The organism is Syntrophomonas sp. UBA5494 (assembly GCF_002426325.1).
On the sequence record NZ_DIPG01000111.1, the window covers coordinates 1 to 53,854 of the forward strand.

Annotated in this window: 52 protein-coding genes, 3 riboswitches and 1 other annotated feature; of the genes, 22 read left to right on the forward strand and 30 right to left on the reverse strand. The window is 49.2% G+C overall.

Annotated features, from left to right (window positions below):
• From B3W37_RS12260 to B3W37_RS12270, 3 genes are all read left to right on the forward strand, one after another.
• Window positions 1-608: GerAB/ArcD/ProY family transporter (locus tag B3W37_RS12260; RefSeq protein ID WP_483175990.1), on the forward strand; the 608-nt coding region annotated here is incomplete at its 5' end.
• 37 nt (window positions 609-645) lie between these two features.
• On the forward strand, window positions 646-810 hold the full coding sequence (locus tag B3W37_RS12265) for a hypothetical protein (protein WP_483168585.1): 165 nt from the start codon (window positions 646-648) through the stop codon (window positions 808-810).
• Between the two features lie 392 nt (window positions 811-1,202).
• The gene (locus B3W37_RS12270; protein WP_483175991.1) at window positions 1,203-2,126 is read left to right on the forward strand and encodes a glucosamine inositolphosphorylceramide transferase family protein; all 924 of its coding nucleotides are present in this window, start codon (window positions 1,203-1,205) and stop codon (window positions 2,124-2,126) included.
• A gap of 13 nt (window positions 2,127-2,139) precedes the next feature.
• On the opposite strand, the gene B3W37_RS12275 is transcribed toward B3W37_RS12270, so the two are convergent.
• On the reverse strand, window positions 2,140-3,132 hold the full coding sequence (locus tag B3W37_RS12275; RefSeq protein WP_483168587.1) for a Stealth CR1 domain-containing protein: 993 nt from the start codon (window positions 3,130-3,132) through the stop codon (window positions 2,140-2,142).
• A gap of 277 nt (window positions 3,133-3,409) precedes the next feature.
• Here B3W37_RS12275 and B3W37_RS12280 point away from each other — a divergent pair, with 277 nt between their 5' ends.
• A complete protein-coding gene (locus B3W37_RS12280; protein ID WP_483175993.1) occupies window positions 3,410-4,090 on the forward strand; it encodes a GNAT family N-acetyltransferase in 681 nt (226 codons plus the stop codon).
• 45 nt (window positions 4,091-4,135) lie between these two features.
• Here the strand turns inward: B3W37_RS12280 and B3W37_RS12285 are convergent, their stop codons facing one another.
• A complete protein-coding gene (locus tag B3W37_RS12285; RefSeq protein ID WP_483168589.1) occupies window positions 4,136-6,682 on the reverse strand; it encodes a PocR ligand-binding domain-containing protein in 2,547 nt (848 codons plus the stop codon).
• A gap of 120 nt (window positions 6,683-6,802) precedes the next feature.
• Between B3W37_RS12285 and B3W37_RS12290 the strand changes: the two genes are divergently transcribed.
• Together B3W37_RS12290 and B3W37_RS12295 are read left to right on the forward strand one after the other, a co-directional pair.
• A complete protein-coding gene (locus tag B3W37_RS12290) occupies window positions 6,803-6,931 on the forward strand; it encodes a hypothetical protein (RefSeq protein WP_483175994.1) in 129 nt (42 codons plus the stop codon).
• A 116-nt stretch (window positions 6,932-7,047) separates the two neighbouring features.
• Window positions 7,048-7,288 (forward strand) — a binding site (T-box leader).
• A 93-nt stretch (window positions 7,289-7,381) separates the two neighbouring features.
• The gene (locus B3W37_RS12295) at window positions 7,382-8,749 is read left to right on the forward strand and encodes a TrpB-like pyridoxal phosphate-dependent enzyme (RefSeq protein ID WP_483168590.1); all 1,368 of its coding nucleotides are present in this window, start codon (window positions 7,382-7,384) and stop codon (window positions 8,747-8,749) included.
• Between the two features lie 309 nt (window positions 8,750-9,058).
• On the opposite strand, the gene B3W37_RS12300 is transcribed toward B3W37_RS12295, so the two are convergent.
• The 4 genes from B3W37_RS12300 to B3W37_RS12315 all read right to left on the reverse strand — a co-directional run bounded on the left by B3W37_RS12300 (window position 9,059) and on the right by B3W37_RS12315 (window position 12,480).
• Window positions 9,059-9,388, reverse strand: a complete 330-nt coding sequence (locus B3W37_RS12300; RefSeq protein WP_481038389.1) for a rubredoxin-like domain-containing protein — start codon at window positions 9,386-9,388, stop codon at window positions 9,059-9,061.
• Between the two features lie 186 nt (window positions 9,389-9,574).
• Window positions 9,575-11,212 carry an FAD-dependent oxidoreductase gene (locus B3W37_RS12305; protein WP_483168591.1) on the reverse strand — a complete coding sequence of 546 codons (1,638 nt, stop codon included), beginning with the start codon at window positions 11,210-11,212 and terminating at the stop codon, window positions 9,575-9,577.
• Window positions 11,213-11,225: 13 nt separating this feature from the next.
• Window positions 11,226-11,441, reverse strand: a complete 216-nt coding sequence (locus tag B3W37_RS12310) for a DUF2769 domain-containing protein (RefSeq protein WP_483168592.1) — start codon at window positions 11,439-11,441, stop codon at window positions 11,226-11,228.
• Between the two features lie 154 nt (window positions 11,442-11,595).
• Window positions 11,596-12,480: a fumarylacetoacetate hydrolase family protein gene (locus B3W37_RS12315; protein ID WP_483168593.1), complete on the reverse strand. Its 885-nt coding sequence runs from the start codon at window positions 12,478-12,480 to the stop codon at window positions 11,596-11,598.
• A 336-nt stretch (window positions 12,481-12,816) separates the two neighbouring features.
• Between B3W37_RS12315 and B3W37_RS12320 the strand changes: the two genes are divergently transcribed.
• The 5 genes from B3W37_RS12320 (at window position 12,817) to B3W37_RS12340 (ending at window position 17,191) form a co-directional block, all read left to right on the forward strand.
• Window positions 12,817-13,584, forward strand: coding sequence for an ABC transporter ATP-binding protein (locus B3W37_RS12320; RefSeq protein ID WP_483168594.1), 768 nt, complete (start codon window positions 12,817-12,819; stop codon window positions 13,582-13,584).
• Window positions 13,577-14,446, forward strand: a complete 870-nt coding sequence (locus tag B3W37_RS12325; RefSeq protein ID WP_483175996.1) for an ABC transporter permease — start codon at window positions 13,577-13,579, stop codon at window positions 14,444-14,446. The genes B3W37_RS12320 and B3W37_RS12325 overlap by 8 nt, the downstream gene beginning before the upstream one ends.
• A complete protein-coding gene (locus B3W37_RS12330) occupies window positions 14,446-15,432 on the forward strand; it encodes an ABC transporter substrate-binding protein (protein ID WP_483168596.1) in 987 nt (328 codons plus the stop codon). The genes B3W37_RS12325 and B3W37_RS12330 overlap by 1 nt, the downstream gene beginning before the upstream one ends.
• A 321-nt stretch (window positions 15,433-15,753) precedes the next feature.
• Window positions 15,754-16,263 carry a lecithin retinol acyltransferase family protein gene (locus B3W37_RS12335; RefSeq protein WP_483175997.1) on the forward strand — a complete coding sequence of 170 codons (510 nt, stop codon included), beginning with the start codon at window positions 15,754-15,756 and terminating at the stop codon, window positions 16,261-16,263.
• A gap of 232 nt (window positions 16,264-16,495) precedes the next feature.
• The gene (locus B3W37_RS12340) at window positions 16,496-17,191 is read left to right on the forward strand and encodes a DUF4489 domain-containing protein (protein WP_483168598.1); all 696 of its coding nucleotides are present in this window, start codon (window positions 16,496-16,498) and stop codon (window positions 17,189-17,191) included.
• 236 nt (window positions 17,192-17,427) lie between these two features.
• On the opposite strand, the gene B3W37_RS12345 is transcribed toward B3W37_RS12340, so the two are convergent.
• The 8 genes from B3W37_RS12345 to B3W37_RS12380 form a co-directional block, all read right to left on the reverse strand.
• Window positions 17,428-17,991: a methyltransferase family protein gene (locus B3W37_RS12345; RefSeq protein ID WP_483168599.1), complete on the reverse strand. Its 564-nt coding sequence runs from the start codon at window positions 17,989-17,991 to the stop codon at window positions 17,428-17,430.
• Window positions 17,992-18,098: 107 nt separating this feature from the next.
• Complete coding sequence (locus B3W37_RS12350) at window positions 18,099-18,707, reverse strand: 50S ribosomal protein L25 (RefSeq protein WP_483175999.1); 609 nt, start codon at window positions 18,705-18,707, stop codon at window positions 18,099-18,101.
• Between the two features lie 200 nt (window positions 18,708-18,907).
• Window positions 18,908-20,059 carry a DEAD/DEAH box helicase gene (locus tag B3W37_RS12355; RefSeq protein ID WP_483168602.1) on the reverse strand — a complete coding sequence of 384 codons (1,152 nt, stop codon included), beginning with the start codon at window positions 20,057-20,059 and terminating at the stop codon, window positions 18,908-18,910.
• A gap of 395 nt (window positions 20,060-20,454) precedes the next feature.
• A complete protein-coding gene (locus B3W37_RS12360; protein ID WP_483176001.1) occupies window positions 20,455-20,688 on the reverse strand; it encodes a hypothetical protein in 234 nt (77 codons plus the stop codon).
• Window positions 20,689-20,728: 40 nt separating this feature from the next.
• Window positions 20,729-21,832 (reverse strand): anthranilate phosphoribosyltransferase, encoded by a 1,104-nt coding sequence (trpD, locus tag B3W37_RS12365; RefSeq protein WP_483168604.1) that lies wholly within the window; start codon window positions 21,830-21,832, stop codon window positions 20,729-20,731.
• Between the two features lie 6 nt (window positions 21,833-21,838).
• A complete protein-coding gene (locus B3W37_RS12370; RefSeq protein ID WP_483176003.1) occupies window positions 21,839-22,894 on the reverse strand; it encodes an alcohol dehydrogenase catalytic domain-containing protein in 1,056 nt (351 codons plus the stop codon).
• Between the two features lie 77 nt (window positions 22,895-22,971).
• Window positions 22,972-23,143: riboswitch (cobalamin riboswitch) on the reverse strand.
• Between the two features lie 14 nt (window positions 23,144-23,157).
• Window positions 23,158-23,904, reverse strand: a complete 747-nt coding sequence (locus tag B3W37_RS12375; RefSeq protein WP_483168606.1) for a formate dehydrogenase subunit gamma — start codon at window positions 23,902-23,904, stop codon at window positions 23,158-23,160.
• Entirely contained in the window at window positions 23,894-24,892 is a 999-nt protein-coding gene (locus tag B3W37_RS12380; protein ID WP_483176005.1) for a 4Fe-4S dicluster domain-containing protein, read from the reverse strand. Before B3W37_RS12380 ends, B3W37_RS12375 begins: the two co-directional genes overlap by 11 nt.
• Window positions 24,893-25,439: 547 nt before the next feature.
• Between B3W37_RS12380 and nhaA the strand changes: the two genes are divergently transcribed.
• Window positions 25,440-26,732, forward strand: a complete 1,293-nt coding sequence (gene nhaA / locus B3W37_RS12385; protein ID WP_483168700.1) for a Na+/H+ antiporter NhaA — start codon at window positions 25,440-25,442, stop codon at window positions 26,730-26,732.
• Window positions 26,733-26,745: 13 nt separating this feature from the next.
• On the opposite strand, the gene B3W37_RS12390 is transcribed toward nhaA, so the two are convergent.
• The 3 genes from B3W37_RS12390 to thiM are packed head-to-tail and all read right to left on the reverse strand — an operon-like array spanning window position 26,746 to window position 28,842.
• Window positions 26,746-27,393 (reverse strand): HAD family hydrolase, encoded by a 648-nt coding sequence (locus tag B3W37_RS12390; RefSeq protein WP_483168609.1) that lies wholly within the window; start codon window positions 27,391-27,393, stop codon window positions 26,746-26,748.
• Entirely contained in the window at window positions 27,393-28,034 is a 642-nt protein-coding gene (gene thiE, locus B3W37_RS12395) for a thiamine phosphate synthase (protein WP_483176006.1), read from the reverse strand. Before thiE ends, B3W37_RS12390 begins: the two co-directional genes overlap by 1 nt.
• Window positions 28,021-28,842 carry a hydroxyethylthiazole kinase gene (gene thiM, locus B3W37_RS12400; RefSeq protein WP_483168701.1) on the reverse strand — a complete coding sequence of 274 codons (822 nt, stop codon included), beginning with the start codon at window positions 28,840-28,842 and terminating at the stop codon, window positions 28,021-28,023. The genes thiE and thiM overlap by 14 nt, the downstream gene beginning before the upstream one ends.
• 146 nt (window positions 28,843-28,988) lie before the next feature.
• A riboswitch (TPP riboswitch) is annotated at window positions 28,989-29,090 on the reverse strand.
• A 294-nt stretch (window positions 29,091-29,384) separates the two neighbouring features.
• On the opposite strand from thiM, the gene B3W37_RS12405 reads away from it, so the two are divergent.
• Together B3W37_RS12405 and B3W37_RS12410 are read left to right on the forward strand one after the other, a co-directional pair.
• Window positions 29,385-29,843, forward strand: coding sequence for a hypothetical protein (locus tag B3W37_RS12405; RefSeq protein WP_483168612.1), 459 nt, complete (start codon window positions 29,385-29,387; stop codon window positions 29,841-29,843).
• Window positions 29,844-30,404: 561 nt separating this feature from the next.
• Window positions 30,405-31,070: an NAD(P)/FAD-dependent oxidoreductase gene (locus B3W37_RS12410; RefSeq protein ID WP_483176008.1), complete on the forward strand. Its 666-nt coding sequence runs from the start codon at window positions 30,405-30,407 to the stop codon at window positions 31,068-31,070.
• A gap of 145 nt (window positions 31,071-31,215) precedes the next feature.
• Here the strand turns inward: B3W37_RS12410 and B3W37_RS12415 are convergent, their stop codons facing one another.
• Complete coding sequence (locus B3W37_RS12415) at window positions 31,216-32,325, reverse strand: 4Fe-4S dicluster domain-containing protein (protein WP_483176009.1); 1,110 nt, start codon at window positions 32,323-32,325, stop codon at window positions 31,216-31,218.
• 269 nt (window positions 32,326-32,594) lie between these two features.
• Complete coding sequence (locus B3W37_RS12420) at window positions 32,595-32,966, reverse strand: YmaF family protein (protein WP_483168702.1); 372 nt, start codon at window positions 32,964-32,966, stop codon at window positions 32,595-32,597.
• Between the two features lie 264 nt (window positions 32,967-33,230).
• On the opposite strand from B3W37_RS12420, the gene B3W37_RS12425 reads away from it, so the two are divergent.
• Window positions 33,231-33,383, forward strand: coding sequence for a Spo0E family sporulation regulatory protein-aspartic acid phosphatase (locus tag B3W37_RS12425; protein ID WP_481038366.1), 153 nt, complete (start codon window positions 33,231-33,233; stop codon window positions 33,381-33,383).
• Between the two features lie 693 nt (window positions 33,384-34,076).
• A complete protein-coding gene (locus B3W37_RS12430) occupies window positions 34,077-34,235 on the forward strand; it encodes a Spo0E family sporulation regulatory protein-aspartic acid phosphatase (RefSeq protein WP_481038365.1) in 159 nt (52 codons plus the stop codon).
• A 113-nt stretch (window positions 34,236-34,348) separates the two neighbouring features.
• On the opposite strand, the gene B3W37_RS12435 is transcribed toward B3W37_RS12430, so the two are convergent.
• On the reverse strand, window positions 34,349-35,263 hold the full coding sequence (locus B3W37_RS12435) for a ketopantoate reductase family protein (RefSeq protein ID WP_483168617.1): 915 nt from the start codon (window positions 35,261-35,263) through the stop codon (window positions 34,349-34,351).
• 174 nt (window positions 35,264-35,437) lie between these two features.
• Here B3W37_RS12435 and B3W37_RS12440 point away from each other — a divergent pair, with 174 nt between their 5' ends.
• The 5 genes from B3W37_RS12440 (at window position 35,438) to B3W37_RS12460 (ending at window position 40,561) form a co-directional block, all read left to right on the forward strand.
• Window positions 35,438-36,274 (forward strand): class I SAM-dependent methyltransferase, encoded by an 837-nt coding sequence (locus tag B3W37_RS12440; RefSeq protein WP_483168618.1) that lies wholly within the window; start codon window positions 35,438-35,440, stop codon window positions 36,272-36,274.
• A 185-nt stretch (window positions 36,275-36,459) separates the two neighbouring features.
• Window positions 36,460-36,578, forward strand: a riboswitch (molybdenum cofactor riboswitch).
• A 78-nt stretch (window positions 36,579-36,656) separates the two neighbouring features.
• Window positions 36,657-37,736, forward strand: a complete 1,080-nt coding sequence (locus B3W37_RS12445) for an ABC transporter substrate-binding protein (protein WP_483168619.1) — start codon at window positions 36,657-36,659, stop codon at window positions 37,734-37,736.
• A 69-nt stretch (window positions 37,737-37,805) separates the two neighbouring features.
• Window positions 37,806-38,870 carry a FecCD family ABC transporter permease gene (locus B3W37_RS12450; protein ID WP_481038361.1) on the forward strand — a complete coding sequence of 355 codons (1,065 nt, stop codon included), beginning with the start codon at window positions 37,806-37,808 and terminating at the stop codon, window positions 38,868-38,870.
• A gap of 1 nt (window position 38,871) precedes the next feature.
• Window positions 38,872-39,651, forward strand: a complete 780-nt coding sequence (locus B3W37_RS12455) for an ABC transporter ATP-binding protein (protein WP_483168621.1) — start codon at window positions 38,872-38,874, stop codon at window positions 39,649-39,651.
• Window positions 39,652-39,796: 145 nt separating this feature from the next.
• Window positions 39,797-40,561, forward strand: a complete 765-nt coding sequence (locus tag B3W37_RS12460) for a class I SAM-dependent methyltransferase (RefSeq protein ID WP_483176010.1) — start codon at window positions 39,797-39,799, stop codon at window positions 40,559-40,561.
• Between the two features lie 249 nt (window positions 40,562-40,810).
• Here the strand turns inward: B3W37_RS12460 and B3W37_RS12465 are convergent, their stop codons facing one another.
• From B3W37_RS12465 to B3W37_RS12495, 7 genes are all read right to left on the reverse strand, one after another.
• Window positions 40,811-41,617 (reverse strand): enoyl-CoA hydratase/isomerase family protein, encoded by an 807-nt coding sequence (locus tag B3W37_RS12465; RefSeq protein ID WP_483168624.1) that lies wholly within the window; start codon window positions 41,615-41,617, stop codon window positions 40,811-40,813.
• A 206-nt stretch (window positions 41,618-41,823) separates the two neighbouring features.
• Window positions 41,824-42,678, reverse strand: coding sequence for a 3-hydroxyacyl-CoA dehydrogenase family protein (locus B3W37_RS12470; protein WP_483176011.1), 855 nt, complete (start codon window positions 42,676-42,678; stop codon window positions 41,824-41,826).
• Window positions 42,679-42,733: 55 nt separating this feature from the next.
• Window positions 42,734-43,912, reverse strand: coding sequence for a thiolase family protein (locus B3W37_RS12475; RefSeq protein WP_483168626.1), 1,179 nt, complete (start codon window positions 43,910-43,912; stop codon window positions 42,734-42,736).
• A gap of 32 nt (window positions 43,913-43,944) precedes the next feature.
• A complete protein-coding gene (locus tag B3W37_RS12480; protein ID WP_483176012.1) occupies window positions 43,945-44,817 on the reverse strand; it encodes a CoA-transferase subunit beta in 873 nt (290 codons plus the stop codon).
• Between the two features lie 5 nt (window positions 44,818-44,822).
• The gene (locus tag B3W37_RS12485; RefSeq protein ID WP_483168628.1) at window positions 44,823-45,779 is read right to left on the reverse strand and encodes a CoA transferase subunit A; all 957 of its coding nucleotides are present in this window, start codon (window positions 45,777-45,779) and stop codon (window positions 44,823-44,825) included.
• Window positions 45,780-45,874: 95 nt separating this feature from the next.
• Window positions 45,875-47,017 (reverse strand): acyl-CoA dehydrogenase family protein, encoded by a 1,143-nt coding sequence (locus B3W37_RS12490; RefSeq protein ID WP_481038353.1) that lies wholly within the window; start codon window positions 47,015-47,017, stop codon window positions 45,875-45,877.
• A 335-nt stretch (window positions 47,018-47,352) separates the two neighbouring features.
• Window positions 47,353-48,717, reverse strand: coding sequence for a sigma-54 interaction domain-containing protein (locus B3W37_RS12495; protein WP_483176013.1), 1,365 nt, complete (start codon window positions 48,715-48,717; stop codon window positions 47,353-47,355).
• A 355-nt stretch (window positions 48,718-49,072) separates the two neighbouring features.
• On the opposite strand from B3W37_RS12495, the gene B3W37_RS12500 reads away from it, so the two are divergent.
• Window positions 49,073-49,654, forward strand: coding sequence for a copper amine oxidase N-terminal domain-containing protein (locus tag B3W37_RS12500; protein WP_483168630.1), 582 nt, complete (start codon window positions 49,073-49,075; stop codon window positions 49,652-49,654).
• Window positions 49,655-49,840: 186 nt separating this feature from the next.
• Here the strand turns inward: B3W37_RS12500 and B3W37_RS12505 are convergent, their stop codons facing one another.
• From B3W37_RS12505 to B3W37_RS12515, 3 genes are all read right to left on the reverse strand, one after another.
• Window positions 49,841-51,196: a D-alanyl-D-alanine carboxypeptidase family protein gene (locus tag B3W37_RS12505; RefSeq protein ID WP_483176014.1), complete on the reverse strand. Its 1,356-nt coding sequence runs from the start codon at window positions 51,194-51,196 to the stop codon at window positions 49,841-49,843.
• 109 nt (window positions 51,197-51,305) lie between these two features.
• Window positions 51,306-51,830: a hypothetical protein gene (locus B3W37_RS12510; RefSeq protein WP_483176015.1), complete on the reverse strand. Its 525-nt coding sequence runs from the start codon at window positions 51,828-51,830 to the stop codon at window positions 51,306-51,308.
• Between the two features lie 191 nt (window positions 51,831-52,021).
• The coding region (locus B3W37_RS12515) for a MutS-related protein (RefSeq protein WP_483176016.1) at window positions 52,022-53,854 on the reverse strand (1,833 nt) is incomplete at its 5' end.

Genomic DNA, 53,854 nt, shown 5'->3' on the forward strand with positions numbered 1-53,854 from the left:
TGCCCCTGTTTGACCGCGGGATTGTGGATAATCTGGCAGCTTCTATTTATGTGTTCGGCGACCTGGCTCTGGCGGCCATGGCAATAGGCATGATTTTCCCCATGCTCAATGACAACAATAAAGCAGGTCGGTTAACATTCTGGGCTATGGCGGTTTCCGCTGTAATTATTATTACCTGGCCGGTTTTGGAATTGGGGGTGATGGGGGCGGGCGCCATGGAACAGTATGTGGTGGTGTGTATGCAGCAGATCAGATGCGCCCAGTTGACCAGGTTTTTGCCCCGCTACGAGCTGATCATGGTGTTCTTTTTTACCTTCTCAACCTTCGTACAATCGGCCACCCTGTACTTTTGTGCCATGTACAGCATAAAACAGATCAGCGGCATAAAGAAAGACTGGTATATTGTGGTCCCCTTATCCCTGGTGCTTGTGCCGATAACCTATTTCATGGCCAAGGATCACAATAACTACGTTAATTTCCTGGATTACCCCTGGGCTCAGATCTGCCTGGCAGTCAGCCTGGGATTGCCGCTGCTCTTATTTGTTATGGCCCTGTTCAGCGGGAAGCTCATGACCGCTAGCAGTGCCAATAACAGCACCGGCAGCTAGTTGTAGACTATATCTGGTTTTTGGTAGGAGGCGCCTTATGTCAAGAAAGTGCCATTTCCTGATTTTCAACCTGGTTTTCTTTACCGTGTTGGGCCTGATATTTATCAGCGGCTACCTGCGGCCAGTCCCCGATATTGAAGCCAGTCAAGCCAACCAATCCGGCGTTTCTCAACCTGCCGGAAGCTGCCTATTCTGCCCATAAGCGAAGCCCGGCATCTCAAACCATGCCATTCCCCATATCCCCATATCATGAGGCTGCTATTGTAATATACTCCACCCCGCAGACCCGGACATTTTGCCCCGGCAAATATGTACTGGCAATGACAAATGCTCTGAAATCGCGGCAAACACACCGGGGTTGCCAAACCGCTTGAAAACGTTTGAACAGAAGCATGACAATGGAATGGGGCTGCGGTTACTCGGTCTGATATAATATGGTTGTATGTCTAAGTGGAATTGTATTGCAGAGTGTCTCATTTTTAATGACCCCGAGCAACAAATGGACTTGCCGGGCTAATTCCTTAATTTTCCGCCTTGTCCTGTATTAATTTAAGGTACTATGCAGGGCAGATTTTTATACCAGAGGTTTACACGATGGGGATCAAACATAGATTTTTGCTGGGGGCCTGGAATATCGGGGTAGTGCCGTCAGGCATCGATGACATCTTCAAGAACCCCGGTGATCTGAAAATTCGCTGGGTTAAGCATAAATACCGCGACCGTTATTTCGCAGATCCCTTCCTGCAGGCTCAAGACGACCGTTATTACTATATCTTAGTTGAGGAATATATTTTTTGCGAGGACAAAGGCAGGATCTCCCGTCTAACTATTGATAAAAACACCTTAAGGCTGGTCAATAAAGAAACCATCCTCAATGACAAGCATCATCTGTCTTATCCTTTTATTTACCAGGATCACATAATACCGGAAGGCTATCGGAGCGGCGCAGTATACGCATACAAACCGGTGGATGGAGATGAAGGATACCAAAAATTAAAATTAACTGACCATGCCCTGGTAGATCCGACCCTGCTCGAATATAACGGTAAGTACTGGATCTTTGCCACCACCAGAGAAAGCCGTGAAGATTCGATGAGCAAGCTGAGCATATTCTGCTCCGATCAATTAGGGGAGTTCTCGCCTCATAAAATGAATCCCGTCAAAATCGATTTGAAGACCGCGCGTCCCGCCGGCCATTTTTTTAAACACCGGGGCCGATTATTCAGGCCGGTGATGGATTGCGAGAAATCTTACGGGCATTCCATCAGGATCATGGAAGTCAAGAAATTAACTTGTCAAGAATATTCGGAACAAGAAGTGCTGTCATTGTCCAGTGCCTTATCGCCTCCCTATAATATGGGGTTTCACACTTTTAATGTTTATGATGACTGCGTAATCGTTGACGGCTACCGGGAATATTACAGTTATTTAATTCAGCCGATACTATTCAAGTTCAAAAAATTATGGCTATATTTGTACACTAAATATGAAAGCCCGGGGAAAGCGATCGTGGAGTGAAATCGGGATGCAGTTACAACTCAAACCCCGATTTATCCGGGAGCAGTTGATCAAAACGCTTCTTTACGGCTTCTCTTTTTCGGATGAAGTCGGTTTCGTACACACTATCATTAATGCATATCATTTTATACTCATTGCCGGACATAGCCTCAAAGAGTTCTTGATCATTATCTCCCATCACAAAAAGGCGTCCTGAACTAACAGGTCGGGGAGAGAATTGACCGGATGCATACTGCCAGTAAGAAAAAACATACTGGTTAACATCGTTTATTGTCCGGAATTTGTTTTTGCATGTAGCATCAAGTATAGCAAATTCCTTTTCCCACACTTCTTTACAGATTGAAATCAAAAAAGACGCGGGCAGATGGAAGTTCGCGAAACCAGAAAAGCTTCGCAAAGGCGCATAGTAAATATTGTTCAACAGGTATTTTCCGTATTTCAGGCTAAACCATTTCCCAAAATGGCTTCTTAACACTTTTCTTTTTGTAAAGTATTTATTAATGATGGCCAGGTTGTTAATCAAGTAGTGGAAGAAAGGGTCTTCAGGAACCACGGGCATCAGAGCGGTCATAACCGCGCTTGCACAGGGAAGATGGTTTTTGAAAAAATCTTCGGGCCGCACAGGCTTAATAGCGAAGGTGTCATCGTTGAAATAAACGAATTGTTGGGTCAAACCTTCGATTCGATGCAGATTCAGCTCAATGGCATGAGAGCTGAATGTGGGAAGATATTGCGGTGGTATGAAATCACTGTGCTTGACGATGTTGAGTTTGCCGTGATCCCTATTCAGCCACTTGGGTAAATGGCCGCAGGTCACAAAATGTATTCTACTCACCCAGGGAGCAAATTTCTCTACGCCTCTAAACCAGTATTGCAGGTTGTCCCAATCTCTATACAGATTGGGAGAGTCTTCACAACCGGCCGTCAGATAGCTGTTTTTACTCTTTTGCCAGTCTTTATCATCGCCGTCAACCCAGGTAATGACGAAATCTATGTTAACACTCATTCTTTAACCTCGAAGCTTTGAAATGGGCGCAATCTTGCATCCATATATTAGCACGATCAGACAAATCCTGTATATATCGTTTACATGAACGGAGTATAAACGCATTATTAGGGATTGCTGTTGCAGATCGCAAGTGAAGGCGCTTAATAATGAACTGAAACTGCCTTGGTCACGCACCCGGGGCTTCCCGATATAATAAAACCCGATAATTGAGGAAAAACTTAATAAAACGGTACTTCAACAGCGATACTGTCCTGTCAAAAGGAGATGCAATATTGTGGAAGGAAGCGCAAAAAACGGTTATACCTATGACCGTTTGGGGAAGAAGCGGCAAAGCTTAAGACAAATAACCCGCCACACCTTACTCAGACTGAGAAGGCTCACCTGGAAAAAAATCACCAATCGCCTGGCCAGCCTTATTTACAAAAAGGCGACTCTCCTGGTGGTTCTAAAGCGCTTGGATCAGCCGCCTCAAATAGAGATACCCGGCCTTTCCGTTGAATGCAGGCCTTTAAACAGCAGTCATACCCGGCTGATCTCTGAGCTGAACGGGCTGAGCAAGGAACGAATTGCCACTTTTTTTGCCGAAGGAGCCAGATGCCTGGGGGCTTTTTACAATAATCAGCTTATCGCCTATTCCTGGTGTCATTACCAGAACCGCCAGTTCCCATTCTTCAGCTATTGTCTGGAGGTAAAAGCCGGAATATATATCGGTCCCAACTATGTTGATACCGAATTCAGGGGGAATAGAATACACGGTTTTCTGCTGACCAAAATATTTGAGCTTTTATATAAAGAAGGCTGCCGACAGGTGTGGAGCAGCGTTTTAATCAATAACCATGCTTCCATTAAAGGCTTGAAGCGCACCGGCTTCATTCCACAAAAGCAGATTGAAGTGAGCAGGATACTAAACAGCATCGCCCGCCAACACCTCAAAGAGCTAAACCATTGGCCATAATACCGGGATAGTTTTCACCACTATGCCATTATTTTTTATCTGCCATCACTGAGGAATTGGAAACCTTATAAAGAAGGCAGTACCCTTTGAACTGGTCTTTACGTCAATTGTGGCATTGTGGCGAGCCGCAATACGGTAGCAAACCGCCAGACCCAAGCCGGTTCCATTCTCTTTGGTGGTAAAAAAGGGCGTCCCCAGTTTATCAAGAACGGCTCGGTCTATCCCGGAGCCTTGATCCTCAATTACCAGTAGTGCATTTTCATTCTCCACCAGGGTTTTAATAGTTACCGCCCCGGTTGACGACATTGACTCCAAGCCGTTTTTAAGCATGTTCAGTATAAGCTGATGGATCTCTTCCTTATCGAGGAGCAGGTCAGGGAGATCATTGAGTTCATGATAAATGTATTGATTCCTGCTCAGAGCACTGGCCTCAATAAGCGGCAGCGACTTACTGATGATCGCATTAAGATTCTGCCGGGTCATATCCACCATTTTGTTTTTCGCCAGTGAAAGGAATTCAGTGATAATGGAGTTAGCCCGGTCCAGTTCTTCGATCATCAGATCAAAGTAGTCCTTATCTGGTTGATAATCCTCCCTTTCCCGCAAGAGCTGCAGATACCCGCGTACGGTTGTCATCGGATTGCGGATCTCATGGCCGATGCTGGCTGACATTTCTCCAACCAGGTTAAGACGGTCCAGCCGGGTCATCTCAATTTCCATTTTTCTTTGCTCTGTTATGTCGACTAATATACCGAGTATACAAGACCGGCCATCAACAACAATATTTTCCGTAGAAATCAGGCCCAATCTCTGTTCGCCTTTCTTGTTACGAAACATGATTTCCATATCCCGAACTGATTGATTGGTCAAAAGCAGCCATTCAGCCTGGTCGTAGTCGGTAGCCTTCATAAAAAATCCCAACTCCAGAGGTGTATGACCAATAGTATCTTCATAACTGTAACCGGTACAGTGGCAATATGCCATGTTGACCATGATGTATTTCTGATCATCTGCAGAGATAATCACCATTGGTATGGGGCTGGTATTGAAAGCCTTAGAAAAAAGTTCCTCTGACAAACGGATTTGATCCTGAATGCGTTTACTTTCAGTAATATCTTTGCATGATTTTAGGAAATGCGGTTTGCCATCGAGCTCAAATATTTCTCCGGAAAGGCAAAAGGTTCGTATCTCGCCGTTTTTCAATCTTAGTTCAACTTCAAAGTCCCTGATGCTTCCGTTTTCCCTAAGTGCCTGGAATAGGCGCTTGCGGTCTGAAAAATTAACCCAGATTTTTAAATCGTAAACCGTGCGGCCTATGGTTTCTTGTCTGGTAAAGCCGCTAGTAGTGACAAAAGCATCATTGACTTCCACGAAGCGCCCTTCCCTCAATATGGTTATTGCCATAGGGTCGGGGTTATACTGGAAGGCTTTCAAAAACTTCTGATGTGATTGACGCATAGCGGTTTCGGCCCGCTTCAGGTCTGTCAGATCGATATGTATTCCCGCCATGCTCAAGGACTGACCGGCTGCATCTCTCTCAACCACCCGGCCCCGCGACATAACCCACTTCCACTCCCTTGATTTAGTGAGCATACGATATTCCATTTCAAACTTGGTGGTTTTCCCCAACAGATGGTCATTGATAGCCTGCAGCATAGCCGTTTTATCATCAGGATGCACCAGTCTTTCCCAAGCGTGAATGCAGGGTTCCAGTTCTTCCGGCGAATATCCCAACATCTCAGCCCAGCGGGGGCTGTAATATACTTCGCCGGTTACGGTATTCCAATCCCAGAAACCGTCGTTGTGAGTCGCCCATACCAGTCTCAGTCTCTCCTCACGGTCTTTAATAATTTTATCTGCTTCCTCCAGTTTGCGTTTTCGCTCCAGACCCATGGCTATAAGCATCTGTCCCAACTTGGAGTAAAAGGCCATTATAGCCCCCACCTGCTCTTCAGAGATTATGGGCACCCGGCGAAGTGCTTCCATATAGGCGTTTTCGTCAAATCCATGCTCTTGCGCCTGTTGGCGAAAAAAGTCCTCGTCAGGCGGTTCATGAAGAAGTTGTCCCAGGAAAATGCCGCCCAAATGCTGACCTTCCACTACGATGGGAGTGCCGTAGTCCATCAGGCCGTTGAGACACTTATAACCTATATACGCCTCCTCATGCAGATGAGCGGCGATGTAAGCGTCACTTTGCTTGCATCTTTCGTAGGTCTCAGGGCATTTACGGTGAAAAAGGGCACATATGTCCTGCCAGCCTATCCCGCTTATGACGTTATTCTCTTCATCATGCAGTCCATATGGAATTCCGGTGGCCATATAAAATGAGTTCAACAATTGTTGAAGACATTGAATATCCACCAAATCCGAGAACCTAAATTTGATGGGCTTTTCTTGGAATTGCTTCTGAACCGGGTCGGTAACGTATATTTCAGACCTGCCGGTTGAGAACCATTGATATTGAGACCTCGTTTCATTACCCTGCCGGACTACACCGTGGTTTGCAAAAACAGATTCCAACGCCGCATTTCTTGACCTCAATTCGACCAGTTCTTCTATAAGTTGCTCCTTAGTTTTATTTTCGTCCTTCAAGTTACACCCTCCGGAGATTAGAATAATGATATTACTTACAATATACTATTCTTATATCTAAGTTTGTCGAAAATGGTTAGGACTGAACGGCGGATAATCATAATTCAGGCTGGATTCGGCATGATTTGGGCAGAAGAATATTCATATTCCGGGGTTTATAATCATTTCTTTATCATCCGCACTATGGCCAGGCTCGGGGCAACTGTAGTTTGGCTGGATCTGGCGAAGCGCTTACTGCAGAGTATTTGAATAGCGAGGATATATTAAAGAAATTGTCATACTCGTAAAGATGCCCTATCATGCGGCTGCAGCATATATGCCGTCATGCGCTTGACAAACTGAACCGGTAACTGTAAAATCCAGATTATTAACCGATGAGTCAGAGAAGTAGGCTTGATACTGACTTCCAGAGAGTTGCAGAGGCTGGGATTGCAGCAGTAACAGACAAGTTGAATGGACTGACGAGGGTGGCTGCAAAATGAAACAGAGTAGTGGCCAACGGGAACTCCGCCCGTTATCAAGGGAGCGCGCATGCTGGTGCGCGGAACGAGTGGGTCATCGACCAATTTGGGTGGTACCGCATGAGTAAGAGCTCATGTCCCTTAAGGGACGTGGGCTTTTTTATACGGAATCTGCACAGATTATATTTAAATACCAGTGATGCTGCAAATATCAACAAATTACAAAGGGGGAAAAAACATGGCCCAAGTCCCATACAAAACCTATTTAACCGAGGAAGAAATCCCTAAACAATGGTATAACATCCGCGCCGACATGAAGGAACAACATGATCCATTTCTCAATCCCGGAACCCTTCAGCCTATAACCGCTGAGGATCTGTATCCCGTGTTTGCGAAAGAACTCTGCCGGCAGGAGATGGATGCCGAGACCAGGTACGTGGATATCCCCGGCGGTGTCCTCGACTTCTACCGGATGTTCAGGCCCTCCCCTTTGATTCGCGCCTACAATCTGGAGAAAGTGTTGGATACGCCGGCTAAAATCTACTATAAATTCGAGGGCAATAACACCTCCGGCAGCCACAAACTGAATGCAGCCGCTGCCATGGCTTATTACGCCAAAGAAGAGGGCCTGACTTCTCTGACCACCGAAACCGGGGCCGGGCAATGGGGCACCGCGCTGTCTATGGCCTGCGCCTTCTATGGCCTGGATCTTACCGTATTCATGGTCAAGGTTTCTTTTGAGCAAAAGCCTTTCCGCAAATCGGTGATGGAAACCTACGGGGCCAAAATAATCCCCAGCCCTTCCGATACTACCGAGGTAGGCCGGGCTATTTTAGCCAAAGATCCCACCACCGGCGGCAGCCTGGGCTGCGCCATCTCCGAGGCCATAGAACTTTCCTTAAAAGATGACCAATGCCGTTATGCTCTGGGTTCAGTCTTGAATCAGGTGCTGCTGCACCAGTCGGTTATCGGCCTGGAAAGCAAAATCGCCATGGAAAAGATCGGCGAATACCCGGACATCGTGATCGGCTGCGCCGGGGGCGGATCCAATCTGGGCGGATTGATGGCGGCCTTCATGCAGGATAAACTGACCGGCAAAGCCAACAGCAGGTTTATTGCGGTGGAGCCGGCTTCCTGCCCTTCACTGACCCGCGGCAAATACGCCTATGATTTTTGCGATACCGGCAAAATCACCCCGCTGGCCAAAATGTACACGCTGGGCAGTGATTTCATTCCTTCGCCCAACCATGCCGGCGGCCTGCGCTATCATGGCATGTCGCCCATTCTCTCCAAGCTCTATCACGATGGCTACATGGAAGCCATCTCTGCGGAGCAGACCAGGGTTTTCGACGCGGCCACCCTGTTCTGCAAGCGCGAACAGATCTTGCCGGCGCCCGAATCCGCCCACGCCATCTATGGCGCGGTTGTGGAAGCCCTCAAGTGCAGGGAATCGGGCGAGGCCAAAACTATTCTATTCGGCCTGACCGGTACCGGCTACTTCGATATGCATGCTTACGCGCAGTATAATGACGGAACCATGTCGGATTACATCCCCACTGACGAAGACTTGCAGCGAGGATTTGCAGGCCTGCCTAAAGTGGAATAGTGTAGAAAAGCTTTGAAACGGCTCTTAAACAGGCTAGTTTTCTTGGCAGGTTCAAGAGCCTTGTGATTTGGACCGGGCTATTCCACAACGCGATAAGTTTATGTAAAATTACCTGCACACCAACTACAAACCGTGTTTTTAGCAGGTGAATCCAGCATCGCCGGCTGGGGAAAGCCACAACTGCATCAAAAGAATAAAGAGAGGCTATCCCTTTTGTCTATACAGACTTTGGGGACAGCCTCTTTCTTACAGGCCGCTTGATCCCAGTTGCCTTGTGGTCAGTTCATGAGAGCTTCCGGGTATGCTGTCTTACCACTTTCCCTTACCGAGATGACCGGCAATTTCAGCTTTGCTTCTTTGTTTAATAATCCAGGCTTCATCGCGGGCCTGTTCAAACAATGCTACGCAGGGAGGGTCCAGGTTGATTTCAATGCCTTCTTTAGCCAATTTCGCGATTTTCATGGCCAGTCTAATGATTTCCATATGAATATCATTGGTACGGTCCGAAGCATAAATTTTTTGGGCATCTTCTTCGGACAAGGCAGCGAATTTCTCCTTAGGCGACATGCATTTGGGGCATTTTGGCGGCGCCTCGCTTCCTTCGTAAACAAAACCGCAAACCGAACATTTCCATAACATAATTTTCGTCTCCCTTCATGGTCTGATTTACTGCCAGTCGCAACTGGACCTTTCACTCGATAATCCAAGGTTCAGATAGAAATCTTTTGACCTTCCGTATTCGTTGTCGACTCTGTCTCCGTTACCTGAACACTGCCAGCGCTTTTCGAAGTCAATGATCCGTCCTTTTGCTTAACGGCTCCCCAACTAGACCTCTTTCTCGGCGCCCATGCTGGCATGCAAACCGGCCAGGTATCCAAAGGTCATAGCCGGACCCAGAGTGCTTCCGCCTCCCCAATAGGCCCTGGCCACCGGGGAGGCCACGCAGTTGCCGGCGCCATACAGCCCGGCAATTGGCTGGTCATACACATTCAGAACCTGGGCATATTTATTTATCACCGGGCCTCCATTGGTGTCCAGGGTGCCTGCGCCAAGGATGATGGCATAATATGGCCCCTGATCGCTGAGCGGATACATGGTATAGTTCAAACTGCCCGCCGGAGGCCATTCTACGCCGGGAACGGTGGGGGGAAATGTGGTCCACTCCCGGTCATAGTTGTAATCACCGCGGCCGAAATCCTTATCCTGACCTGTTCTGGCGAATTCATTGAAACGCGACACGGTATGTTTCAGATTGTCCTCAAAACCCGGATCCAAACTGAATCCTCCGGTTTTCGAGGCCAGCTTGCTCAGGTGCTGGGTTATAGCCAGGGTCAGTTCTCCCCAGCTGTCCCCTGTGATGATGTAGGATGCGTCCACCCCCTTGACCGGATAGGGCGGGAAGCCCTGCCAGAGTGTTGCGGTGCGCTGGTCGAATATCATGAAAACCAGCATATTGCTCCATTCCGCCCGCTGAGGATCCCAGACGAAGTGGGTCATGGTGCGGTCGTTGTAATTGCGCTTTTCATTCATGATCCTGCGGCCATACCGGTTGACCTCGATCACACTGTCTCCGGGGATATAAAAAACATTGTGCACGCCGTCCGGATCGGCCAGGGCTTCTTCAACAATGATTTCGGCCCGGAAGGCGCCGACCATGTTGCCCAGTTTGGCTCCTATCGCACCTGCCATTTTGATAAAATCTCCGCTGTTGGTCGGAGCGGCGCACCCCCCAAAACTTGGTCCAGGCTGGAAATGCAGCATCAGTTCAGAATTATGCGTATAGCCTCCGCTGCCGAAAATAACCGCCCGGTTTGCCCGAAATTTGAGGTTTTTCTGGTCCGGGCCGATCACTTCCAGACCGATGACCTCCTCCATGGAATTTCTCAGGATTTTGCTGGCGCGATGATTGGTCAATACCTTAATCCCCTGTTTTCCGGCCTTGGCCTTCAACTGCCGGATCAATTCTCCGCCAAAACCCTGTTTGCCGTCGGCATTGCGGGCATACAACACCCTTCCCCGCACTGCTTTGTTTTCGGGGAGATGATCCATATAATCCACCTGCGGTTTACCGGTCCAGTTGATTTCCTGAATGCTCTGCAGCGCTCCACAATCAGCCAGGAAATCGATTGCTTCTGCCGCCCGGTCATAGTAAGTTTCGATCAAAGCGAACTCGTTTTCCGGCAGTCCCAGCCTGGAATCTTCAGGATTGTAGAGCTGGGGATAGGAATAGCGCGCCATATAGCGCAGGGCGTCCTCTTTGGCGTCTATGATGCCCAGTTCTTTTTGAAAGCGGTTATTGGGAATCCAGTATCCGCCGCCGGAGCGCAGGGTGGTTCCCCCGATGATAGGCCCTTTCTCCAGCATGAGCACTTTGCCCCCCCGTATGCTGGCAGTGAGCGCCGCCGAGAAAGCGGCAGCCCCGCTGCCAACCACCAGAATATCGGCAACCTCATCAAACTTCATGTTCAACCCTCCTTCAACCGATGTCCTCCTCATTACCGGGAATGCAATAATACTCCTTGGAAAATCCCTTTTCTTCATATATCGGGCATCCCGGACAGACACACCCCGACCCGACGGTGATGCATTTGCTGCTGCCATATTCGGGAAGGCAGAAGGCCAGCGGCTCACCGCAGTTTATGTAAGAGGGGCACATTTTGCAGATACATCGCTTCTGGTCATTGTTGTCCATTAATAAACCTCCCTTTCCGCTGCCTAGCTTAGATTCTACCTGATAAATAAAACATGAGTCATTGGGTGAACTTTTATAATATTGGATTTATTTTAACATAAAAATATGATAATTGATTAGAAATTTAAAAATAATTTACCTGGAGGTGTCACCCCTAGACGGCCACAACCTGGTTTACCAGTTTGCCGATTTTTTCGATATAGCATTCCACAATATCGCCGTCAGCCAGCAGTCTGGGAGGTTCGAATCCCATGCCCACCCCGCTGGGGGTGCCGGTCATGATAATATCCCCGGGGTGAAGGGTTAAGCCTTTGGAAAGATCGCTGATAATAAAAGGGATGTCAAAAATCATCTGCCTGGTGTTGGAGTCCTGCCTCAACTCGCCGTTTATCCTGCATTGTATATCCAGTTCCACTGGCATGGGTAAGGCGCTTTTGTGAACCAGAACCGGTCCCATGGGGCAAAAGGTATCCAGGCTTTTGCCTTTAAACCACTGTTTATGAACCCCCTGCAAATCGCGGGCCGAAATATCATTGGCAATGGTATAGCCAAAAATGTAATCTTCTGCCCCCTCGGGCTCAATGTTGCTTCCGGTTTTGCCTATCACCACCGCCAGCTCAACCTCGTAATCTACCTGTTGGGTAACCTGTGGTGAAAATTTGATCCGGTCCCCGTGGGCGATGGCCGGACTGGCGATTTTGCTGAAATAAATCGGGCAATCAGGTATTCCGGTGTCAGAAATCTGAGTCATTTTTATCTCCTGAGCATGCTCTATATAGTTCTTTCCCAGGCAAAAGACATTGCGCGGCGGATTTGGTATGGGGGCCAGCAGTTTGATCTCTTTTAAGGGCAGGCAATTGTATTTTCCCCTGGCAATCGCAGCAGACAATTCTCTCAAATGATCGGAACTCAAGTTTTCTATTAATTCCAGCATCGAAGTAAATCTTGTTTCCAAAAGTGCATTTAGCTCTATAACCCCATCTTCAAGCATGATTCCGACCTGGCTTACATACTTATGGCAAAATGAAACAAACCTCAAACTGACTCCTCCTATCTGCCCGGCGCCTCTTCATAGAACCTTCTTGATTTGTTAACATCTGTGACCACAATTAACGCGCATTTGAATTGCATATTGGCGATATTCCTCAAATATAAAACTGTCTCAGACAATCATAATATATGGGAAAGTGAGGGGGCAAGCGGAGTGAGGTTCTTGACCTGCGCATTTAGCTCAAGTCAAGAACCTCACCCCGCTTGCGCGTACCTCTTTATCCTCCGCCCCGCTTTATCCCCCGCCCCGCTTGCCGCACAGAACACTCACTGTTTGATGTCGGCTCGAATAACATATTAGGAGTAGATACCGGGAGGTGATTTTTTGAAGCCAGTGGTAGAAGTCCGCGGGGTTGCCATGACCTATCAATCCCCAAACGGCGAAATCCAGGCCCTGGACAACATTGATTTTGCAGTAAGCGAAGGTGAATTTGTCAGCATAGTCGGACCCAGCGGATGCGGGAAATCGACCCTGCTTTCTATCATATCCGGTCTGCTCAGCCCAACCTCGGGAGAGGTTCTGCTGTACGGGGAACGAAACGCCGGCTCTTCCAAAAAAACCGGTTATATGCTGCAAAAAGATCATCTCTTTGAATGGCGAACCATTTTGCAAAACGTGCTCCTGGGGGTTGAGATTCAAAAAGCCCTCAATCCAGAAACCAAAGAAAAGGCTATCAATTATTTGAAAACCTATGGCCTCTATGAATTTCGCAACAAATATCCTGAGCAACTATCAGGCGGTATGCGGCAAAGAGCGGCCCTGATCAGGACCCTGGTGCCGAACCCCCAAATCCTGCTGCTCGACGAGGCTTTTTCCGCCCTGGACTACCAAACCCGCCTGGCGGTCAGCGAGGATATCTACGACATCATCAGAAAGGAGAAGAAGACCGCCATACTTGTGACTCATGATATCAGCGAAGCCATAAGCATGTCTGACCGGATCGTGGTGTTAAGCCACCGGCCCGGGCGTCTGAAAAGAATCCACAACATAAAATTGAGCTGCACCAGCCGGACTCCGATCAACTGCCGCGAAGCACCGGAATTCAGATACTACTTCCAGGAAATATGGAGGGAGTTGGATATTCATGTCTGAGCCAGCTGCTGCTATGTCAGCGGTTAACAGTCAATTATCCGAAATATCGCCTGCACATGCCCAATACCTGAATATGCTTAAACGGGAAAAGATCACGGTTCGTGCCACTCAATTCATAATTCTGTTCCTGTGCGTCGCTCTGTGGGAAATACTGGCCCGGGCGGCCATCATCGACCCCTTCATAACCAGCCAGCCTTCCCGGATAATCAGAACCATCGGGGTTTTGTACAATGAAGGCGCGCTCTTCCAGCATATCGGGGTGACCTGTCTGGAAACCATCATCGGCTTTCTTTTGGGGACGGTCTCCGGGGTTTTGTGCGCCATTGCCTTGTGGTGGTCGAAATTTTTGTCAGAGGTGTCTGAACCGTACTTGGTGGTCTTAAACAGCCTGCCCAAAATCGCTCTGGGTCCGGTTTTTATCGTTTGGATCGGCGCCGGCCCGGTAGCCATTATTGTCATGACCCTGGCTATTTCGCTGATTGTGACCATCCTGGAAGTCTTAAACGGTTTTATGGGGGTTGATCAGCAGAAAATCAAACTGGTGCACTCCTTTGGCGGCACCAAATATCAGGTGCTGACCAAGGTTTTGCTCCCGGCCTCATTTCCCAGTATAATCAACGCGCTCAAAGTAAACGTGGGATTGTCGTGGGTCGGTGTCATTGTGGGCGAGTTCCTGGTTTCCAGGGCCGGCCTGGGATATCTGATTGTCTATGGCGGCCAGGTTTTCAGACTCGATTTGGTCATGACCAGCGTGGTTATTTTGGGAATTGCGGCCATGGTCATGTATCAGGGAGTGGTTTGGTTCGAAAGTTTTGTCTTGAGAAAAAATGGTCATGCGCAAAGAGAGGAGAAGGATTGGTAATGAGGAAATTAACGGCGCTATTGTTGGTTTTAACGGTAGGATTCACTTTGGTTTTATCAGGGTGCAGCCCTGCACAGAATGAACTCACCAAGGTCAAACTCTGTGAGGTCACCCACTCGATTTTCTACGCCCCGCAATATGTGGCTTTAAACCAGGGATTTTTTAAAGCCGAAGGCTTGGAAATCGAACTCACCAATGGCCAGGGAGCCGATAAGGTCATGACCGCGGTCTTGACCGGGCAGGCCGACATCGGTTTAGCCGGCCCGGAGGCCAGTGTCTACGTCTATAATGAAGGTAAAGAAGACTATGGAGTGGTATTTGCCCAGTTGACCAACGGAGACGGCACCTTTTTGATGGGCCGGCAGCCCGATCCCGAATTCCAGTGGAGCGATTTGAAAGGCAAGACCATTATCGGAGGACGCAAAGGCGGAATGCCGGCCATCATACTGGAATATGTCCTGGAGAAGAACGGCATGACGGTGGGAAAAGATGTTTTTATCGACACCACCATGCAGTTTGCAGCCATGCCGGGGGCTTTCCTGGGCGGTCAAGGTGATTATGTGATCATTTTTGAGCCAACCGCTTCAACAATGGCCAAAGAAGGCAAAGCCCATATAGTAGCCTCGCTGGGCAAAGAAAGCGGTGAAGTCCCCTATACCGCTTATTTCACCAAAAAGAGTACCATCGAGAAAAATCCCGAGCTGGTGCAGAAATTTACCCGGGCCGTCTATAAGGGACAGCAGTGGGTAGACAGTCACTCCCCCGCAGAGATCGCCCAAACCATCAAGCCCAGCTTTCCGGATGAATCCGAAGAAATACTAATCAGCGCCATTAAGAACTACAAAGACCAGAATAGCTGGAAGAAGGACCCCTTATTGCTGGAAAACGATTTTTATCTCCTGCAGCAAATCATCAAAGATGCCGGAGAACTGGAAAAGATAGCCCCTTATGACAAAGTGGTCACCGGCCAGTTTGTGCCTAAATAAAAGTAATCAAGCGGAGGGCTTCGGCTAATAGAATCCCTCCGCTTTATCTCTGCACCATGCGGCCTTATGGAGGGCGGTATTATTCACCGCCCCATTTGCATTTTCCCTGGATACCTTTAAATTGGATTCGAAACAGCCTGCCGGAGAGGAATTTAATGTATAATTATATAAAGATTAGCAAAGCGGGGTGATACTGATTTAATGAATCGGAGGAATAATGCCAGAGGTCGTAGTTTTCATATTATGTCGACGAGTATAATCTGAGGATCGGCATCGTAGACTTTAAATACAACGCTCAACATCAGTTTAGGGGGAGATCACATGGCTGATGAGGTTGTATCGGCAAGTTTCGGCGATATTATTGGCGTTTACCGCGGTCCCACCAAACACTATGGGGTTTACATCAATGACCATAGCGTGGTGCATTATGCCCCGTATATTGACGAATTTGAGAAGTACCACTATATCCGGGAAACCACCCTGGATAGATTCCTGCATGGCAAAACCGGCTATTTTATCTGCATTTTTCCTGAGACTAATGAAAATGAACCCATCGACGTATTGGCGGCCCCGTTTCGAAGCTTAACCCTCCTTATCGACAGGCTAAAGCTGTTGGAATTAATCCGGCAAAGCCCCTATTATCGAATCTACTCGCCCCGTCAGACTGCACAGCGGGCATTAAGCAAGGTTGGGGAGCGCGAATACAGTCCTTCCATCAGCAATTGCGAACATTTTGTGGTCTGGTGCAAGACCGGAATTACAGAAACCTCCAAAGTAAAATGCTTATTGGGCTTATTGCCCAACGTGCCGGCAGTTCTTTCCATAAACTAGCATAAAGCTAATTTCTATATTACGGAACTCCCGATAATACGGGAGTTCCTTTTTGTTGACCCCGGGCCACACAGTTGAACTCCCCGCATTCACAAATGATTGATAATTCGCATTTCCCGCATCCGGCACAGTAACCAAATTATGGTATTAGAGAATAAACTAGAGTAAATCTAAGCAGCCGTTTATTTATAAATGGCTTGGCAGATTATTTAAAGATATAGGAGGTTATTATATGAAAACCCGTTATCAGAGAGATTCCTACAGGCGTGATAATCGCAGGGAAGAGGATTATGATTATTCCCCTTATCCCAAGAAAGATTATTATGAGGAGCAAGACAACTATTGCCCTTTTCCCAAAAAGGACGATAACCAGGATTTTAAGAAGGATAAAGACAAAAATAAACCCGATTTTGAAACTGAGACGATCTTAAAGTGCGGCACCAGTGTGGGCTCCGGTCCGATATCCTGTAACGGCATTTTGGTTAATGGGGCGGCTTCATCCGGTATCAACAACAGCAGCTATGGGGTTGTTCAGGCGACAGTTTCTCTTGACACCAGCGATTTGATCGACCCCACTGTCAAATTGGACTTCTTTTCACTTATTAGTTTCAGAACCACCGACGACGACAACTTTCTGCTGCGTTTAGTGTTCAAGCTGAGCAGGGTCTGCTGCGGCAGTCATGTTCCTCTCGGCACCTGGACCTTCGAGAGACAGTCTAACGAAGATTTTGTAACAAACCAGAATGAAAACGAATTCGTACAGCAGTCAGATTCCTTCGCTTTCAGCTTCTGCGCTTGTGAAACCTGCCCGGAATGCTGCCATTATGTTGTTGAACTTGTCAGCCAGGAATGCTTTAATATTGCATTTGCTACCGTCACCAATATTTCGCTCTCCGCTCTGGCTGTTGGTAAAAAACGGAAGAAATAGACCAAAATTCGGGAATAGGCCGGAACGATTTTGAAATGCCTTCCAAAAAGCGAACAAAATTTAATGTGGGCCATTGAAGATTTCTTTGGCCCTCAGGTAATCAGCTTAATGGAAGGTCGGCGAGCACGAGAAATATCCAGGTATGCCATGCCTTCCAGGGACGAAGGTCGCCCGTATCAAGGTTGTCTCCGGCTTTATTTGCTTATAAAGTACCCCATCGGATTCAATTCGCTGTATCAAAGATACCTGCGGACTTTTTGGCAGTATCGCAGGTATTGTTCACCGTAGATCTTTTGCAATGATTCCTCCTCGCGAAGAACCTGGCGATTCATGAGCCACAGACCCGCCAGGAGGTACAATAATACCACCCAATTGGGGAAAATCAAAAATATACCCAGGAGTATGAACCCGAAAGCGGTATAAATGGGGTTGCGGCTGACAGCGAAGGCGCCAGTTGTTATCAGAGCGCCGGGCTGATCTTCATCGATACCCACCCGAAAGCTTTTGCCAAAAGAAGTCAGGCTTAAAAAGAAAAAGGCCAGGCCCAGTATACACAAGGCCACGCCGATCCAAGCCGCCATATCATTATAAAACAGTTCAGCGCCGAATTTCGGCCAGTTCAGAGCGCTGGCAAAGATGAGATAGAAGAACAGCAAAGCAAATGGAGGAATGAGGAAATCGGTTTTATCCATCTCGCCAAACCTCATGGCTTTGATGCCCAGTTTTCGCATCAGAATAGCCCGCGAGATCACCAGAGTAATAAGCAAAAGTATAGTCCCAACTGCAAAATAACCCTGCATCAAGACTGCTCCTTCGAAAGTGTGATTATGTCTTCCCTGCTACCCAATATACACCGAAATAACCCCCTTGGGGACGGTCCCAAATTTGTCACGTCCCCAATTGCGCCTTATTCGGCTGCGGGTTCGGCATTCTCATTGATCTCTGGGGTTTCTTCGGCTTCTGCGCTCTCTTCAACCGGCAGATTATTGATCACTGCATAGACGGCATCTTCTTTTTCGCTTACTTTTATCTGCGGATCCAGGTTGAAGTCGTCTACAGTGATTGAATCGCCTAAATTCATAGGTGCCACATCGATTTGTATGGCGTCAGGCATCAAATCCATTCTTCCCGTAACAGGAACCTCGTATTTGTAGACCTGAAGCTGCAGTTGTCTGTCTGCCAGATCTTCCACATTTCTGAAAACAATAGGAACGGATAGTTTGACCTCCTGATCTTTGGAAACCAGCTGCACATCGATATGGGTAATCTGCTGCGAAATCGCATCCCGCTGCACTTCTTTGATAAAGCCCAGTGTCTTATTGTCGTTAAACAGAATCGTCACTCTGGCATTGGAGCCATGGCGCTTAAGAACTTGCTGCAAGGCCGCTCTGTCGAATTTGACCGGATTACTCGCCTGCACACCTTCGCCATAAATAACCCCGGCCACAAAGCCCTTTTCCCTGAACTTGCCGCGTTGTTTGCTTCTTTCACTCGCCTTTAAAATAGTCTCTTCCATAAAAGTACTCCTTTTGGCAGGTTGTGCCATTGAATTTATTACAATATATTGTTGCCATTCTTATAGCTTTTATAGCTTGACCCGGGCTTTCTTATGAAGATGCTCCCCAATGGAGGCTGTTTTCCCGATCTTCCCGGGACTCAGGCTCTCATTGGGCAGCCGCTGATTTCGGGCTCTTGAATAGCCCAGGCAATATACAATTATCTGGCAGCCAGGCTCACTGCACGGGGCAATTCTCGGATGACAGGTAATTTTCGGGATATCAAGGCCTGTATATCCCGCAGGTATTTCCTTTCCTCGCGGTCACAGAATGATACCGCCGTTCCTCCCAGACCGGCCCGGCCGGTTCTTCCAATCCGGTGCACATAGGTTTCAGGCACATTGGGCAGGTCGAAGTTTATGACATGGGACAGCTCCGGCACATCGATGCCCCTGGAGGCGATATCGGTTGCAATCAGCACTCTGGTGCGTTTGACCTTGAAATTGTTCAAGGCCAGCTGTCTGGCTTGCTGTGATTTGTTGCCATGGATGGCCTGGGCAGGAATCCCTGCGTTGGCCAGGGCTTTGGCCACCTTGTCAGCTCCATGCTTGGTCCGGGTAAACACCAGGGCAGAATCGATGGAGTCGCTATTTAACAACTGAATCAGCGCCAAGGTCTTATCCTTTTGATCCACAAAATAGACAGCTTGTTCGATAGTGTCCACTGTCGATGAAACCGGGCTCACTGCAACCCTGACCGGTTGTTTCAAAATATCATCTGCCAGCCTGGCAATTTCCGGGGGCATGGTTGCGGAAAACAATAGAGTTTGCCTCTTAACCGGCAGCCGGGCGATAATCTTTTTCATATCGTGAGCAAACCCCATGTCGAGCATGCGGTCGGCCTCATCGAGCACAAACATCTCGACCCGGTCCAAACGGATATGCCGCTGGTTCATCAGATCCAGCAGCCGGCCGGGAGTAGCCACCAAAATATCCACACCCGCCCTCAACTGATTGGTTTGCGGAGCTTGCGACACCCCGCCAAAAATAACCGCGTGCTTCAGCCCGGTATATCTCCCGTAGGCAGCTAGGCTTTCGCCTATCTGCACCGCCAGTTCACGAGTTGGAGTTAAGATTAAAGCTTTTATGGCCCGAAGTTCTCTCAGGTTGGACTTCCCTTTATAGATGGTCTGCAATAAAGGGATCGCGAAGGCCGCGGTTTTTCCGGTGCCAGTCTGGGCGCATCCTACCAAATCCCGGCCTGCAAGGACCACCGGTATGGCCTGCTCCTGTATCGGAGTGGGCATGGCATATCCGGTCAGCTTCAAAGCCTTCAGGATTGGCGTAATCAGGTTTAGTTCTTCGAAATTCAAATTTTTTTCTCCTTACATGTGGGCTTGCCACTTATTTAAATGCAGGCTATGCCCTCACCCCGTTGGCTGCGGCACAACCTTTTGTTAATTCATCTGCAAATGCAACCTAGTAAATATGGTTTCACCGTATTAATGTAAAAAGAGCGGACAACTCATAATAAATTGAGTTTCCCGCTCTGTAAGCCCATATTGCCTTATACTAATATAAGCAGTTGAAAAAACAATCTTACTCAGCCATGATAGCATACTATCGGAAAGAAATCAAAATCACGGCAAAACCGGTTTTGACTGATTCTGTCCCCAGGGACACTATTGCCGGGCCCAGGTGCTTAAATATTCAGTAATATTGGCATCTGTATTTGTTACGGCTTTGCTTTACCCCGGAGCCTGACAGCTCAAATCTGGCTGCTGCGCCAGGCGGATATGTCCTCCCATTCGGTAAGGCTTATATGCATCTCGACCAGTCGGCTTGCCACCCCTTGCTGCTTTAAGCCCGTCATAATGCCTTGCACGTATTCCGCCTTTTCCGGCGGGTAGACTGATGCCCGGGGCAAATCCACCATCATGTACGGATCGCCCTCTTTGTAGTATCCCGCTCCGGTTTTAATCGCCAGCATTTTAATCACCATGCTCCTCCTCTCCGGGGTGACAAATCGTCGGGAATGTCTTTTACATCTTCTCCAAAAGCTGGTTAAGCCTGATAATGCCCCGTTCCGGGCGTTGGTTTTGTGCTGACACCCATGCTCTAAGCTTTTGCAGGGCCAGGCCCTTGTTAATCATTTCCCTGGCAGCCTGCAGGCAGTCGGCCAGAGATGACTCCGGTCTGGTAACATAGATGACCAGTGCGGCATTCAGGCAGGCAATATCGGTGCGGGGGCCGTTTTCCAGCCCCGCAATCACCCGCAGGAATTGCAGGACCTCCTGTTCCCTGTCGATATGGGGCCTGAGATCCTCCAGACTGGCCTGTTTAATTCCGTAATCCTGCGGGTAAAAAGAAAACTCGCGAATTGAGCCGTCGGGATACAATTCTGCCACCAGGGTCTCTCCCAGGGTGGAAGCCTCATCCATGCCCTGTTCGCCGCCGGCGTCCAGCCCGTGTACCACCAGGGCGCGCCGGTATCCTATTTCGTTCATCACCCTGGCTACCGGGGTCAGCAATCCCCGGTCGTAGACGCCGCGGACGGCATAGCGGGGCAGGGCCGGGTTGGCCAGGGAGGCCGCAATGTTCAGAACTGTTCCGAACGAAATCTGGGATAAAATTCTGCCCAGGCTTTGATGAATATGCGGGCTCATACCATTAAAGATACCGATACCAGCCGTTTCAATGCTGTGTTTCACCAGTTCCGGGGGACCTTCAACATCAACGCCCAATGCTTCTAAAAGGTCGATGGTTCCGCAGCTGGAGGTAATGGCGCGGCTGCCGTGCTTGGCCATCACCACTCCCGCAGCTGCCGCAATGATAGATGCGGCAGTACTGATGTTAAACGTTTTCAGGCTATCCATCCCGGTGCCGCAGTTTTCCACCACATCAGCATGGTTATCCAGGGCAACCTTGCAGGTGTCATGTTCATATATAGCCTCCCAGATCCCGGCAATCTCTTCAGCGGTCTCACCTTTGGCGGCCAGGGCGCTCAAAAATGCGCCCTGATGCATGGCCGACTGACGATCCAGCAGAACTTCACTGAATACTGTCTTGGAACGGTCCCGCGGCAGATCAACCTGGTTGATCAAATCAGCAATAGTCCGGCCAAATTCCTGTGCGCATAATGACATCTCACATTACCTCCCTTTTTTCATATCCATCGCTATTTTCATTTCCTTCCCCGCAGCTATCAAATCCAACCCTTCTTGCAGTTCATCCAGTCCGATACGCCTGGAAATCAGGTCTTTGACCACCACATCCCCTCTTTCCATCAACTGCATGGCGGAGCGGTTATTACGTATGGAGCATCCATATGCGCCGATAACGGTTAGTTCCAGGTAGTGAAGCAGGTTCCATTCATCATTGGTGAAGCCCGGCTGCTGTGACATCCCGCTGAAGAATCCAATCCGCCCCCGCTTGGAGCATACCTGCAGGGAGCTTCTGAAGGCATTGGGATCGGGACAACAAGGTATGACGACATCAGCCTGGCCGTGATCTGTAATGACCGTGAGCGCCTTTCTGAGCCCTTCAAGATCAGCCAGTAAGTGGCATCTATTTTCCAAATCCTGCAGACGCATCATTCTATCAGGATGGCTCTCCACTATGAAGATCTCTTCAGCCCCCCGGCTCCTGGCCAGCCGGGCGTTTAATATTCCCAGGGGACCGCCCCCCCAAATCAGGACTGCATCACCATGACCGACATGCAAAGCGTCCTGCATATTAATGGCACAGGCCAGAGGCTCTGACATACAGGCTTCTTCAAATGACAATCCCGCCGGGATGTGATTGAGAATGCCCCTCTGGGCCGCCGCAGCAGGTATGTGCAGATACTCCTGAAAGCCTCCGTCACGGTGGAATCCCATGATTTCCACCCGGTCGCACAGGTGGTCCAGACCTTGCCGGCAAAAATGGCAGTTTCCGCAGGGCACACCGGGTGAAACCTGCACCCGGTCCCCGGGGCGGAATTCAGTCTGACTGCAGGCCTCAACCACGGTGGCGGTTATCTCGTGCCCGAGCACTCGGGGAAGCCGCAGATCCCGCTGTCCGATGGTGTAGGCTTTCATATCAGTACGGCACAAGCCGCACACCTCGGTTTTTAAAATGACATCCCCCTCCTGGCATTGAGGTTCGGGACGGTCTTCAATACGGATGCTGCCGATGGTCTCCAAAACCGCTGCTTTGATTTCATTCACCCCCATAAAAAATAAAAAACCCATACCTCAAAAAGGTATGGACTCTCCAATTCCGTACCAGGTTTTTGCCTTTCGGCTTCAACCTTAAGCTACAGGCAGGTCTCCTGACTCAGCTTCTTCACCGGCATGCCCCTTCCCCCTTACCGGAGTGGCTGCGGCATCGGCTCAGCATTACAGTGGCGGGCCCGCCCGGGATTTGCACCCGGTTCCCTATTCTCCCTGTCGGGCACCTGCAACTCTCATGGCCTATTTTTTTGTTTATACTAGGATGAATTCCCGGTTTTGTCAAGGCAAGATTTTCCCTGCTCCGCTATGAGAACTGCTTCAGGGTGTACGGGTGGAGACGTGAGGCCGGCTTCACGGTGCTCTTTATTCAGTTTATCCCACCACGCAGCATGGCGATGTATTACGTACTCCCTATCGATATAGCCTGTGAACATACTTGCTACCAGGGGCCGGTTAGCCTTGATGAGAAACGCTGCCAGGTGAACAATAACCGAAAGCAGCAATATCACGGTAAACAGATTATGAATCTGCGCCAGCCAGAATACCGTACCCACTGAAAATTCCATCCCGGGCAGGTTTTTATATACCTTCAGTATTCCGGTTACAATCAAGGCCATTACCGAGAAAGCAGTCACCGCGAAGGCCAGGCGTTGTTCTGCCAGATATTTGTCATTTTCCGGTTCCTCGGCCAACCCCAGCATGGAAGCAAATATCTGCATGGACTCCTTAAAATCACCCCTGCGGGGTATGATGTCCCATCTTTTACTGACAATTAAATAGGTCACATAATAGGCACTTATAAATATTAATGCCATAGCTGCCAGATAATGCAGATACAATGTAGCCAGAAAATTGCTCGACCAGGCCAGCCCCGGTAGTTGGTCCACATAATATCTTTTGTAAACGGGCATTTGTCCAAAGCCGGTAAACAACAGGACAAAAATAGACATCGCGGTAACCCAATGAGTAAAGCGTATAGCTGTATTGTGGCGCTTAATCTTCAACGTCATTGCCCCCTTTCATAATCTGGTAAGTACTTATTCCTGCTGCCAATACCCCGGCAACAGGAGCCATTAATAAACCGCTCAAGATATTACCAGGCTCGTCAAGTGGGTTTTCAATATTTACCGCCATATCGACTCTGCCAGTCGTGCCGTCCAGATCCTGGTCGATAATGGCAAGATTGATAACTTCAAAAGGTATCATGGAAATATAGAAATTAGCTGTTCCACCGTTCTCCTCATCTCCGTACACATAGCCTTGATTCTGGCGGGCCCAGTTCTGTGCATACTCATGCAGCTCATACTGAGGGCCAAACATAATAGCATTCCTGGGACAGGCGCTTACGCAGGCCGGTTGCTGTCCCTGCTTGATCAGATCATGGCACATGTCACATTTATACATAACTCCTCCTCCAGCCAAATCCGGGACTACTTCCAAATACAGCCCTACCCCGCCCTGGCGCTGAGGGATATGCCAGGGGCAAACGTCCCTGCATTTAGCCCCTCCAAAACACCCCTTGGGGTTGATCACCACTGGACCTTCGGCGGTCTTATCATTAACACCAAAAGGACATAAAGTTGAACAGGGCGGATTGTCACAATGCATACACTTGCGGGGAACATGAACCTCGATCTTTTTCCCCTGGTGTTCCACCTCCAGATGCTGGACATAGGTCCAGTTGTAGGGGGTGAGGCGGTCGGTGACATGCCTTTTTCCAGACCAGTCCTCATGTTTGGGCTGTGGCCAATAATTTTTAATAGGCTGCTGTGGCTGAGGAAAATTGAGTTCATTTTTAACCCGGCATGCCAGAACACACTTGGGGGTATCCTGATGCACACAACCATCACATTTATTCAAATCATGCAGAATAGCGTAGTTCCCAGTTGATCCGGTCCCGGCCAGAACTTTGCCTGCACCGGTCATGATGCTGGCCGCCGCAATCCCGGATATTGTGGCCCTTTTTAAAAATGATCTGCGAGTCATAGTCATAACCTTCCTCCGTTTTATGTACCCATACAGGGTATAGTATATATATATTTTATTTATCCCAAGGTATTTTGGCAATAGGGGATATTGTTTTTAGCGGGCAGGCACGGGGATCAAATTTTTGGCCTATAATGTTCCATCAGACTCATTTTTTTGCTACTATAAATCAAAAGCAATAATATTAATGACGGTCAAAGTGCTTCTGGTGAAAACTTGGAGTGCGGGGATAAAATACCTAAGTTTTGCAACCGCAAGATAGGGTGTTTTTCTATGAGAAACGGTTACTGGGGTGGGTAGCCTGTAACAGGGCTGGCCGCTTTTTTTATTGTAGATTTATCAACCTCATTGGTGTTATATACAGAGGTTAGGAATAATAGGGGAACTGTGAATCCACGTTGAAAGGATTTACTGAGTATATGAATAAGGTCAAAGGTTGCCAGCTCAGAACTCAGCAGCGAATTACCGCATTATCCGGGAATTATATACCCAAGATTATCTTAACGAAGGAGAGATTATGAGGGACAATAACGGTCTGTTCCTAACGCAAATGATGCGGCCATTATCCAAATTTCTTGACGATAGGATGAGAAGCATTTTACTGCTGTTTTCAGCGACTATCATTGCCTTTATCTGGGCTAACTCCAGTTATTCCGACAGCTACTATGCCCTATGGGATACTCTCATCACCGTCAGCATTGGGAGATATGGAATTAGCAATAGTTTAGGCCATTGGATCAATGATGCGCTAATGGCCTATTTCTTTTTTGTTATTGGGCTGGAAATCAAGCGAGAGCTTTTGGTGGGAGAATTATCGAGCATTGAAAATGCTATTTTGCCGGCCATCGCTGCTGTGGGAGGCATGGTATTTCCAGCCTTGATCTACCTGCTCTTGACCCAGGGAGGCCCTGGTCACGCGGGCTGGGGTATTCCCATGGCAACTGATATTGCCTTCTCACTGGCTTGTTTAACAGCTCTGGGTTCATCAATCCCCCTGGCTTTAAAAGTATTCCTGATGGCTCTGGCGATCTTTGATGATATGGGGGCCATCCTGGTAATTGCGTTGTTTTACACTGAGCAGATAAGTCTGGTAAATCTGGGTTTTGGCTTTATTATTCTGTCAGTATCGGCTTTCTTAAATTTTAAAGGCGTAAGGAAAACGTATCCTTACGCTCTTCTGGGTATCGCACTATGGGTGACTTTCTTTCTTTCCGGCATTCACGCTACTATAGCCGGTGTATTGCTGGCATTTACTATTCCGGCACGGGCTCGCCATAATCAAACACAGTTTATATCAGAGGCGGAAGGTATCATAAATAGCTTTCCTAATGGAGATTTCCATCTCATGTGTACAGATGAAACTCAACGGAAAATGATGAAAAAACTAAAGGTATCGGTTGACAATCTGGATTCCCCCTTGCAAAAACTTGAGGATAAACTTTATCCATTCGTGAATTATCTTGTGCTGCCAGTCTTTGCCCTGGCCAATGCAGGGGTGAACCTGGGTCAAGGAAATGGCACTATCAGTTCGATGAGTCCGGTGTTCTGGGGAATTGCCGCGGGTCTGGTTATTGGAAAGCCGATAGGAATTACTCTCTTGTCCTGGTTATCCGTCAGGTTCGGTATAGCTCAACTGCCTTCCGGGATTATGTGGATGCAGATATGGGCCATGTCATGTCTGGCTGGTATAGGGTTTACTATGTCCTTGTTTATTACTAATCTCGCTTTTTCTGATCCGCTGTTGATACATCAGGCCAAACTGGCGATAATCATTGGATCCATCCTGTCTGCTTTCCTGGGCATGGCTGTCTTTTTCTTGTTCAATGCGATTCGCCGGGCAAAATGACTTGGCCCCGCCCCTAAATGTTTAATATCACTATGGCTTCCCGGAAATCCTTGATGTAATCATCACAGGTTTCAACTATTTCGACCCATTCTTGGTCTGCTGAGGGATCAAATACCCCTATCACCCTGAAACCTGCTTTTTTGGCGCTCTTAACGGCGTGAAGCGCGTCCTCGAATACCGTGATCTCACCGGGCGGCGCCCCGAAACCTGCTGCACAGCGCAGGAAGATTTCGGGATCGTCCTTGCCGGTCTTCATATCATCTCCGGTTAAAATAAAATCAAAATATTCGATTATTCCCATTCTAAGCAGAACCTGCTCGGTGTTGGTTCGCGGACCGGCGGTGGCGATGCACATTTTGACCGCCTTGTTATGCAAATATTCCAGAAACTCGCGGGCTCGGGGTTTTAATTGCACATGATTAAGGTATTCTTCTGTGCATAACTGATTGATTTCAGAGCTTATCTCGTCAACCGTCGGCAGAAGATCATATTTCATTTTGAACAGTTGTGCGGCTTCTCTGACAGTCAGGGTTTTTATGCGCCGGTGCATCTCCGGGGTGGGAGTCTGCCCATAACGTTTGAGAAATTTGGCATCCAGGCTTTCCCAAATGCCCATGGAATCCAGCAGGGTTCCGTCAAGATCAAAGATGGCGTATCTCATTAATTACCCACCATTTCACGGGCCAGGGTTAACAACTGAGCTGTTGCTTCTCCGATATCAGGCCGGGCAAATATGGCGGAAACCACCGCCACGCCGTCTATGCCGGCGCCCTTCAATTCCAGAATGTTTTGCGCTGTGATGCCGCCGATAGCCACCACCGGTATAGATACCGCCTGACAGATTCTGGTGAGTTCCTCCCGTGCAACTATACCGGCATCCGGCTTGACCGGACTGGCGAAAACAGCTCCGACCCCAATATAATCAGCGCCGTCATTCTGGGCAGCCACAGCCTGGGCAGCATTTTGCGCCGATACCCCCAGAATCTTGTCGGGTCCGATAAGCCCGCGCACCGCCGCCACCGGCATGTCTTCCTGCCCCACATGCACCCCGTCCGCATCTACCGCCATGGCGACGGCCACATTGTCGTTTATCACCAGGGGCACTTGGTACCTGTCAGTTACAGCCTTCACAGCCCGGGCGGCCTCCATGAATGTCCGATCAGATGCCTCCTTTTCCCGGAGCTGAACAAAGGTAGCTCCGGCGGCAACAGCCTCTTCGACCACCTCGGCAACAGTCTTGCTTCCCAGCCAACTCTGGTCAGTCACGGCGTATAACAGCATACATGCTCTATCTACTTTCAATTCTGGTCCTCGCCTTCAATATATTCTCATCAATCTGGCTCATGGCATCGATCAGGTGGATTTTAAAGGCTGCCGTACCACCCTGATATTTCTCTGTCTTTTCATAAGCCAATTCCCCGGCTATTCCCATCATGCAAACCGCCGCTGCCGTCGCCTCCAGCCGTCGGTCCAAATTGGCCCCGCAAAACGCGCCGATCATGGCACTCAGCATGCATCCTGTACCTGATACCTTTCCCAGGAAAGGATGACCGTTTCTTATCACAAATGCATTTGCAGGGTCCGCTACTATATCCACCGCCCCGGTAGTCACGGTAATCGCCCCGACTTTCCGGCTCAATTGCCTGCCCAGGTCAATAGCCCGGCCGGTGTTTTGATGAAGAGCCCGGTCGTCTGCGCTGGCATCAACCCCTTTGGTGCTGCCGGCTCCCGAGTTAACCGTCATGATTTCCGATACATTGCCGCGGACCACATCAAATCGAACCTCCTGCAACAGCTTAAAAACCGAGCCGGTCCTGAGATGGGAAGCACCGGCGCCGACCGGGTCCAGGATCACCGGGTGTCCGAGTTGATTGGCCTTTTTGCCGGCCTTGATCATGGACGCGATGGTTCTTTGATTTAAGGTGCCGATGTTGATCACCAGAGCCTGGCAAATTGAGGTAATATCTTCAACTTCTTCGATATCATCGGCCATAATGGGAGACCCGCCGCAGGCCAGGAGGATGTTGGCGCAATCGTTGACGGTTACATAATTGGTGATATTGTGCACCAGGGGGGTGGTTTCACGCACTCTGGCCAATGCTTCGGCAATGTCGTTCAGTATTTTATTGATGTGAATTACCTCCTCTATTCTTGATGATTTTTACTTCAGATCCTCCAGATTCGTCGGTTGTAAAAGGGCTTTTACCGCACTTCAGATCCACACAGAAATGGGATGTGCCGTAACATAGCACATCCCACAATATTTCCAGTGTTCCCTACGTTGGCATTATCCAAATCAGGTACGGTCGAAACTGCAGTTTCCTCTCAGCCTGTTCACAAGCTCCCGAACATATTCAGTTTCATTAAGGATAAACGTGTTAAGCGAATTATGTCAATATCCTTTTCTCTTTTAAGCCTAAAGGGGATTTATCAACCATCACCCCTTACACTCTATTAAAATATAATAATTATGGACTATTCCTGACCACCAAGGTCTTGGGAAAGTGCATAATTTAACGGCAGAACAAATTATTCAGGAAGTTAACCCCTGATTTTTTCCTCAATTTAACAGGAGAGACCAGGCATCATGTCGAATATGTGGCTTGGTGCGATTACTTCATAAAAAATTGAAAATAAAGGAGTTGTTTTAGTATGAGTACAGCCCTGGCAGTGGCGGGAATCACCACCATGTTTTTTGCCGGAATCGGGGTGGTCTTCTATGTTTTAAAATCGATTGGACTACAAACCCTGGCTGCTAACCGGGGTATTGAAAATCCCTGGTTAGCCTGGATTCCAATTGCCGACCTGTACATTATGGGTTTATTAGTGGAGGAAATGGATGTATTCGGTTATCACCTGGATAATTTGGGTTTGTGGTGTCCGGTCATATTTGTGGGCGGCGGAATCTTAGCCGGGATTCCGGTATTAGGGGTTCTTATAAGTGTTGCATTATTGGTCTTTGCGGCATTGTTTGTTTACAAATTATTTGAAATCTATACATCCCAGGCGATTCTCTATACCGTGCTGTCTATTCTATTGGCCCTTTTACCCGTTTTCCTGTTCATTATTCGCGATAACACACCGATAGGCCGGTCACAAAGGAATTTTTAAGGGCAGACTATGGAATCTAAAGCGGGGTTCATGGTTGCCGGTTCATCTGCCCCTCTGGGGGCAATCGGATCGGCAACTCGCTTATTATTCACCCGGAATCATCTCCTGCCGCGGCGGATTTTTAGCCAGCCTGCCCGGTTTTCTTTCCCAGAACGCCTTCGGTTTATGTATTTCATGCCCCGCTGTTGACAGCGATTTCCCTAGCATTGCGGGGGTTTTCAATCTATCCATTGCTGAAGATGCTCCTGGTGACTATGATAGCGCGGCCGGTCTGTTTCGCATTAAGTTATCTGATAAGAAAGATTCCTCCTCCGAGGAGGTTTTTTCGTAAGGACAGGCGGAACAGTTACTCACCCCCATTAATCTTATCCGATGATTCCGCTTAACTCCCGTCAGTCGAACGGCATTCCGTATCACCCTCCACTGGCTGTCAGCTACCCGGAAATGCGGCAAGCGTCCACTTGAGGCCTTTGGTACCATCCTGTTCGAAGCATGCATGATTTTAATCGATCAGATGATAATAGTCTAAAGAGCTTAAATGCTTCAAGGAGGTTTAATGAAATGGCCGCAACCGATTTACTTGATAAAGGCGCCGTCTTGCAGAGGGACAAAGAAACCTTCGCGGTGGTTCCTCACATGCCCGGCGGGTTGGTGACCCCGGAGGTTTTGAGAAGAATAGCCGATGTAGCGGAAAAATACCATGCCCAGGCCTTAAAGCTGACCTCGGCTCAGCGCCTGGCTATTGTAGGCCTGAAAGAAGAAGACCTGGATGAGGTGTGGCGGGATCTGGACATGAAGCCCAGCTACGCTATCGGTCTATGCGTGCGCAGCATAAAATTCTGCCCGGGAACCACTTTCTGCAAGCGCGGGCAGCAGGATTCGGTCGGTCTGGGGTTGAAGCTGGACGAACGATATCACGGCATGCAGCTGCCCAGCAAGTTCAAAATGGGCATAAGCGGATGTGCCAACTCCTGCGGGGAGAATCATTTCCGCGATGTCGGGGTGATGGGCATGCCCAAAGGCTTCAGGCTGATGGTGGGCGGTAACGGCGGGGCCACTCCACGAATCGCCAGGACCATCTATGATAACCTCGATGAAGAGCAGATCCTCGAAAAAGTGGACCGGATCGTCAAGGTCTATTCCCAGAGTGGCAAAAAACATGAACGTATCGGCAAATACATTGACCGCGTCGGCCTGGAGGAATTCATAAACCAGCTGGAGAGTTAGCCTTTTTGGTTGGGTATTGGTGGCCAAGCAACATCCGCGTCTCCCCATTCATCTCATCGTATAGTTGAAGCGAAGTCTAAGTCCGCTGCGACGGAGATGCGCAGCAGTCGACTTTATGAAATAGTTCTCCTGAAGCCGGTATCGATCAGGCTTTGCCTTTCTCCCGGGCGATGCGTTGGAATTTTTCGCGCCCGTTACGGGGTGGAACGTGCACAACCGACCGGCGGGACATGGTTACAGAGCTATTGGGGCAGAAGTTTGCGCAACCCCCGCATCCCAGGCAGACCTTCTCATCCACAAACGGGACCTCGTTTCCATCCCGGTCTTCCTCCATGGCGAGGGCCCCGATCAGGCATTTATCAGCGCATATACCGCAGCCGATGCAGTTTAAGGAATCGAATACCGGAATGAAGTTGCTGGGATGGGTGGCATACTGTCCGTGTTTGTTGATGCCGGTCATAACCACGCAGCAGCATCCGCAGCAGTGGCATATATAAGTGGGCTTGTTCAAGACATTGTCGCAGTTATGGACTAACCCCAGGGCTTCGGTTTCATCGAGCACCCGCAGCAAATCGTCTACGCTGGCAGGTTTACCCAGACCCCGCCTGATTATCCACTCCGCAGCCGGGCCCAGGGTAGTGCATACTTCAAGCGGCGCATCACAGGCTCTACCCAGATGCTGTGCTTTATGGCGGCAGGGACATATAGAGAGCGAGCCCCCGCCGGACTGGCGGATGATCTCCCCGGCCCGCTCATAGTCCAGGACCTCAGTCTCGACCGCTATGGGTATGAGGTGTTCATACACCAGTGTGCGCATGAATTTGGTGTCCCGCCCGGCGAACTCAGTCTGAACCTCTTTATTATCAAAATAGCTGCTGAAAAGCTTGGCCAGTTCCTTCATATCAGCTTCCCTGCCGGCCCGCATGAAAGTATACTCAAAAAAGCCGACAACCATCGGTGTCAGCATATAGTAAAACGTATCCTTACGGGGCAAGTCCATCACCAGTCCCCGTTCAGCCATGCCATCCAGTATTGGTTTCAATCGTTCCATATCCATACCGGTAATACCCGCGATTTTTTCGATACTTACCGGAATCATCGGGAACTTGCTTCCTATCATAGCCTCGCCTTCGGTATAAAGGCGCTGCAAAATTGCCATCAGGGTGTCGTTTATCGGCGCTCCCACCGGATTTTTATTGAGGCGTACCGCCAAAGCACGATAGACCTCGTCTTTGGAGTGAATTATGTGCCCCATAAAATAACCTCCTATACAGTTCGTACTCAATAATAGTAACACAAAACCGAATTTTTCTTGTACCAGCGACGGGAGCGGGGGAAGGTGACGGACGCAGGTCTCCGGGAAAGGCATGGATACGAGACTGAGTAAATGGGGTTGGAAAGCATCCCACTTACGCCTTCCCATGCTTTACTCTCTTTTGTCGCGCTTGCCTCCCTACTAGCCTTTAGCCCCAAAAATTACGCCCATCCTTATTATCTAATGATGGGCGGTTTGGGGGAGCTAATCTAATCAACTAACAGAGGATCTTCAATGAATGTGGTAAACTGGAAATCGTGGTCATGGCCGAAGTTGGTGGTAGTTTCACCCTCTACAAAGTGAATATGCTTATCGTGATCGATATAAATTGCCGGACCCGTTCTTATCCCGATTTCATGGTAATGATTGAAGAAGAAATCAGTGTTGACCAGAATGGCGTGGACATGGCTTTTTCTGTACGGAATCGCTTCACTGGTAACGCCCGCGAACCTGTGGTTATGGAGAATAGCACCCTCTAATGTAGTGCTTCCAGCGAATTCGTGAACATGAGTCTGAATTGCTTCGCATTCCCGCTCACAATGATCCGGTATACAATCATTCTTGGCGGCATGGATTTTAATTTTTGGCAAATGAGATACCTCCTTCCAATTAATTGGTATATCATATGGATAATTATTCCTGGGTGTTACACAGGGCAAAGCGATCGCATTATAGATTACTGGAAATGACTTGATCAAAGAATTCAGAGTTCTTTTTCATCTCATTTTTTAAAGCGCTTCCCCTATCACCTGCGTTTGTCGAAATAATGACAGGCGGATTGCTAAATTTTTACTATATGTTACGCGATATAAAAATCAATCCAGTTTGATTAGGAGGAGACAGTTATGGATCTGGCGCAACGAATTGAAGATCTGCGTTGTAAACTTGATAGGCTGGTTGTGGAGAAAGGACTGCAAGATCCCTTCGTCAGTGAACTTAGTGAACGATTAGATGTACTTATTACCGAATATTATCGGGACAACTTCCGGCCTGTCTGACGGCGGCTCCTTTGATATCCCATATATTTTCATATATGGGAGTGACCGGAAGAAAAAAGCAAATACCATTGCAGGAAATAAGTCTTTTTTGCTGAATACTGGAAATAGCAGGAAGCTAAGATTTGCAGTGAATACCCATTGTAAAGGCTTGCTTTTGCGATTAAGCAGGTTCTATTGTCGAAAACGCCACAACTCAGATACAAATCTTGGAAATTGACGCAATATTTAATAAATATAAGATATATTGATATGTGGACAGCGGTAAGTTAGAATTGAAAAGCCGGGAAAAATGCTATGCTGAATTTAAGGAAGCGCTCAATGGAATTTGTCCATAACATGCCGACAACATTGGTTTTATTGAATTACTAGTACGAAGACACTTTTAACGTTTATTGGGAAGAAGTAATTATCGCATTATATGGCACATCGACAAATCAAGGCTTATCTTTAAAACCCCGGTAAATATTGAGTTCAATGAGTAACTCAAAATAACCTTGAGATCCTGCCGACTATTTTAGTGTTTAGTCTGCCGGGCTTAAATGCTATATCCTTCCGAAGGTCGGAGATCCATTTAAATAAAATCCATAGCGTATTGGTATCAAACTGGATATATTGTCCGATCCTGCAAGGGGTTCTAACCTGCTGCGTATTGTTAGTCGGACAATTTGCTTATGGTACAAAGGGGAATTGATCATGGATATCATTACAAAAATAGAAGACTTACGCTTAAAGCTGACTAAACTGGGGGAAGAGAAAGGATTAAAGCATCCCGACGTTATCAGGTTGAGCAAGCAGCTAGACGACCTTATCATCCAGTATTATCGAGTTCACCCGGAAGAGAGAAAAGAGTAAATAGCCAGGGTTGACAACTGGGGACGGTGGCAAAAAGGACCGTCCCCAATTGTCGCCGTCCCGTGCCTCCGGCCTCATAGACATTTATTCACAAAGATGTCTTTGTTGCTTAACTAGTCTTTGAATCCGAAACTGCGGGCGATCATGGCATAAGTGGTAACCGGCACCCCATATTGCCGGCCCATACGCACCACTTCAAATATCAGCCCGTCTATTTCCGAATCCTTACCCTGCTTTAAATCCCTCTGCATCGAAGTAGAGGCCTTGGGTGACAGATTATCAAGAATCTGCAGATTGGTCTTAACGATGTCCACGCTGAAGTGAATGCCCATGGCCTCGGCCAGGGTATCGATTTCCCGCATCAAGGTGATAAAGGCATCCCTGACCCGCCCCTCCTTCTGCATTTCTCCGGCATCGATATCATAATAGGCTCCGCAAGCCGCCATCGGGGATACATAAGAGAATTTCTGCAGGGCGTCCCTTTGGATGTTATCCGATATCAGGGCGGTGAGGCCGCTTTCCTCCAGATCTCTAGCCACATCTTCAAGCGCCGGCCGGTACTCATCGGAGTTTCTCACTCCGTATACCACCCGGAAAATGTCGCCGGCCTGCAGGATGGCGCCCGGCCTTTTGATCTCAGCGGCTATATAAATGCATCCATCCGTCACCAGGATTTCCGGCAGCATGGCCTGCAGCCTCCCGCCGGTGCCATAAATATTAAGCAAGGGGATCACTACCGTATCTCGGTGGGCGACCCTATTTATAAAAGGGATGGTATCCAGCAGCGAATAACCTTTCACACAGATGAATATCACATCGGGCTGCTCCCGGTAATGATGCATGTCACTGGCTTTCATGGGATAGACTGTGTAATTCCCTTTGCGGGTGGTCTCCATTTTCAGACCGTGTTCCCGAATAGCCTCCAGGTGCTGCCCCCTGTCAATGACGGCGACATCTTTGCCCGCTTCGGTCATGAAGGCCCCAATGCTTCCGCCCGTACCTCCGGCTCCGATTACAAGATATTTCATATTGTCCTCCGCAGTGTCGTCAAATTTCCTTTAATGATACCAATTAACTACATTAATCCGCTAGGGGCAAGAGATGAAGCAAAAGTGTCGTCTCCGTTGCTTCCTTTTGTTCAAAAGGAATTATGTAATTTTTTGTAGAAGTTAGTTTTTAAAAATAAGGGAGCGGGATTTATTATGAAGGGACTTGTTAACTGGGAAGCACTGCAGAAGCTAAGCTTCGGTCCGGCATATGAACGAATGAACAGCGACCCCGCAAAAATGTGGGGCCAGACCGCAGTCATGTACAACAAGATGGTTCAGTTGGAGAAGGAATATACCAAAAGCCAGGTGGAGACTTTTATTCTGGAACCCGAAGACACGGTTCTCGATATAGGATGCGGTCCGGGAAGGTTGGCAATCCCGGTAGCCCAGAAAGTCGCCCGGGTTACAGCGCTGGATGTCGCTCCACAGATGCTGGAAGTATGCGAAGGCAACGCCCGGCTGGCCGGAGTGGACAATTTGTATACCCGCTTGCTTAACTGGGATGATGCTATTATCGGGGACAATCTGGAACAGCATGATGTGGTTATCGCCTCCCGATCAGCGGGTTTACACGATCTCGTCAAGCTAAATGGGGCAGCCAGGAAATATGTATTCGTACTGAGTTTCGCTCAAAGCCCCAGCCTCAAACATGCTCGGGACAGCTTGTTTATCGGAGCATCTGAAGAGGTGAAGCCACTGCCCCCCATGAACCGCATGCTGGGTTATAACCTCACCTTCAATATCCTCTACGACCTGGGTATCGATCCATCACTAAAGGTAGTCACAGATGGTTTTACTGGCAGTTATGGGTCGCGGCTCGAAGCCTACGATGATCTCAGGGTATTATGCGAATTTCCGCCCGAGAACGAGCACATTTTCCGCAGCAATGTCGATAAATGGCTGCTTGATAATCCTGACGGCAGCTGCACTTTCCGCATCGAAACCAAAACTTATATAATGTGGTGGGAGCCTAAACCCCTGAATGTTTAGTCGGCCCAGGCCGGAATTATTCGCATTACGCATTTCAGCAGCCCGGGAAATACATGAAATTCCTACATTTAGGTTTCTCATGTTAACTTGGCGAGAATATGGTAGAATTTTGTTAGTTATTTAGTTATCCAGAGTGATTAGCTTATACTTCTGACAAATTATGCAATGCGGGTACCAATCGAATAGAATATCTGGGACTTCGAGTTTTGGTTCCTAAAGGCTGAGCCCATGGGCCAAAACCGATGAGTTTGTTGGGAAATCGGCAAGCTTTCCGTGTTTGAGAAGAAGGCCATTATAACCGTTTATCAATAAGATAGGCATGTGTTCTTATGGCGCATGCCTATCTTTTTGATGAAATATAATTTCGATTGGGGGTACATAAATGAGGAGAAAATGGTTCGTTTCTATGATGTTAGTCATCGCTGTGATGACGATGGCCGCAGGCTGCGGCAAGGCGCCTCAACCCGCCTCAACCGCTCCCCAGCGCTCAATAGTGGATATGGCCGGGGTTGAAGTGAAACTGCCCGCCGAGGTCAATACCGTAGCCAACTGCTGGCCTTCCAGCAACCAGATCATGATAACTCTTGGCGCAACAGCCAAACAGCCTGCCTATTTCAATATTCTCAAGACTGAGAGCTTTACCTGGATGCAGTACGTAAATCCTGCTATCAAAGAGAAACCGGGCTTTGGCAGCGGTTCCACGGTAAACGCCGAAGAACTGCTGGCCTTGAAGCCGGACCTGGTAATCACCGCCAACGCTAATGACGCTGAGGCTTTCCGCAATGCGGGTCTGACAACTATGTACATGATGTTCAATAATTACCAGGCTCTTAAGGAATCGGTTCTGAAGACCGGTGAAGCACTCGGCGGAAATGCGGTCACCCGGGCTCAGGCTTATGTAAGCTACCTGGATGGCAATATCAAACTTGTCCAGGATCGCCTGGCCGATGTCAGAGCTGAAGATAAACCAACGGTTTATTATCTTGACGGGCAGGCCGGCAAGACAGCTTATTCTACCGGCGGATCGGGAACCATGCAGGAAGAGTGGATCAACATGGGCGGTGGGAAGCTTGCAACTGCTGAACTATTTCAGGGTATGAACAAAGAGATCACCCCTGAGCAGCTGCTCAAGCTAGATCCTGATTATATCGTGATAGGCGGCCTGAACCAGGCCAGCGCTTATAAAGCCCTGATGGAAGATTCCAACCTGGCAGATTTGAAGGCCATCAAGGCAAAGCATGTCTATCGAGTTCCTCAGGGTACTTTCCAGTGGGATCGCTTCGGGTCCGAATCGGCTCTACAGGTAGTGTGGATGGCTAAGACCCTGTATCCCGACAAGTTTGACGGTGTGGATATGAAGCAGATGACCATAGATTTCTACAAGAACTTTCTAAGCTACGATCTTTCCAGTGAATATGCCGATGCCATTCTGGCAGGCAAGAATTCACCCACCGGGCTATAGCAAAACCCTATCCCGATCTCCATAAAGCACTTAGGTGGCAGGGCGGCGGCTCTGCCGCCTTGCAGATTGATGCAAAAGGATTATGTCATGAATAGCACCAGTGTGATTGAAAGCAAAACACCCCGCCATCAGCGGCCTCTCGCCGGAGTGCTGCTCCTGCTGTGTCTGGCGGTCTTTATCCTGTCTATAGCGGCGCTTTGTCTGGGTCGCTATTATGTCAGCTATGAGCAGGTAGTCCGCATTTTAGGATCCTATGTATTCCCCGTGGACCCAACCTGGACTCAGACCATGCACAACGTGGTCATGAATCTGCGCCTGCCCCGAATATTGGCAGCAATTCTGGTGGGTGGGGCCTTGGCTCTTTCCGGAGCCACCTACCAGGGCATGTTTGAAAATCCTCTGGTATCCCCGGATATACTGGGGGTCTCATCCGGGGCCTGTGTGGGCGCCGCCGCAGCCATTTTGCTGGGCTTAGGCAATACCGAGATTCAGCTGTTCGCTTTCTGCGGCGGTATCACAGCGGTCAGCATGGCCCTGGCTATCCCTACCTTGATGCGCAGTAAATCGACCATCGCCCTGGTTCTGTCGGGTGTCATCATCAGCGGGTTTATGATGGCCTTGTTAGGCCTGATGAAATACATTGCCGACACTGAGACCGAGTTGGCGGACATGGTTTACTGGCAATTGGGGAGCATCGCCAAGGTTACCTATGAGAACTTGTTTGCCACCGCCCCCATAATGATTCTTACCGGCCTGGTTTTACTGGCCATGCGCTGGCGTATCAATATCCTCTCCCTGGGCGAGGAACAAGCCCGAACTCTTGGGGTGAATCTGCGTTTTGAACGCGGAGTGGCCATTACTTGTTCCACCTTGTTGACTGCCTGCGCGGTATGCTTGAGTGGCACGGTGGGGTGGATCGGACTGATAATGCCCCATATAGCCCGTATGATAGTGGGCAGTGACAATGTCCGGCTGCTGCCTACTGCCACCCTCATGAGCGCGGGCTTTCTGATACTCATCGACACTGTTGCCCGAACCCTGACCGGAGGAGAACTGCCCCTGGGCATTCTCACCGGATTTATCGGCGCCCCTTTTTTCGCCTGGATACTGATCAAACAACGGGGGGCGATTTAATATGGCATTGCTGGAAGTCAAAGAAGTTGCCTTCGCCTATGAAGGTCATCGCACCATATTTAAGGATGTCAGTTTCAGCATCGACAAGGGAGATCTATTCACTATCCTGGGGCCTAATGGCTGTGGGAAATCGACACTGCTGAACTGCCTGGCCCGCATCCGTCCCTTAAGCCACGGGCAAATTATGCTGCAGGGAAAAGATATGAGCCGCATGTCTGCCCATCAAGTCGCCCAGAAGATAGCCTATCTGCCTCAGAGCATCTATTTTTCCTACGGCTACTCGGTACGTGAATTTGTCGTTATGGGGCGCACCCCGCACCTGGGAATGTTCAGCCGGCCCCGGAAGCCGGACTATAAGCTGGTTGATGAAACCATCGCTATGATGAACCTCTCCCATCTCGCCAACAAGTCGGTGAACCAAATCAGCGGTGGGGAACTGCAGCTGGTGTGCATAGCCAGAGCCATCGTGCAGCAGCCCGAAATCATTTTGTTTGATGAGCCCACCTCAGCATTGGATTACGGCAATCAGCTACGGGCTCTTCGTTTGATAAAAAACCTGGCCGATAAGGACTATGCCGTAATAATGACCACCCACAATCCTGACCATCCCATCCTCCTGGGGGGGATCGCAGGAGTTCTCTCCCGTAGCGGGTATATGGAAACCGGCAGCGTTGAGCAGATTCTGCAACAGGAACGACTGAGCGAATTGTACGGCACCAGGCTGCAAATCGTCTATGTAAATGAGATTTCGCGGGTGGCCTGCCTCCCTGAAAGTCTATAGTACAGTGAAAGTCCTGGGCAAGTATTTTTTGCTTGGCTGTCGTTCATAGTCACCCCCCTGCTTGCGCAGGTTCGGCTTGACCAACCGGGAATTAGATGCCCATAATGAAGAATTAAAGAGCATCAGTTTACGGGGGTATCAGTAAATGGTAAAAGAGTGGAATCCTGATCTGTATGATGAAAAACATGCCTTTGTATCCAAACTGGGAGAAGATTTAATCGAACTCTTGCAGCCGCAAAGTGGTGAACTCATCCTGGATCTGGGCTGCGGCACCGGCGATTTAAGCCATCTTATAAAGCAATCCGGCGCCACAGTGGAAGGATTGGACGCGTCAAAGGAAATGGTGGCACGAGCCCGGGAGAAGTACCCGGATATCCAGTTCCGGCCCGGCGATGCCTGCTCTTTGAATATTTATGAACGCTATGACGCCGTTTTCTCCAACGCGGTATTGCACTGGATCAAAGAACCGGAAAAGGCCCTGGCCGGTATCTGGCAAGCCCTAAAAAAGAAGGGGCGCTTTGTCGCCGAATTCGGCGGACGAGGCAACGTCAATACTGTTACCCGGGAGGTTATGAAATGTTTGCGGGAGATGGGACACCCCGTCAGCGATGCAGACCTCCCCTGGTATTATCCCAGCATCGGCGAATACACCAGTTTAATGGAAGAGCATGGCTTTTGTGTAACCTACGCCCGTTATTTCGTCAGGCCCACCATTCTGGAAGACGGGGAAAATGGGCTGAGCAACTGGCTGGATATGTTCGCCGATCTGTTGTTCAAGAACTATACCGCGGATCAGAAGCAGATGATCTTTGGGCAGATAAAAGACCAGCTCAGAGACAGTACGCTGCAAGACGGCCAATGGATCGTGGATTATAAAAGGATACGGGTGGTGGGGATAAAAGAAGAATAATCACATTGAGCAGTTGATCTGTCAACAGCGTCTATCATCGTAATTTACTGCTCCAACCGCCACCGGTTGGCACTTTCATAGTCATTTAACAGTGGTGTCTCTCTAAATCCCGAGTCCCTATATATTGCGCTTTAGAAGGATGCAGGTGGTTCTTGACTTTCGCCAAATGCGAAAGTCAAGAACCGTTCGCTTGCATCACCATCGTTTGGCGAACAAAACGCCCGCCTGTTTCCTCGTCACTCGTTCAGTCTACTTCCCCGTAAACTCAGGTTTTCTCTTATCCAGGAAAGCCTGCATGCCTTCTTTTTGGTCATGGGAGGCGAACAGGAAACAGAATTTCTCCAGTTCCATCTCCAGCCCGGTATTCTGGCCGGAATTTAAAATGCTGTGCAGCGACGATTTTAATGTTGCCATGGTCAGGGGCGATTTCTTGCTGAGCTTTGCAGCCAGTTTCAAGGCGGCATCCATCACTTCTCCGGAGGGTACCACCTGGTTGACCAGCCCGATTTGAAAAGCCCGGCCGGCATCTATGGCATCCCCGGTAAACATGAGTTCTTTAGCCCGGCTCATGCCGATCAAGCGCGGCAAGCGCTGGCTGCCGCCTGCTGCCGGGAAAATCCCCAGATTAATTTCCGGGAAGCCGAACTTGGCGTTATCCGCGGCAACGCGGAAATCACACACCAGAGTCAGCTCTACCCCGCCTCCCAAAACGAAGCCGTTAATCGCCGCGATAGTGGGCTTGGGCAGCTCCTCTATCTTCCTGAAAACCTTATGGATAGGCTTTACATATTCCCTGGCCATCTGGGGATCGCACTTCAGCATGGCCTTGATGTCTCCGCCGGCAGCGAATACCTTTTCACCGCCGGTGATGATCAAGACCTTTACTGTTTCATCATGGCAAACCCTATCCATAGCCTGATCCAGTTCCCCGATCAACCTGTCATTGAGGGCATTCAATGCCTCGGGGCGGTTTAAGGTTAATATCCCGATATGATCCTGCTGTTCATATTTTAAGGTCTCAAAATTCATATCCTCACCTTCTTTTAATTCAATCATCTTTCCCTCCTGCCCATCATAGAAGCCCGGGCCGCTCTTACCGCCGGGTGCCCGGCGCGGGCCTTCTGTTACATGACCAACGCGGGGCCGAACTTGGGAGCGCCGAATTCTTTTAAAAAATACTCAGGCATTATCAACAAGACATCTACTATCAGGTCGCATAAAGCCAGGCCCTATTATCGGTATTACACTAAGTGCATATTTCCTCACTTGCTGTAATCATAGAAGCCCTTGCCGCTCTTCACTCCCAGGTGCCCGGCGCGGACCTTCTGTTTCATGGCCAACGAGGGGCGGAACTTGGGATCGCCGAATTCCTTGAAGAAATACTCGGTCACCATTAAAAGCACATCAATCCCTACCAGGTCGCACAAAGCCAGCGGCCCTATGGGCATATTGGCTCCCAACTTCATGGCCTCGTCAATGTCTTTTGCCGAAGCCACACCTTCCTGATAGGCATAGCAGGCGTCATTCAGATAGGGTACCAGGAGCCGGTTGACGATGAAACCGGGGGCTTCTTTGGCCTCGATGGCGGTTTTGCCGATGATCTTGCAGAATTCCATGGCGGTCTCGACGGTCTCCCGGCTGGTTTCGCTTCCGGGGATCACCTCCACCAGACGCATGACCGGCACGGGATTGAAGAAATGAGTCCCCACCACTCTGTCCGGCCTGCCGCTGGCGGCCGCTATCTCAGTGATGCTGAATCCCGAGGTATTGGTGGCGATGATGGTTTGGGCCGCGCAGATTTCATTGAGTTCTTTAAATAGCTGCTTCTTGATATCGATATTCTCGATGATCACCTCGACCACCAGGTCGCAGTCTTGCAGAGCGGATTTATCGGTAGAAGTGGCGATATTGCCGATAAACCCGGCTTTCTGTTCTTCACTGATCTTGCCTTTTTTCAGATCCTTATCCCAGTTCTTGACCATGTTTATCAAGCCTTTGTCTATAAATGCCTGATCGATGTCCGCCAGTATGACCTTGAGCCCCGACTGAGCCGCGACCTGTGCTATGCCGTTGCCCATGGTTCCGGCTCCCACGACGCCGATTTTGGAAATACTCATATTGACTGCCTCCTTCTTAATCATGGGGGCGATGCCAGCCATCGCCCCCCAACATTTACAATGCTTCGATGATGGTGGCCATAGCCGGCCCGCCCCCTGCGCAGAGGGTGGCGCATCCGAACTGTTTCTTGCTGCGGCGCATCTCATGCATCAGGGTGATGATCAGCCGGGCTCCGGTCTGGCCCACCGGATGACCCAGCGAGACCCCCGAGCCCAGGACATTGATTTTATCGACATTTATCTGCAGCTCCCGGTTGCAGGCTATGACCTGCGTGGCGAAGGCCTCGTTTATCTCCCAAAGTTCGATATCATCCATGCTCATGTGAGCGAATTGCAGCACCCGCTTAACTGCGGGGACTACTCCGATGCCCATTATGCTCGGATCAACCGATGCGGAGGCGGTGGCCACGATGCGGGCCAGGGGCTTTATTCCCAGCTCCTTTGCTTTATCGGCTCCCATCAATATCATGGCAGCGCCGCCGTCATTGATGGCTGAAGCGTTGCCGGCGGTGATGATGCCGTCTTTTTTGAAGGCCGGCTTCAGTTTGGCCATGCTCTCCAGGCTGGCATTGGGGTTGGGATGCTCATCAGTATCAAAAATCTTTACACCCTTTTTGCTCTTTATCTCAACAGGAACGATTTCTTCCCTGAACTTGCCTTCGGCAATGGCCTGACAGGCCCGCTGGTTGCTCATCAGTCCCCATTCATCCGCCTCCTGGCGGGAAATGTTGTACATATCGACCAGGTTTTCCGCGGTCACTCCGGCGTGATAGTTGTAAAAAGCATCGATGAAAGCATCGTACATCATGCCGTCTTCAAGCTTGCCGGGGCCCATGCGGTATCCCATGCGGGCTTTCAAGAGCAGATAAGGTATATTGGTCATGCTCTCGTGGCCGACTGCCGCTCCGATGTCGATCTTGTCCAGCATGATCTGCTGGCCGATGATCTCCGCGGCGCGCATCGAGGATGGGCACTGCTGGTTGATGGTTACTGATACCGTCTCCACCGGGCATCCGGCGTGTATGGTCACCTGCCGGCTGGGATTGCCTTTGCAGCCTGCCTGGTAAACATGCCCGGTGGCGACTTCTTCGATTTGAGCCGGCTCGATGCCCGCCCTTTCTATAGCGGCTTTTAAGGCCATAGTGCCCAGCTGCACCGCCGTAAAATCCTTGAGGGAGCCCAGGAAATCCCCTATCGGTGTTCTGACTCCGCTGACGATGACTACTTCGCGCATATCTATTCCACCTTCCTGTGCTAAACACTGGTTTACATCATGCCTTTGCTACGCATCAACTTGATCATGGGGTGATAGCTGTTTTCGAACATCGCCATAAAGGCCTCGAAATCGCCCGCCAGGGCCTGGCGGCCCGTTCCCAGGTATACTGCCAGGGGATCCAGGGTGCGCATGATCATGATTTGCTCCTCGGTGGGCAGCTCGGTCTCAGTGAGATGGGGCGATATGGCCAGATCCCACTGCACCGCCTTTTTGATGTTTTCAATATCCACTCCCGGGTGAATCTTTTCCAGGTACATCTCTCTGGTTTCAGCATCGAAACGGTATACGCCCATGGTGGTAATCACGGCGGCCGGACCTGACCCGACCAGACCGGCTTTTTCTCGCGCCCCCGGACCGCTCAAATGCCCGGGTGAGGTAAGGTAATCGACTTCATTCACGAAGTTGCGTCCATCCTGGCGCATCATGATTATGGTCCGTCCGGCTGACGAGGCCAGGTCATTGGCCCCGCCGCTTCCCGCCAGGCGAACCTTGGGGGCATAGTAGTCACCGATGGCGGTGGAGTTCAGATTGCCATATTTGTCAATCTGGGCTCCGCTGATGCAGGCCACATCCACAAAACCGGCCTGCTGGGCCCCCATGACTTCTCGCTGACTGCCCGCAAAGTAAGCCCGCTCATTGTTGACCGCACAATCCACGCACATCGGCAGACGCAGCGGCGCCGGTCCCATAGCGCCATATTCAACCATCATGTTGAAATTGGGGGCATGACTGAATTTTGCCACCGTAGCTGCCATCAAGGGCATACCGACTCCTATAAAGGCCAATTCCCCGTCCTGGATCTCTCGGGCTGCCGTGGCCGCCATTAGTTCGGGCATATTGTAATCACGGGTATATTGGGACATACTGATCACCTCACCTCTCCGAATTGCTGATATTTGTGTTCGCTCTGCATCAGGCGGTAAAGCCGGTCATAACCCACCAGCTGGCAGTATTCGTTCCAGTCCCTGGTACCCAGGATGTATTTTTCAGCCCATTCCTCGAAGCCTTCCCGGGTGGCGAACTGCCGGTAAGCATCCAGCCCAAAGGCCAGGTCATGATGGTAGTAATAATTGGATTCCCGCCAATGCGCCCCGAAAGGAGCATGAACCACGGCGTCGACATAGTAGTAAGGGATGGTGGTGAGGTTGGGCATGCGCCGGATTTCCGCCGAAGTGATTATCTCCTCCACGCTGACAATGACATGCTTGGCCGACCGGGCCAGAGTGTCGGTGTTGCCATACAGTCCAAAGCATTGCACATTGCCGATTTCATCAGCCCGGGAGGCATGGATTACCGCCACATCCGGATATGAAGCCGGAACCAGGGCTATCGGCTGGTTGGTATAGGGATCGTCCATTACCTTTATTTTGGGATTGTACTTGATGATGTCAGAGCCCAGCTGTGATTTGGTGGGCATGAAAGGCAATCCCATGGAAGCCGCGGCCCACCGCATGGCGGCCCCGAAATTGCTGTAGTCTTCGACTTCCAGAGGCCGGGGGATGCCCTTTTCCACGGCGCGGCGGAAAACCTTGTCTTCCCCTTCAATACCGCCCCAGTTATAGCCCATCTCGATCTTGCGGACCAGACCGGCCCCAATCAGGGCGGACGACATCCCGATCTGGCTGGTGATGACCAGATCCAGGGTTTTGATGCGGTCACGCTGCCTCACTATCTCCCATATGAGGGCCGCCGGCGCGGCGCTGACAGTCATGCCCAGGTAACAGTCTTCATGGATGTACTTTTCTACCGCCTCCTTGGCGGTCATGATTTTGTATGTTGGCGGTTTGGCGCGGCCTTTTTTAACCGGCATGGGTTGAAAAAGCATTCTCTTACTCCTCCTTCAGTTTTACTAGCACTCCCTGCTTGCTGCGGTCAGGCCAAAGCATATTCCCGCAGGCGGTCTGCTAATGTGTCATTTCGTTAAGCCAGCAGGTCTTTGGCGATAATAACCCTTTGGATCTGCGAGGTGCCTTCAAAGATTTGCAGTATCTTGGAATCGCGCATCATCTTCTCCACCGGATAATCCCGGCAGAATCCATAGCCCCCCAAAATCTGCACCGCGTCGGTGGTGACCTGCATGCACATATCGGCGGCGAAACATTTGCAAATGGCGGAAATCTCGGCGGCCATCATCTTTTCATCCAGCAGCCAGGCGGCCTTTTGGTATAGCAGCCGTGAAGCTTCGATATTCATCTTCATATCCGCCAGCATGAATTGGACGGCTTGAAAACTCGCAATGGGCTTGCCGAAGGCCCGCCGTTCTTTGGCGTAATCCCGGGCGAATTCAAAGGCCCCGTTGGCCACCCCTACGGCAGCGGCCGCGATAAAGGGGCGCGAGGAGTTGAAGGCCTTCATAGCCAGCTTAAAGCCGTCCCCTTCTTCACCCAGGCGAAACTTCTTGTGCACCTTCACATTGTCCAGGATCAGTTCTGAGGTGTCGGAACAGCGCATGCCCATCTTATGCTCGCTTTTGCCAATGGAAAGGCCTTCGGTGTTGCGGTCAACCATGAAAAATGACTGGGCCCGGTTGCCTTTGCTCTTGTCGTGGGTGGCCAGAACGGTATACTTGTCGGCATAGCGGGCATTGGTGATGAAACATTTGGTGCCGTTGAGGATGTAGTAGTCGCCGTCTTTTTTGGCGGTGGTCGATAAACCGGCCACATCTGACCCGGCCCCGGGCTCGGTAACCGCATACGAAGCCAGCTGCCCATCTTCGCAGATGCCCGGGAACCACCACTCCTGCTGCTCCTCAGTACCGCCGTACAGAACCGGTTCCGAGGCCAGCATGTTGGCCAGGGGGGTGATGGCGATGCCCAAACAGGCCTTGCAGATCTCCTCGACCACCATGCACAGACCGACGTTGCCAAAGGTCATGCCGTTGTATTTCTCCGGGGCGTTCATGCAGGAAATCCCTAGTTCGTGCATTTTCTTAACTACCGGCCAGGGGAATTCCTCTGACTCGTCATAATCATGGCGCACCGGAACGATCTCGTTTTCCGCGAACTTCCTCACAGTGCGCTGCAGTGCCAATTGATCCTCATTGTAAGTAAAGCCAAATCCCATGTTTATCCCTTCCTTTTCTCAGCTAAACAGTTAAACGGCAGAATTCCGGTTATCCCCCCTTTCTGAACTTCTGGCTACCAAATTTGCAAACTTCATGCCACGATTTTGCATGGCTTAAAAATCCCAATATACCGGGATTAACAGGGTTAGTTTCGAAGTGAGCCGAAGTTTATTTTCAGGCAGAATTGCCAGACTGCGGGGATAAGACCTTCAAGTCCGTAGTTTGGCTTGTGGCAGAAATAAGAATGGATTTTCAGATGCGCCATATGATGATGAAAAACCTGGGAAAAGGGGGCTCTGTTGGTTGGAAGTTCGGGCGGGGGGATTGTTTTCGCTCAGTCGATAGGTATGCCGTACTTTCTCATTTTGCGGTACAGGGAAGAAACGTCTATATTCAGGTATTGGGCGGCCAGCGATTTGTTCTGCCCGGTCTCCGCCAGGGCGTCGCAGATGAGCTGTTCTTCAAACTCCTGCACAATGGTTTTCAAGCCTTTGCTGCCATCAAAGCAATTGAGTTTTAATTTGGCACAGATGAAGGCCAGATGCCTCTTCCCGATCATGTCCACCTGATCCATGTGGGCCAGGCTCATGGCCCTTTCCATGACATTTTCCAATTCCCGGACATTTCCGGGCCAGGAATACTTGAGCAAGATGTCCAGGGCCTCATCCTTGATCCCTTTGATATTCATATTTAATCTCTGGTTTAAACCATTCAAGAAGGTACTGACCATGTGCAAGATATCGCCTTTTCTATTCCTTAAGGGGGGTATCTCTATCTGCATCACGTTCAGCCGGTAAAACAGGTCCTCCCGGAATGACCCTTTTTGCACCATCAGTTCCAGGTTGCGATTGGTGGCCGAAATGACCCGCACATTGATATCGATTGGGTTGTTGCCCCCCAAACGCTCGATGACCTGTTCCTGCAAAACTACCAGGAGCTTGCTCTGCATGGCCAGGGGCATTTCCCCGATTTCATCGAGGAAAATGGTGCCGTGGTTAGCCAGTTCAAATTTCCCCAACCGGCCTCCTTTTTTGGCTCCGGTGAAGGCCCCGTCCTCATAGCCAAAAAGCTCGGCCTCCAGCAGTGACTCCGGAATGGCCGCGCAGTTAACCCGCACAAAAGGGCGGTTACAGCGTATACTGGCCTTGTGAATGGCATGGGCGAACAACTCTTTGCCAGTGCCGCTTTCGCCGATGATCAGCACCTTGGTATTATCCTGCCGGGCTACCTGCCTGGCCAGAATTTTGGCCTGGAGAAATACGCGTTCTTCCCCAATCAGATCATCAAAAGAGTATCTTGAGGTATGTGCATTCAAAACCTCGCCTTTGAGCATGTTGTTTTCCGCCAGAAGGTTCTCCAGTATATTCTTGTGGTCCCAGATATTCATGGAAATACTGTAAGAGAAGCAGCCCACCAACTCATCTTCTTTGAAAATCGGAACTGCAGAAGCGATCATCTGATAGCCGTTGATGTTCCAGTTATAGGCGGTTATCGCCTTGCCGGTGCGAAGGACTTTGGTGGTCTGTGTGGCCGGGGTGATGGAGGCGATCGGCTGCCCCAATGCCTTGTCTGCAGACAATTTCAGCACCCGCAGATAGGTCTTATTCATGTATTTGACTAAGCCCTCTTTATCCACCACAATTAAACAAATGTTGGGATTATCATCAAAGATACCAGGAACGGTCAGACTGCTATCCAAGTTTTCTCCTCCCCAGCCCTAATACCTTTACTGGTCTTATAACCATAATATGGCTATTTATTAGTTTTATGCCTGAGGCAAGGATGCAAGCCGGGACCGTCCCCCAATATTGCCCTTCGGCAGTCGCCACCCAGTGGTCACCCTGTATATGTAATATTTACCTATGAGGCTAATCTCTCAAATAAACATGATAATATTTCCATGAAATATGGAGTTATTGTTAGATATTCGGCCATAATGTTCAAATTAGCCTGGTTGCCTACAGCAGTTGCTTAACATATATTAAATATCAGGACAAACCGGGAGAGTTATTTCAGTTGTACTTAAGAGTTCAGGTAAAGATTAGGAGGTACTCATGAAGCAAAAATTGATTCTGGTATTTGCGATTCTGATGATAGGCTTGTTTGCCACACAGGCAATCGCTGCCGACATTCCAGTGTTGATCGAAGGACAGGCCGTGGAGTTTGTGGACCAAAAGCCTTACATAGATGAAAATAATCGTACCCTGGTTCCGATGAGAGCTCCGATGGAAGCTTTAGGGGCAACTGTGAGCTGGGATGCAGAACAATATCAGGCTACCTTTGAAAAAGACGGGATCGTTGTAGTATTTGTTATTGGGAACAATACTTACACTGTTAATGGGGAAGCAAAAGAAATGGACACCAAGGCAGTTTTAACCGGAGACCGGACCTGCATCCCCATTCGTTATGCGGCTGAGGCGTTGGGTTATACGGTTTTATGGAACAGTGAAACCTCTACTGTGGACATAGTAGCCTCTGACCCTGAAGGCGATCAAGCCGTTCCGGATGAAGGCACTGTCGATGAGAATACCGGCGAGGGGACCACTGACGAAAACATCGTTGATGACGGGGCTGCCGATGAGAATTCAGATGAAGGCGCAGAAGATCCCATTGCGGATGAATCCGCGCTTGAATAGAGAGCTATTACATAAGCCAGCCCAAATTGGATTTTATGTTGTGTGATTTATGAAATAACCACCCGGTTAATGTGAATAGGGATCCTGTATAACAGCAATATCAGCTGAAACCGCCCGCATGACGGGCGGTTTTAACTTCTTAGACAGTCTGCCGTTTTAAGAACCTCCCCGCTGGCGATTCTGGATTTATAGCCTGATTCTGCGCTTCAGCATGCGGCGCGCTCTGATGAACCAGCGCAAGATAAACAACAGGGCTACAATGCCTATTATCAGATATGCCAGCACCTTGAAGGCCGTGACAACGAAGCTGACCCAAGCCGGTCGGCCGTTTTCTTCCGCAGGATCAAAATTATATAGATACACCGATCCCAAATCGGCATACTGCAGGCTGCCGGCGGAGTCAAGTCGAATATTCAACTGCAGATCAGGCGGTTTGTTCTGACTTTCATCCACCAGCCGGTAATCAACCGATACCTCCTCAGGGCTGATACTGTTGTGAATCAGCCGGGTAAAAATAGTATCTTGATTTTGATTTAAAATATCGGCTATAAGTTTGGTTTGGTCCTGGCCGCGGGAAGGGGTTACAAGTTCAGCGGGATTAAAGCTGGCTTCTGTAAACTGATTGAATCCGTAATCAAACAGGGCCATGGTATCCGTATACACCCCGTAAGCCTGACTTTTCATGACCACCGCGATGAGTTCGCGATCCCCGCGCTGGGCGGCCGTCACCAGCGTATTCTGGGATATCGCGGTATAGCCGGTCTTGCCCCCTATCACTCCCTCATAGTAAAATTTGTTGGTGGTGAGCATTCTGTGCTCCGACCACAAATCACGGGACTCAGGCTGCTTGTTGGTCGAGGGAATGGTGTAGCGTACCGTTCCAAAAATCCCCCTGAATTTATCGTTCTGCAAGGCAACCCTGGTGATCATAGCCATGTCATAGGCAGTGCTCACATGCTCCTCATCGGGCAACCCGTGGGGGTTGACGAAATTGCTGTTCAAGGCCCCGGCTTCACGGGCACGCTGGTTCATCAACACCGCAAAATCCTCCACGCTGCCGCTGATGTGTTCGGCGATGCCGTTGCTGGCGTCGTTGGCCGAAGGCAGCATGGCCGCCATCAAGGCCTGTTCAAGGGTTATCTCTTCGCCATCTGTAAGGGCGATATGCGAAGATCCCCTGAGGATGCTGAACACCGCTTCCCGCGACATAGTAACCTTATCCTGCTGCTGGCCGTGTTCTATTCCCAGAAGTATGGTCAGGATCTTGGTAATGGAGGCCGGGTACAGCTGGGTATGCATGTTTTTCTCATATAAAACCTGCCCGGTTTTAGCATCCATCAGTACCGCCGATTCAGATACGATCTGGGGCGTTTGAAAAGCTTCATTCGCCGCGGCGGCGCGGATAGGAGCGCTCGCCGCAAGCAGCACCACAAGCACTACAGCTAAATATATTTTCACCGGCTGCTTCAGCTTAACGGCCGCAGCATCTACATACCTAATAAAACTTCTAATCGCATCAGTAATATCATTCATATAATTCATAATCTATATAAAAAGCTCCAGATATGTCGTTGGTTCAGTATTAATCAGCAACGATGCAACGCGCATTGACGTTGCGGTTTATATTTCTGGTCGGTTGAGGTATTTGCTATCATACTATTTGGTTGCTCTTGTTTTTAACACCATTATCCATAGCCCCAAATGCCAGCAAACCCACCACTATTAATTTACCCAATTCTTTAGCATGCGCCTTGGTATTGGCCAGCTCCTGACGGGCCATCGTTTTGTCGCCTTTGAAATAATGCTTCCCGGCCTCCACTGCGCTGCCGGTGGTCTTGGCGCCTGCTTCATAAGTACTGGCAATTCCTCGTTCCACACCCGAAACCAGATCTTTACCCGCGGTTTTAGCCCTTTTTATGCCGCTGTCTACCTTTATTTCATCCTTTATAAGATAACCTGCTCCAGCCTCAAGGCCTCCATCCACTACGTCGGTCAAGGTTTTAACCGTGTTTTCCGTCACCCGCACCGTATTGGATCCGATCTCACCGGCGGTTTTAACAAGGTCGCTATCTCTGTACTTTTTCCCGATCTGACGGGTACTTGCGGTGATAATGCAATCAAGTCCATTAGCCAGCAATCCAACTGTGCCCTTGATCGCTTGACCGAAAATACTCATTGAGCTTCACCTTTTCAGATAATTTCCTAGTCTATATTATCATAATTATGCCGTAAGCGGGGACCGGTTATTAAAGGCATTAAAGGCATGCGCGCAAGCGGGGGTGACCGTTAGGGACGGTGACGGTCCCCTTCACCCTTGTCAGCCTGTCACCCGGACGCCGGAGTCAGCCCGCCGACAATTCCGCGAAACTAATCCAATATGTCAATGCCAATCATCCTCATCAGATACCTGGCGTTGCTGGTTTTGCATGGTCCTGATCTTAGGCGGTAGTCAAACTGTATTGCATCGTCTGAGTAGGTTTCAATAAAATGATAGTTTTTGATCCTACCGCCCGGCTCATCTTCAAAATCGCACAATTGATAATCATGGGTCGATATCAAACCGATAATCCAATCTTTATTAAGGTTCATAAGAACATTCCGGGCCCCCGCAACCCGATCCCGTGAATTGGTTCCTCTAAACAACTCATCAATGAGAAATATCATGGGAACATGGTTTTGGGCATAATCAATGATCATTTTTATCCGCAGCAATTCCGCATAAAATGTAGAGATGCCGCTATTTAAATCGTCATTGATCCGCATCGAAGTAAAGATATCCATGATTGAACAGGCAAAATGCCTGGCACATACCGGAGCCCCGGCATAGGCCAGCACCAAATTTACCCCTATGGTCCTTAGTAAAGTCGTTTTTCCTGACATGTTGGAGCCCGTAACAACACATATCTGGTTTTCCACGCTAAGTTGGTTGACAACTCTGTTTTTTGCAGCAATGAGCGGATGTCCTATATCCTCGGCGTTAATAAAAAGCTTGTTCTGATCAAACTCAGGATAACACCAATGAGGGTTTAACTGGGCAAGCAAAGCCATGCTTGACAGGGCTTCATATATGCCGAGATGATAGACCCATTTACGCAAGTATGAACCGGATTTGGCTCTCCATCTTTCCAGGGCAAATACACAATGGAAATCCATAAAAATTACATTATTAAGAATAAAATAAATAATCGGATTATACTTAAATCCAATCGCTCCGACAATCTTGTCCAGAACTTTTATCTGTTGTGAGGCGGGCTCGTCTTGATTAAACAGCCCGGATTGTAGTTCCAACAGATAAGGCTCGCGAAACGTTTCCTTTTCGATATGCTCGAACAGTCCCTGATAAACAGATAGCTTGTTTTTATAGGTATGGACCGTATCCAGAATCTGGTTTACCCGCCGGCTTCCCCAGATATTAACAATGAACTGTAAGCCGAACAAAACCAGGGGTATATATATCGAAACAGATCGAGCTCCATACCCGAGAATAAAAGATGCGATGGTCATAACGGGCAGGATATAAAATATAGCCTTGATCCAAGCTTTAGAAAACAGCTGCTCTGCATTTTCCACATAGGCAAAGAGGTTTTCAGGATTTTTCTTAAAATTCGCTGCCCCCATGCCCAGGCACTGTAAATCCTGAGTCCAGTCCAGCTTCAAAGCGAGTTCCTGGACGGCTTTTTGCCTTTCGGTAATCCTCGCCCTATCCTGCAGAGGATTTTCCAGCCAATCTCGGATAAATTCTCTTCCCTGATAGGTATTGCTGGTATTTAGCCACTGAAACAGCGAGCTGCGTCCGAAAATGTCCAGATCATCAATATATCTGTGTTGAGGATTGGCATATTCTTTTCCATCATCATCAAAGCAGGTCCAATCCCCTTCCAGCCGCTGCACGCATTTATGATTTATTTCTACCATATAGCGATATCGGTTGGCCTGCCTGATAACCTTATCATGCTTTAGGACCAGGCATAAAAAAGTGCTCAACGAAATACTTAAAAGGATAAATCCAGGGGTTGGTCCGCTATAGTAAAAAACCATCCCGGTTAATAAAGCACCGATGAGGAAGCAGTATAAACGCAGCGAGCTTAATCTGTCTGAATACTTGTCCAGCTTTTCCGTTTTACTGATATAGTCTTGCCAACGTTTCCCAAATTTATCAATTGACTCATTCATATTCATACCCAACCTAAAATAGATGTG

Excerpts from the sequence above, each read along its gene's own strand:
- B3W37_RS12265 (WP_483168585.1), top strand. The coding sequence starts at position 646 with ATGTCAAGAAAGTGCCATTTCCTGATTTTCAACCTGGTTTTCTTTACC.
- B3W37_RS12270 (WP_483175991.1), top strand. The coding sequence starts at position 1,203 with ATGGGGATCAAACATAGATTTTTGCTGGGGGCCTGGAATATCGGGGTA.
- B3W37_RS12275 (WP_483168587.1), bottom strand. The coding sequence starts at position 3,132 with ATGAGTGTTAACATAGATTTCGTCATTACCTGGGTTGACGGCGATGAT.
- B3W37_RS12290 (WP_483175994.1), top strand. The coding sequence starts at position 6,803 with ATGATTTGGGCAGAAGAATATTCATATTCCGGGGTTTATAATCATTTC.
- B3W37_RS12295 (WP_483168590.1), top strand. The coding sequence starts at position 7,382 with ATGGCCCAAGTCCCATACAAAACCTATTTAACCGAGGAAGAAATCCCT.
- B3W37_RS12300 (WP_481038389.1), bottom strand. The coding sequence starts at position 9,388 with ATGTTATGGAAATGTTCGGTTTGCGGTTTTGTTTACGAAGGAAGCGAG.
- B3W37_RS12305 (WP_483168591.1), bottom strand. The coding sequence starts at position 11,212 with ATGAAGTTTGATGAGGTTGCCGATATTCTGGTGGTTGGCAGCGGGGCT.
- B3W37_RS12310 (WP_483168592.1), bottom strand. The coding sequence starts at position 11,441 with ATGGACAACAATGACCAGAAGCGATGTATCTGCAAAATGTGCCCCTCT.
- B3W37_RS12325 (WP_483175996.1), top strand. The coding sequence starts at position 13,577 with ATGTCTGAGCCAGCTGCTGCTATGTCAGCGGTTAACAGTCAATTATCC.
- B3W37_RS12330 (WP_483168596.1), top strand. The coding sequence starts at position 14,446 with ATGAGGAAATTAACGGCGCTATTGTTGGTTTTAACGGTAGGATTCACT.
- B3W37_RS12335 (WP_483175997.1), top strand. The coding sequence starts at position 15,754 with ATGGCTGATGAGGTTGTATCGGCAAGTTTCGGCGATATTATTGGCGTT.
- B3W37_RS12340 (WP_483168598.1), top strand. The coding sequence starts at position 16,496 with ATGAAAACCCGTTATCAGAGAGATTCCTACAGGCGTGATAATCGCAGG.
- B3W37_RS12345 (WP_483168599.1), bottom strand. The coding sequence starts at position 17,991 with ATGCAGGGTTATTTTGCAGTTGGGACTATACTTTTGCTTATTACTCTG.
- B3W37_RS12350 (WP_483175999.1), bottom strand. The coding sequence starts at position 18,707 with ATGGAAGAGACTATTTTAAAGGCGAGTGAAAGAAGCAAACAACGCGGC.
- B3W37_RS12360 (WP_483176001.1), bottom strand. The coding sequence starts at position 20,688 with ATGGTGATTAAAATGCTGGCGATTAAAACCGGAGCGGGATACTACAAA.
- trpD (WP_483168604.1), bottom strand. The coding sequence starts at position 21,832 with ATGTCATTATGCGCACAGGAATTTGGCCGGACTATTGCTGATTTGATC.
- B3W37_RS12380 (WP_483176005.1), bottom strand. The coding sequence starts at position 24,892 with ATGACTATGACTCGCAGATCATTTTTAAAAAGGGCCACAATATCCGGG.
- nhaA (WP_483168700.1), top strand. The coding sequence starts at position 25,440 with ATGCGGCCATTATCCAAATTTCTTGACGATAGGATGAGAAGCATTTTA.
- B3W37_RS12390 (WP_483168609.1), bottom strand. The coding sequence starts at position 27,393 with ATGAGATACGCCATCTTTGATCTTGACGGAACCCTGCTGGATTCCATG.
- B3W37_RS12405 (WP_483168612.1), top strand. The coding sequence starts at position 29,385 with ATGAGTACAGCCCTGGCAGTGGCGGGAATCACCACCATGTTTTTTGCC.
- B3W37_RS12410 (WP_483176008.1), top strand. The coding sequence starts at position 30,405 with ATGGCCGCAACCGATTTACTTGATAAAGGCGCCGTCTTGCAGAGGGAC.
- B3W37_RS12415 (WP_483176009.1), bottom strand. The coding sequence starts at position 32,325 with ATGGGGCACATAATTCACTCCAAAGACGAGGTCTATCGTGCTTTGGCG.
- B3W37_RS12425 (WP_481038366.1), top strand. The coding sequence starts at position 33,231 with ATGGATCTGGCGCAACGAATTGAAGATCTGCGTTGTAAACTTGATAGG.
- B3W37_RS12430 (WP_481038365.1), top strand. The coding sequence starts at position 34,077 with ATGGATATCATTACAAAAATAGAAGACTTACGCTTAAAGCTGACTAAA.
- B3W37_RS12435 (WP_483168617.1), bottom strand. The coding sequence starts at position 35,263 with ATGAAATATCTTGTAATCGGAGCCGGAGGTACGGGCGGAAGCATTGGG.
- B3W37_RS12440 (WP_483168618.1), top strand. The coding sequence starts at position 35,438 with ATGAAGGGACTTGTTAACTGGGAAGCACTGCAGAAGCTAAGCTTCGGT.
- B3W37_RS12445 (WP_483168619.1), top strand. The coding sequence starts at position 36,657 with ATGAGGAGAAAATGGTTCGTTTCTATGATGTTAGTCATCGCTGTGATG.
- B3W37_RS12450 (WP_481038361.1), top strand. The coding sequence starts at position 37,806 with ATGCAAAAGGATTATGTCATGAATAGCACCAGTGTGATTGAAAGCAAA.
- B3W37_RS12455 (WP_483168621.1), top strand. The coding sequence starts at position 38,872 with ATGGCATTGCTGGAAGTCAAAGAAGTTGCCTTCGCCTATGAAGGTCAT.
- B3W37_RS12460 (WP_483176010.1), top strand. The coding sequence starts at position 39,797 with ATGGTAAAAGAGTGGAATCCTGATCTGTATGATGAAAAACATGCCTTT.
- B3W37_RS12465 (WP_483168624.1), bottom strand. The coding sequence starts at position 41,617 with ATGATTGAATTAAAAGAAGGTGAGGATATGAATTTTGAGACCTTAAAA.
- B3W37_RS12470 (WP_483176011.1), bottom strand. The coding sequence starts at position 42,678 with ATGAGTATTTCCAAAATCGGCGTCGTGGGAGCCGGAACCATGGGCAAC.
- B3W37_RS12475 (WP_483168626.1), bottom strand. The coding sequence starts at position 43,912 with ATGCGCGAAGTAGTCATCGTCAGCGGAGTCAGAACACCGATAGGGGAT.
- B3W37_RS12480 (WP_483176012.1), bottom strand. The coding sequence starts at position 44,817 with ATGTCCCAATATACCCGTGATTACAATATGCCCGAACTAATGGCGGCC.
- B3W37_RS12485 (WP_483168628.1), bottom strand. The coding sequence starts at position 45,779 with ATGCTTTTTCAACCCATGCCGGTTAAAAAAGGCCGCGCCAAACCGCCA.
- B3W37_RS12490 (WP_481038353.1), bottom strand. The coding sequence starts at position 47,017 with ATGGGATTTGGCTTTACTTACAATGAGGATCAATTGGCACTGCAGCGC.
- B3W37_RS12500 (WP_483168630.1), top strand. The coding sequence starts at position 49,073 with ATGAAGCAAAAATTGATTCTGGTATTTGCGATTCTGATGATAGGCTTG.
- B3W37_RS12505 (WP_483176014.1), bottom strand. The coding sequence starts at position 51,196 with ATGAATTATATGAATGATATTACTGATGCGATTAGAAGTTTTATTAGG.
- B3W37_RS12510 (WP_483176015.1), bottom strand. The coding sequence starts at position 51,830 with ATGAGTATTTTCGGTCAAGCGATCAAGGGCACAGTTGGATTGCTGGCT.